This is a genomic window from Levilactobacillus zymae (assembly GCF_032190635.1).
GTDB classification, from domain to species: domain Bacteria; phylum Bacillota; class Bacilli; order Lactobacillales; family Lactobacillaceae; genus Levilactobacillus; species Levilactobacillus zymae_A.
This window is the reverse complement of record NZ_JAVLAS010000001.1, coordinates 1-57,671: the sequence shown is the minus strand read 5'-3', so window position 1 is coordinate 57,671 and position 57,671 is coordinate 1. Positions and strand designations below refer to the sequence as shown.

Annotated in this window: 34 protein-coding genes (1 of these 34 running past the window's edge); 21 read left to right on the top strand and 13 right to left on the bottom strand. The window is 51.0% G+C overall.

The window, feature by feature from the left end; all coding sequences use genetic code 11:
• A protein-coding gene (locus RI501_RS00170; RefSeq protein ID WP_313819795.1) for an MDR family MFS transporter crosses the window boundary here: on the top strand, positions 1 to 838 show its 3' portion. 335 nt of this gene lie to the left of the window's left edge; only the last 838 of its 1,173 coding nucleotides appear in the window; the start codon falls outside the window, past its left edge; it ends in the stop codon at positions 836 to 838.
• Positions 839 to 947: 109 nt separating this feature from the next.
• Here RI501_RS00170 and RI501_RS00165 read toward each other — a convergent pair whose 3' ends face one another.
• Positions 948 to 1,883, bottom strand: coding sequence for a helix-turn-helix domain-containing protein (locus RI501_RS00165; RefSeq protein ID WP_313819794.1), 936 nt, complete (start codon positions 1,881 to 1,883; stop codon positions 948 to 950).
• A 124-nt stretch (positions 1,884 to 2,007) separates the two neighbouring features.
• Between RI501_RS00165 and RI501_RS00160 the strand changes: the two genes are divergently transcribed.
• The 6 genes from RI501_RS00160 to RI501_RS00135 all read left to right on the top strand — a co-directional run bounded on the left by RI501_RS00160 (position 2,008) and on the right by RI501_RS00135 (position 9,788).
• Complete coding sequence (locus RI501_RS00160; RefSeq protein ID WP_313819793.1) at positions 2,008 to 3,516, top strand: FAD-dependent oxidoreductase; 1,509 nt, start codon at positions 2,008 to 2,010, stop codon at positions 3,514 to 3,516.
• A gap of 248 nt (positions 3,517 to 3,764) precedes the next feature.
• Complete coding sequence (locus RI501_RS00155; RefSeq protein WP_313819792.1) at positions 3,765 to 4,967, top strand: MFS transporter; 1,203 nt, start codon at positions 3,765 to 3,767, stop codon at positions 4,965 to 4,967.
• Between the two features lie 152 nt (positions 4,968 to 5,119).
• Positions 5,120 to 5,986 carry a LysR family transcriptional regulator gene (locus RI501_RS00150; RefSeq protein WP_313819791.1) on the top strand — a complete coding sequence of 289 codons (867 nt, stop codon included), beginning with the start codon at positions 5,120 to 5,122 and terminating at the stop codon, positions 5,984 to 5,986.
• Between the two features lie 99 nt (positions 5,987 to 6,085).
• Positions 6,086 to 7,579, top strand: a complete 1,494-nt coding sequence (locus RI501_RS00145; protein ID WP_313819790.1) for an FAD-dependent oxidoreductase — start codon at positions 6,086 to 6,088, stop codon at positions 7,577 to 7,579.
• 4 nt (positions 7,580 to 7,583) lie between these two features.
• Positions 7,584 to 8,318 carry an SDR family NAD(P)-dependent oxidoreductase gene (locus RI501_RS00140; protein WP_313819789.1) on the top strand — a complete coding sequence of 245 codons (735 nt, stop codon included), beginning with the start codon at positions 7,584 to 7,586 and terminating at the stop codon, positions 8,316 to 8,318.
• Between the two features lie 9 nt (positions 8,319 to 8,327).
• Positions 8,328 to 9,788 carry an FAD-dependent oxidoreductase gene (locus RI501_RS00135; protein ID WP_313819788.1) on the top strand — a complete coding sequence of 487 codons (1,461 nt, stop codon included), beginning with the start codon at positions 8,328 to 8,330 and terminating at the stop codon, positions 9,786 to 9,788.
• 112 nt (positions 9,789 to 9,900) lie between these two features.
• Here RI501_RS00135 and RI501_RS00130 read toward each other — a convergent pair whose 3' ends face one another.
• Positions 9,901 to 10,812 (bottom strand): helix-turn-helix transcriptional regulator, encoded by a 912-nt coding sequence (locus RI501_RS00130; protein ID WP_313819787.1) that lies wholly within the window; start codon positions 10,810 to 10,812, stop codon positions 9,901 to 9,903.
• Positions 10,813 to 10,983: 171 nt separating this feature from the next.
• Between RI501_RS00130 and RI501_RS00125 the strand changes: the two genes are divergently transcribed.
• From RI501_RS00125 to RI501_RS00105, 5 genes are all read left to right on the top strand, one after another.
• Positions 10,984 to 12,540, top strand: a complete 1,557-nt coding sequence (locus RI501_RS00125) for an MFS transporter (RefSeq protein WP_313819786.1) — start codon at positions 10,984 to 10,986, stop codon at positions 12,538 to 12,540.
• A 41-nt stretch (positions 12,541 to 12,581) separates the two neighbouring features.
• Positions 12,582 to 15,713, top strand: a complete 3,132-nt coding sequence (locus tag RI501_RS00120) for an alpha-mannosidase (protein ID WP_313819785.1) — start codon at positions 12,582 to 12,584, stop codon at positions 15,711 to 15,713.
• A 17-nt stretch (positions 15,714 to 15,730) separates the two neighbouring features.
• Positions 15,731 to 16,612, top strand: coding sequence for an ROK family protein (locus RI501_RS00115; protein ID WP_313819784.1), 882 nt, complete (start codon positions 15,731 to 15,733; stop codon positions 16,610 to 16,612).
• A gap of 30 nt (positions 16,613 to 16,642) precedes the next feature.
• A complete protein-coding gene (gene manA / locus RI501_RS00110) occupies positions 16,643 to 17,617 on the top strand; it encodes a mannose-6-phosphate isomerase, class I (protein ID WP_313819783.1) in 975 nt (324 codons plus the stop codon).
• Positions 17,618 to 17,687: 70 nt separating this feature from the next.
• Positions 17,688 to 19,559, top strand: coding sequence for a glycoside hydrolase family 2 TIM barrel-domain containing protein (locus tag RI501_RS00105; RefSeq protein ID WP_313819782.1), 1,872 nt, complete (start codon positions 17,688 to 17,690; stop codon positions 19,557 to 19,559).
• A gap of 96 nt (positions 19,560 to 19,655) precedes the next feature.
• On the opposite strand, the gene RI501_RS00100 is transcribed toward RI501_RS00105, so the two are convergent.
• A complete protein-coding gene (locus RI501_RS00100) occupies positions 19,656 to 20,753 on the bottom strand; it encodes a zinc-binding dehydrogenase (RefSeq protein ID WP_313819781.1) in 1,098 nt (365 codons plus the stop codon).
• A gap of 50 nt (positions 20,754 to 20,803) precedes the next feature.
• A complete protein-coding gene (locus tag RI501_RS00095; RefSeq protein ID WP_313819780.1) occupies positions 20,804 to 22,189 on the bottom strand; it encodes an MFS transporter in 1,386 nt (461 codons plus the stop codon).
• Positions 22,190 to 22,654: 465 nt separating this feature from the next.
• Between RI501_RS00095 and RI501_RS00090 the strand changes: the two genes are divergently transcribed.
• Positions 22,655 to 24,091: an MFS transporter gene (locus RI501_RS00090; RefSeq protein WP_313819779.1), complete on the top strand. Its 1,437-nt coding sequence runs from the start codon at positions 22,655 to 22,657 to the stop codon at positions 24,089 to 24,091.
• 47 nt (positions 24,092 to 24,138) lie between these two features.
• Here RI501_RS00090 and RI501_RS00085 read toward each other — a convergent pair whose 3' ends face one another.
• Both RI501_RS00085 and nrdI read right to left on the bottom strand, forming a co-directional pair.
• Positions 24,139 to 24,888, bottom strand: coding sequence for an NADPH-dependent oxidoreductase (locus RI501_RS00085; RefSeq protein WP_313819778.1), 750 nt, complete (start codon positions 24,886 to 24,888; stop codon positions 24,139 to 24,141).
• Positions 24,881 to 25,354, bottom strand: coding sequence for a class Ib ribonucleoside-diphosphate reductase assembly flavoprotein NrdI (gene nrdI / locus RI501_RS00080; protein ID WP_313819777.1), 474 nt, complete (start codon positions 25,352 to 25,354; stop codon positions 24,881 to 24,883). The genes RI501_RS00085 and nrdI overlap by 8 nt, the downstream gene beginning before the upstream one ends.
• A gap of 348 nt (positions 25,355 to 25,702) precedes the next feature.
• Between nrdI and RI501_RS00075 the strand changes: the two genes are divergently transcribed.
• From RI501_RS00075 to RI501_RS00060, 4 genes are all read left to right on the top strand, one after another.
• On the top strand, positions 25,703 to 26,650 hold the full coding sequence (locus RI501_RS00075) for an ATP-binding cassette domain-containing protein (RefSeq protein ID WP_313819776.1): 948 nt from the start codon (positions 25,703 to 25,705) through the stop codon (positions 26,648 to 26,650).
• Between the two features lie 6 nt (positions 26,651 to 26,656).
• Positions 26,657 to 27,211 (top strand): ATP-binding cassette domain-containing protein, encoded by a 555-nt coding sequence (locus RI501_RS00070; protein WP_313823088.1) that lies wholly within the window; start codon positions 26,657 to 26,659, stop codon positions 27,209 to 27,211.
• 92 nt (positions 27,212 to 27,303) lie between these two features.
• Positions 27,304 to 28,731 carry a DHA2 family efflux MFS transporter permease subunit gene (locus tag RI501_RS00065; RefSeq protein ID WP_313819775.1) on the top strand — a complete coding sequence of 476 codons (1,428 nt, stop codon included), beginning with the start codon at positions 27,304 to 27,306 and terminating at the stop codon, positions 28,729 to 28,731.
• A 271-nt stretch (positions 28,732 to 29,002) separates the two neighbouring features.
• Positions 29,003 to 29,287 (top strand): helix-turn-helix domain-containing protein, encoded by a 285-nt coding sequence (locus tag RI501_RS00060; RefSeq protein WP_313819774.1) that lies wholly within the window; start codon positions 29,003 to 29,005, stop codon positions 29,285 to 29,287.
• Positions 29,288 to 29,333: 46 nt separating this feature from the next.
• Here the strand turns inward: RI501_RS00060 and RI501_RS00055 are convergent, their stop codons facing one another.
• Positions 29,334 to 30,695: a hemolysin family protein gene (locus RI501_RS00055; RefSeq protein WP_313819773.1), complete on the bottom strand. Its 1,362-nt coding sequence runs from the start codon at positions 30,693 to 30,695 to the stop codon at positions 29,334 to 29,336.
• Between the two features lie 367 nt (positions 30,696 to 31,062).
• Here RI501_RS00055 and RI501_RS00050 point away from each other — a divergent pair, with 367 nt between their 5' ends.
• The gene (locus RI501_RS00050; protein ID WP_313819772.1) at positions 31,063 to 31,434 is read left to right on the top strand and encodes a hypothetical protein; all 372 of its coding nucleotides are present in this window, start codon (positions 31,063 to 31,065) and stop codon (positions 31,432 to 31,434) included.
• 119 nt (positions 31,435 to 31,553) lie between these two features.
• Here the strand turns inward: RI501_RS00050 and RI501_RS00045 are convergent, their stop codons facing one another.
• Genes RI501_RS00045 through secA2 form a run of 6 tightly spaced genes read right to left on the bottom strand, consistent with a single transcriptional unit; the run spans position 31,554 to position 40,175 of the window.
• Positions 31,554 to 32,423, bottom strand: coding sequence for a hypothetical protein (locus RI501_RS00045; RefSeq protein WP_313819771.1), 870 nt, complete (start codon positions 32,421 to 32,423; stop codon positions 31,554 to 31,556).
• The gene (locus RI501_RS00040) at positions 32,413 to 33,861 is read right to left on the bottom strand and encodes a glycosyltransferase (RefSeq protein WP_313819770.1); all 1,449 of its coding nucleotides are present in this window, start codon (positions 33,859 to 33,861) and stop codon (positions 32,413 to 32,415) included. The genes RI501_RS00045 and RI501_RS00040 overlap by 11 nt, the downstream gene beginning before the upstream one ends.
• Positions 33,858 to 34,610, bottom strand: coding sequence for an accessory Sec system protein Asp3 (gene asp3 / locus RI501_RS00035; RefSeq protein ID WP_313819769.1), 753 nt, complete (start codon positions 34,608 to 34,610; stop codon positions 33,858 to 33,860). The genes RI501_RS00040 and asp3 overlap by 4 nt, the downstream gene beginning before the upstream one ends.
• The gene (gene asp2, locus RI501_RS00030) at positions 34,607 to 36,196 is read right to left on the bottom strand and encodes an accessory Sec system protein Asp2 (protein WP_313819768.1); all 1,590 of its coding nucleotides are present in this window, start codon (positions 36,194 to 36,196) and stop codon (positions 34,607 to 34,609) included. The genes asp3 and asp2 overlap by 4 nt, the downstream gene beginning before the upstream one ends.
• Positions 36,180 to 37,718 carry an accessory Sec system protein Asp1 gene (asp1, locus tag RI501_RS00025; RefSeq protein WP_313819767.1) on the bottom strand — a complete coding sequence of 513 codons (1,539 nt, stop codon included), beginning with the start codon at positions 37,716 to 37,718 and terminating at the stop codon, positions 36,180 to 36,182. The genes asp2 and asp1 overlap by 17 nt, the downstream gene beginning before the upstream one ends.
• A gap of 57 nt (positions 37,719 to 37,775) precedes the next feature.
• Positions 37,776 to 40,175 (bottom strand): accessory Sec system translocase SecA2, encoded by a 2,400-nt coding sequence (gene secA2, locus RI501_RS00020; RefSeq protein WP_313819766.1) that lies wholly within the window; start codon positions 40,173 to 40,175, stop codon positions 37,776 to 37,778.
• A 517-nt stretch (positions 40,176 to 40,692) separates the two neighbouring features.
• Here secA2 and RI501_RS00015 point away from each other — a divergent pair.
• From RI501_RS00015 to RI501_RS00005, 3 genes are all read left to right on the top strand, one after another.
• Entirely contained in the window at positions 40,693 to 41,121 is a 429-nt protein-coding gene (locus RI501_RS00015) for an Hsp20/alpha crystallin family protein (RefSeq protein WP_313819765.1), read from the top strand.
• A gap of 610 nt (positions 41,122 to 41,731) precedes the next feature.
• Entirely contained in the window at positions 41,732 to 57,412 is a 15,681-nt protein-coding gene (locus RI501_RS00010) for a KxYKxGKxW signal peptide domain-containing protein (protein ID WP_313819764.1), read from the top strand.
• 32 nt (positions 57,413 to 57,444) lie between these two features.
• Positions 57,445 to 57,671, top strand: a 227-nt coding sequence (locus RI501_RS00005) for a hypothetical protein (protein WP_313819763.1), incomplete at its 3' end; no start/stop codon positions are given.

Sequence of the window (57,671 nt, the reverse complement as noted above, 5' to 3'; positions counted from 1 at the left end):
GATTGTGATGACGGTGGTGAACTCGTTTGCCGCCAACGTCCGCAGTATCAGTAGCCGGCGGGTATTCAACTACCTGTATATCGGAATGAACCTCGGGGTCGTAATTGGGACCTTGATGGTGGGGTACTTAATGGATCACGGGGTCGTCTTGGTCTTCATGGTGGCCAGCGTCTTTTACGTGATTCTGCTCGGGATTTTGTTGGTGGACTTCAACGTCAACTTAACCACGGCCAAGCGCAAGCGGCAACAGGGACCGGCCCAGCCGGCCCATCTCAAGTTAATCTGGTTAATCGCTGCGATGGTCTTTTGCCTGTACATGGGCTATTCGTTGTGGGAAAGTGTGATTTCGGTCCACATGGTTAACTTGGGGATTTCTTTTGAGAAGTACAGTCTGTTGTGGACGTTAAACGGGTTAATGATTGTATTTGGGCAACCGTTGGCGAACCGCATCGGGGCTTACTTCAAGATGAGTACCCAGATTTTCTGGGGCACGTTGATTTTTATCCTATCATTTCTGTTGTTAGTGTTTGATAAAACCTACATTATGTTCGCCGCGACGATGGTGATCTTGACGTTGGGAGAAATGACCGGGTTCCCCGGGATTCCCGCGTGGATTGACAGCCTCGCCGGCAACAACGATAAGGGGAAGTTCCAAGGAATCTATAACATGGCCATTTCCTTTGGTCGGGCCGTGGGACCCCTGTATGGTGGGGTATTGATTGAATACGGAAGTTACCAGCTGTTGTTCTGGTCGGTCACGCTCTTGATGCTCCTGTCGTTAGGGGCGGTGATCCTCCACAACTGGCGGATTCGGAATCGTAGAATTAAACAAAGTTAGGGTCATGATGGCTGGCAGAATCGGTCTGGCGGCCGTCATGGACGACTATAAATGATTAAAGCGGACTTCACGAGTTTTTCGTGAAGTCCGCTTTTTTACTGGCGAAAAATTAGGCCTGGTCGGGCGAGTGGCGCGGGGACGTCGTCTGAGCTTGGTGGTAGCCGTGAGTCTGGCGGTAGTCGCCGGGCGTCATCCGTACGGCCCGCTTGAACAGGGCGAAGAAGCTACTCATGTTCTTATAGCCCAGCTCATCGGCGATCTCTTCGATGCCCTTGCTGGAGAGGGCCAACATGCGCTTGGCGAGCTCGATGCGGATAAAGGCGAGTTGTTCCGTAAAACTTTTGTTGAAGAGCCGGCGGCATAACCGTGAAAAGTAGTTCTTGTCGTAGCCGAAGTAAGCCGCGGTCCCTTTAAGGGTGGCGGTTTGGCTGTGGCTCACCAGGTAATTGAAGATGATCCCGGACTTGGTATCCGCGCTGGCGTGACGAATATCTTGGCCGGGGAAGTCGGAATCGGCCACCGAGATGGTGCGCTCGTGATCTCTGAGTAACTCGGTCAGGAGCAGTCCCACCGTCATTTCCCGTTGATAGTCGAGAAAAACGTCGGTGAGATCCTGTTGTTCCAGTTCGGCGAGTAGTGCGAAATAGCGGTGCTTAAGTTGGTTGTCCTGGTGGCGATAAACGATAAAGTGGGGTTCGGTCTCCCCGGCGTTCATTAGGTCGTGCACCATGGGGTTATCGCCAACGACCACCAGGTTTAGGGGTGAGGGCGCATGCACCCGTTCGGTAAAGACGGTCAACGCGGCGGGAGCACCCAGGTTTTGCAGCGTCAGGGGTTGGGCCGAGGAGAGTAGGATCACGTCGAAGGGGGCGAGGGCCACGTAATGGTGGTTGAGGTATAGCTCGCAGAGAGAGTGACTTTCAATCAACCTAATGTGAAAGTTTACACCTGTATCACTGTCTAATAGAGGATTCGGTTCAGATTTATCGTTGCAATCGTTTCCTTTTAGCACCAGAACGGACTTTACCAGGTATTTTTGAGCCATTTTGGAAACCTCCTAACGGAAAAAAGATATCTTTCCGGAGTAATAAAGATATTATACACTATCACTTTGTGCATGTTTTAGCTATATACTGACGGTATCAAGTAGACAAGGGAGTGGCGTTAAGATGACAACAAAAACGATGAACACGGATGTCTTGGTTGCCGGAACTGGTGGTACGGGGTTGGCCGCGGCTTATGCTGCCGCGGAAAAGGGCTTGCGGGTCCTCGTGATCGAGAAGCAACCCCAAATCGGGGGCAACACGAAAATTTCCAGTGGGTTCTTTGCGGTTAACTCGCAAGAGCAACAAGCCGCGGGGATGCATCTTTCCCCGAAGGAAGCCATTGCCCAGCTGGCGGACTACAACCATTATTTGTCGAACGGCGCGCTGTTAGCCCGCATTGTCAATCGCTCAGCCGATACCTTGGCCTGGCTGGAACGCCTGGGGATGGAGATTAAGCTGAACCCGACGGCTCAAACCACGCAATTTGCTCACCGGCACAATGACTACCGCGGCGGCTCGTATCACATGTATCAGCATAAGGACGCGAGTTACCAGCGGATTCAACAAACGCTGGTCGCGGCGGGGGTCCACTTCGAGTTTAACACCACGTTGACGGCACTGACGATGGACCAGGGACGCGTCACGGGAGCTAAGGCACAACAAAATGGTGAAGAGATCCTGATTCAGGCAGCCGCGGTCGTTGTCGCCACCGGGGGCTATGGTGGTGATAAGGCCAAGGTGGCCCGGACCATGCACACCACCCACTTACGAACCCTCGGCGTGCCCAATAACGGGGAAGGCTTAGCCGCCATGGAGGCGGTGGGGGCGACGGATATTGACAGTCATGCGCTCATTCACGCTGCCCAGTTGGCCAAGTCGAAGGTCACACAAAAGACGTCGCAGCGGCATTTAGCGGGATTCTCCAGCAACGCGCTAACGCAGTTACTATTGACCCCACAACTTTGGGTCAACCCGAAAGGCCAGCGGTTCGTTAACGAGGACGTGGTTTACGATACGGTCGAATGGGCCAACGCCGCGTGGTCTCAGGGCGGTCAATATTTATTTATCGTCGACCAGGCCACCCTGGATACCTTTACGGCTAATCAGAATCGCGAAGAGGTTTCTCAGGCCGGTCCGGGGGCCGCAACGGGGACCGGTGACTTTACCCAGCTAGCCGAAGCGGCGGTGGCTGGTCAGACGGCCTATCGGGGCGCGACGCTAGCCGAACTGGCAGCTAACGCCGGGATGGATCCGCAAGTCTTGACGCAGACGGTGGCACGGTATAATCAAGCGGTTCAGGCGAAGGACGATCAGGAATTTAGCAAGTCGCCTAAGTCGTTAGCCTACTCGGTGGCCAGTGGTCCCTACTATGCGTTCATCAGTCAGGCGGCCTACCTGGGCACGGTTGGTGGCGTGCGGGTGGATGAGAACTTAGCGGTTCTGGACGATCAATTCAAGCCGATCCCCGGCCTCTTTACGGGTGGTGCCAACGCCGGTGGGTACTATGAAGGGCACAGTTATCCCGCGTTTGAAGGCTTGGCTTCCGGGTTTACCTGGACGTCCGGGCGGATTGCCGGAACCAGTGCCGCCACCTACGTTCAAACGGCGGTGACGTCTGAGAGTGCCATGTGAATGATGTACAAGTGAATGGACGGAACTAGATCCAGGCGATTCCCTCGATCATTTTTGGGATAAATGGTTGATAAATCGGCTTGGGTTTAGTTTTTGGGCCAGTTGATAAGTTTAAGTTATGACTGACAATTTTTATGTATTGGCCATCGATTGTGAAAAGAATTACAATTAATTTGTAGAATGAAAGCGGATTCATAAAGGCGATGAATCACGCGGCAGGTCGTCACGATAATGAAGGGGGATTTCATATGGATACGGCAGAGCATGTGCTGAGTAAAAGTTATGTCTCCAAAACACGAGTTGGGGTGTTGGCCGTCAGCACCATGGGGATGGCGTCGTTAGCGATTACGCCTTCCTATGCGGCGATTGCGAAGTTCTTCACGCTGGGCAATACCAGTGTGCAGATGCTGACGTCGTTACCGAATTTATTCATGATGTTAGCGGGATTATTGATCGGGCGGTTAACGGCTACCAAGATCAAGCTTAAAACGCTAACGATTAGTGCCATTATTCTGGTGGTCATTGGGGGCTTCTTGCCACTGGCCTTCCATACCAGTTTTGCCTTTCTGCTCTTCTGTTCTTGCCTGGTCGGTCTCGGTCAGGGGGCTTGTACGAACCTGTCGCAAGTGTTGATCTCCCAGATGTTACCGGAAGACTTGCGGCAATCCACGATGGGACTGTCCACGACGTTTACGAACATCGGGGGCATCGTCTTTATCATGGGGGGTGGCCAATTAGCCGCCACGAATACCTGGATTAACAATTATTGGATTTATATTTTTTCGTTGGTCGTGTTAGTGGTTGTCTTGGCGCTGGTCCCCTTACACCCACAAGCTGTGACGGGGGATGCGGAAAACGCGAGTGGCAAGATTAAGCTGAACAAGTATGTCTTCTACTGTGCCATCTGGGCGTTCTTCACCATGTTATTGAATAACGTCTTGAATAACAACATTTCGTTGTTCGTGGTACAAGAAAAGTTGGGCGCCACCTCGCAGGCCGCGCTGACCTCCACCATCTCGTTAGTTGGGGGGATGCTGTGCGGGTTCATCGTCGGCGGGATCGGGAAACGTTTCAAGTATTCGTCGATTGCCCTGTCCTTCATTCTCTACGGATTATCGTACTTATTAGTGGGCTTCGGTCATTCGCTGATCATGGCGTTCATCGGGAGTTTCTTAGTCGGGGCGGCCATGAGTATTGCTATGGGGCAATTCCCGTACTTAATCTCGATTGCCGTAGGTCAGAATAGTGTGTCGATGGCCTTAGGGGTCTACGTGGCGATCTACTCCGTGGGTGGGGTGGTGAGTCCGTTTGTGATTAACCCGTTGACCACGGCGGTGGAGAAGATCGGGTTGAACGCCTTCTCCGTCAGTGGGGTGCTGGCGTTACTTCTGGGGGTCATCTGTATCGCCGGAAAGTTCCAGAAGAATTTAGTGGAACATGCACTGGAATAAAAACATGCGGAACCAATTGGTGCCGGTAAAGGTGATTCGTTTGTGGCGGTTTAAACGCGCCGGAAACGGATCATTTTTGGCGTGAAAGGTCGCAATTAACGGCGGGGTGTGCGACGCTAGAGTGAAGCAATCATGAGCGAGGAGTGATCAAGATGAATTACAACTTAATGCCGGTGAAGTACTTTGTGGACGTGGTGCAAACCAGGGGCTTCATCTCGGCGGCCAAGAAGAATTACGTCTCCGAAACGGCGGTCAGCGCGGCGATTAGTAAGCTGGAACGGGAACTGGGGCACCGCCTGTTGAACCGAACCGCGGGGCAGTTTGCTCTAACGCCGGTGGGCGAAGAATTCTATCGCCGGGCCGTGGATATTCTAAACGCCTATAACGAAATTTGGCGCCATCCGGACGAGCATCCGGATCAGTTACTCCGCATCCACTTCTTACAGGGGTTAGGTGACGACGCTGCCCAGTTTGCCAATGCCTTGCCGGCCCAGACCCGGACGGTCTTTGATGAAGAGTTGTTCGATCATAGCATTCGCCGGTTGATCACGGGCAATTACGACATTCTCGTGGGGTTTCGCCTAGCCTTTATCAATAATCCGAAGGTCAAGATCTTTCCGTTACACCCGGTTAGCTTCGACCTGCTGTTCAACCAGGATGCCGTGACGAGTCATCAGGGTGACCTGCAACAATTAGCCGCGGACTCGGCCTTCTATCTCCAATACTGGCAATCCACGGGAATTTCGGACATTCAAAGAGCAATGCTGGACGCCTATCAACGCGAGGGATGGGATTATCGCCAGATTGTGGGCGTGAATAGTTTTGCGGCGGCCTGTCTCAACGTGAACTTCAAGGGTGGGGTCACCATGGTACCCGCAACCTTCCAGATTCCCGATAATTGTGATTCGATACACAGATATTCGCCGCAACATTTAGACCAGGCCTTTGAGGTGGTAGTTGCCGTTAGTTCCGCTGCATCTAAGGATTTACAGAAGATGATTACCCGCGCGATAAGCTGAAGTTATGGGCGATAAGTTTTATGTGTTAGCCATTACTTGTGAAACGATTTACAATTTAATTGTAGATAAATCATCACTGTTGAAAGGGTGAATGCCAAAATGAAAACGTTATCAACAGAAGTCGTGATTGTGGGTTCGGGTTCGGCAGGTATCTCGGCGGGGTTTGAACTTTATCAACAAAAAACGCCCTTCGTTCTCTTGGAACGCGGTGACAAAGTTGGGGGCGCCGGGAAGTTCGGGGCCCACGGGGTCTTTGCCATTGATTCCAAACAGCAGCGAGCCCAGGGCGTCACGTACGGGTATCAAGAGGCGTTTCAGGGGTTCACGGACTATAACCACTATTTTGTGAACGGGGAGCTGCTTTCCCGCTTCTTGAAGGCCTCCGGGAAAAACATCGACCGGTTGGCCGAGATGGGATTACCCGTCACGGTGGAACAAAGTGAACAACGCGCGCACCTCAATGATCCCTTGGTCTATCACAAGTTCAATAACTTTAAAGAAAAGATGACGAACTGGGACCAGCTGCCGGCGAAGTTCGAAGCGGCGGGAAACCGGGTATTGCTGGAGACGGCCGCGGTCGATCTCGACTATGACCAGGGACTCAAGGCCGTCATCGTTGAAGACGCGCAGGGTAACCGCACCCGGATTAACGCCCAGAAGGTGATCTTCGCGGACGGTGGGTACTGTGGGGATGCCCAGATGATGGCGGAAAAGTATGCCGACGCCGCGGAGTTCCTGAACCTGGGTGAACGCAAGGCCGACGGGACGGGAATTAAGCTGGCCCAGAAGCTGGGTGCCGATACCACGCATAACCCGGTACTTTTTGCTCACGGGTGCGCGCCGAGTCGCCAGATTAACCCAATGCGCCGGGACAGTAGCGTGGAAACGTTGACGAACTTACCGTTGTTGTGGCTGGATCAGACGGCTAACCGTTTTGTGAACGAAGACGTCGTGTATGATTTCGCCATGTGGGCCAATGCCGCCCACAACGTCCAGGGGAAGTATTACGTACTCCTGGATCAGGCTACGCTGGATCACTTTAAGACCCGCGAAGTCCCGATGGAAGATACGTTCGAACGGCAATTCTGTGAAGTCGGCGAGACCCCCCGGACCACGGTCGGGCCGTTACCAGGGATTCAAGAAGATTTTGACCAAGCCATTGCGTCCGGTGAAGTGGTGAAGGCGGATACGATTGCCGAACTGGCCACGGCCTTAAAGTTGCCGTTAGCGGCATTGCAACGGAGCCTTAAAGTGTACAACCAGGCCGTCACCACTCAGCAGGATGAAGTGTTCTTGAAGCCCAGTGATGAGTTACAGTTTACGGTGCAGACGGGACCGTACTACGCGATTGTGGAACACTGTGCGATCTTGGGCACGCTTGACGGGGTGAACGTGAACCGGAATTGCGAACCCCTCAGGGCGGATGGGTCGCCGATCAAGGACTTGTACGTCGTCGGGAACAACGTCAACGGGCTTTATTCAGATGGTTACCCGAGTTATGAAGGAATCGCTAACGGGTTTGCCTTTGTTTCCGGCTGGATTGCGGCCCAGGAAGCGGTCAAGGCACTCGCACAACAGAAAGTGGAGGCGTAACACAATGTTAAAAGGAAAAGTTGCCATGGTGACGGGCGCGGCCCAGGGGATTGGGTTCGCGATTAGTGAAGAATTTGCCAAGCAGAATGCGGACGTGGTGTTAACCGACTATAACCCGAAGGTCGTTGAGGTGGCGCAGGACTTAGCCCAAAAATACGATGGTCGAATCAGTGGGTTAGTCATGAACGTGATGGATAACGACAGTATTCAAGCGGGCTTAGACCAGATTATGAGCTCGTTGGGACGGCTCGATTACGTGGTCAACAACGCGGGGGGCGGGGTCCTCAAACCCTTTGCGGAACTCACGGATGATGACTTTGATCAGACGATTAACCTGGATTTACGGGGGACGTTCCAGTGCATGCGAGCCGAACTCAAGCTGTTCTTGAAGCAGGGTCAGGGTTCCATCGTGAACACCGGGGCCCTGGGCAGTGTCTACAATCCTGGGGGCATGGGCGCGTATAACGCCGCCAAGAACGGCATTATGGGGATGACCCAGGCGGCCGCGGTCGACTATGCGGATCAAAACATCCGGGTCAACTGTGTGGCGCCGGGCTTAACCAAGACGCCGTTAAACGATGGGGGCTTCCTGGATAAGATTCTGCCGACGGTGCCGATGAAGCGCTACGAAACGGCGGCCGAAGTGGCCAAACTCTTTGTCTTTGTGGCTAGCCAGGCCACGTTCATGACGGGCCAAACCATCTTGAGTGATGGTGGGGTCTCCGTCGGTTTAAAGTAGGTGAATGCGATGTTTCCTCAACAAAAACAATATGACGTGGTTATCGTGGGTGGCGGCCTCGCCGGCTTAGTCGCGGCCGTCACGGCACGGGAACAAAAACTGACCACACTGGTCTTAGAAAAGGGACGCACCATGGGCGGCGACGGCAACTACGTCGAAGGCGCTATGGGCGTGGACAGTTACCTGCAGAAGCAGGCCAACATTCAGATTGATCCCACCGAACTCTTGCGAGACGAATTGGCCTATTCGCACTACGAGGCCAGTGCGCCGCATTTACGGCAGTTCATCAAGGCTAGTGGTCAAATTATCGATTGGCTGCACAGCTTAGGCGTGGCCTTCAGTCAGGTTGGCCCTCAAGGCAAGAGTTGGCCCACCATTCATACGTTTGCGGGCGGCGGCCATGCGGCGGTCACCAAGCTATACCAGGTGGCCCGCGCGGCCGGAGCGGAGTTTGTCACCAGTATGAGCGCCCAGAAGTTGCTGCTCACCGACGGGCACATTGCCGGGGTAGTCATCAAGAACGAGGCGACGGGACAGACGCGGGACCTGCACACCGCGCACGTGATTCTTGCCACGGGGGGTTACGTCGATAACCCCGAATTGATTAAGCAGCGAACCCCATTCTCGCGGCGACTGCTGTCGGTAAGTGACGGCAAGTCCACCGGTGACGGGATGCAACTAGCCTGGGGCGTGGGGGCCCAACATTATCAGATGGGGGCCATTCAGTATGGTGGGGGTGCGATCTATGACCGGGTCCAACCACCGTACGTTCACATGGCATCACAAGTGGCCGCGGCTGCAACGCAGGAAGCCATTCTCTGGGTCAACGAACGGGGTGAACGCTTTACCAACGAAGACGTGAACGACAATATGTGTCACGCGGGGAGCGCCATTCTGACCCAGTCACGGGTCTTCTCAATCTTAGACCAGGCGGCCGTGGATCACCTGACCAACGTCGGACTGTATAAAGAAGTGGGGAATTCCCCGGTTTCACCGGAGAAATTTGACCACCTGCAGACCGAGTTGGACCAGACCTTGGCCAGCCACGCGAAGTATCTGGTGCAAGCGGATAGTTTGGATGAGTTAGCCCAGAAGTTAACCCTCGACCAGTTACCACAAACGGTGGCTCGGTACAACGAGCTAACTGCGGCGGGAACCGATCGCGATTTCGGGAAACAAGCGGCCTACCTCACGCCGGTAACGACGGGACCCTTCTACGCGGTAGAATTGGGTGTCGGTATGGCTTGTGCGCTAGGCGGCCTGCGGGTGGATGAAACGAATGCGGTCCTCAACGACTACGGTTACCCCGTACCGGGACTTTACGCGGCCGGCAACGATGCGGCCGGGATGTTAGTCGGTGATACTTACGCGGTCACGTTACCGGGAAGTACGGCGGGCTACGCGGCCTTTTCGGGACGTAATGCGGTGCTAAGCTTGAGTCGCGAGAATTTAGCAACGGCGGTTGATTAAGACTGTGAAATTAAAATCGGTCTGTAAAAATCTTTGGATTTTTACAGACCGATTATTTTTGCGCTAAATTAGTGTTTATTACGATTCATTGACGGGGATGGTTGTCTAAAAATTACTTAACTGGGGGGTTAGATATCCGGCTGATTGGAATGGTTAGTTTGTGCAAGCTAGGGTTGGATGATTGGATATTATCTTGAAAGAGCTGGCGATACTCACTGGGGGTAATACCAGTTTCTTTTTTAAACAGGCGATAGAAATATTTGATGTTGGTAAAACCGAAGTATAACGCAACTTGTTTGACGGACATAGTTGTGCGAATTAAAAGATCTTTAGCACCGGAGATTTTTAAAAAATGAATGTATTTTATCGCCGTAATGTGCTCGTTTTTTCTGAATAAACTTGTGAGATACTCGGGCGTGATCTCAAATTTTTGGGCAATTTTAGAAATAACGAGTCGTTCATGGATGTGATCTGTAATGTAACGTTCGATCTTCTCAAAATGAGAATCGGATTGTGAAGTCGGAGAGTTTGAGATTTGTTGGATTTTACGAATAAATTGTTTACTTAAGGTGATGAGCAGCAGGTTAAAACTATAATTTAGTTCTTGGCGATAGAGCTCAGTATTAGTATCATCATTGTTTTGAAACCAACGGGTTAGTAGCTGAATATCTGTTTGGGTGTTGATGTGTCCCTCAAAAGAGAGGGTGAATCCTTGGAAATTTGGACCATAATTTTGAGGAAATATGTTTTGGTCAATAGAAATTCCATCCTGATTTTTGGCAAAAACAAAGATACTTAGATGGCCATTTATCTTAAATACGGTGTCGTTTTCGTTCATAAAGATTCTCCAAGAAGTGGCAGGAATGATTAATTCTTGAGCATTAAATGTTAGAGCGACGCTGTCTTCGGCGGTAATAAACAGCCCACAATAATTTTTAGGAAGAAAAAAGCTTGATTTTTGGAACGTTTGTTGAGAGTAATTCTTTAAGTGTATCAAGTGGTGGTTCTGAATATGAATAAACAAGTTCCTCATCTCCCTAAAATCAAAAATCTTAGATTAGTGCACCTTATATCAGAAACAGTAGTTGGCACATTTTTTGTAATCGCTTACAATGAATTTGCGCATTGAGTTAGTTAGCTAACATTTTTTATTCTACTACATCTAGAAGCTATTTCAGGAAAGAGGAACATCATTTTGAAAAAATTTGGTGATTATATTAGCCATCGTGTCTACCAAAAGCGAAAGATTAACTTTTGGACATCTGTAGGTTATGGTGTCAGCGACATGGTCGGTGGTGGCGGTCAGACGATTATCGGGGCTTGGCTACTCTTCTTCTACACGTCGTATTGTAATCTGAGCGCTACTCAGGGTGCGCTAATCGTGGCGATTGGGAAGATTGTGTCCGGGACTTGTGGCATGTTAATGGGTGGTTGGACCGACAACTTTTATCGGACGAAGATTGGACGTCGCTTTGGACGCCGGCATTCGTTTATGTACTTTGGCGCACCACTCCTATTAACCTTTACCCCCATGTGGGTCGGCGGGATGAACTTTTGGTATTATTTGATCATTTATTGTGTATTTGATGCCGTTTCGACTATCTCTATCCCGTATGAAACGTTACCGACCGAAATGACCAAAGATTATGACGAACGGACTAAAATTTCAACGGCACGGATGTTTTTCTCAGCTAGTGCGACTTTCTTTGGAACCTTCTTGCCAGGGCAATTGTTCCGGATTATGGGGACTAAATCGCCAATGCCGTTCTTCATTAACGGTTTAATTTTTGGGATCTTATTCGTTGTTGCATACTATATCTCAGCCTTTAGTACCTGGGAACACCCAGTTTCTGAAATTGCGGTCGGCGATATTCATGAAAAGAGAAGTGCTGGCCAAGCTTTGGCTCAGGATTTCCGAGCATATATTTCAACCCTTAAGATTAAGAGCTTCCGTCAACATTTATACATTTATCTGTTGTCCTTTACGGGTAAGGATGTTTACAACACTGTGTTTACATACTTCTGTGTTTACGTTTTGGGAATTGGCGCCACAGTAGCCGCTAACCTGCTCTCCTTATCAATCGTTGGGGTTGTTACGACGTTGATTGGTGGCTGGTTGATGGTTAAATTTGGACCACGTTTTCTGTATATTTTGGCGTATGGTTTGATGCTATTAATGTACGGCGGGTACTTTACCGTTGTTCACAGTCAACCGTCTAATTTGGTAATGTGGCTGTTCATTATCTCATTTGTTTACCAAATTGGTCGTTCATTGCTCGAATTTACGCCATGGAACGTTTATCCGTTTATTTCAGACGTTGATGAGTTAGTTTCAGGGCATAATCGTGCGGGTGTGTTCGCTTCTGTTATTAGTTTGACGCGGAACTCAACAGCCGCTATTGCAACCGTATTAGTAGGGATGTTCTTGGATGCTAACGGGTTTGTAAAGAATGCATCAAGTGAACCGATCCATGTTCAAAATGCCATTATGCAGGCAATTTTCATTGGTGCTGGTGGGTTGATTTTGCTGGCCTTATTAGTGGCCTTGACGTTCAAGCTTAACAGACATACGCATAAAGTTATCGTGGATGAAGTTGCACGGTTACGTGCTGGCGGGTCTAAGCGTGATGCAACGGAGGAAACTAAGCAGATTACTAAACAAGTAACTGGTTACGATTACTCTCGAGTTTGGCCAGAAAGTCCAGAAACTGTAAATCCACCAATTACTTTAAAGATTGATCAGAATAAATAATGTAAGCATCAGATTCTAAAAGATGGGAGCGACTGATTAAAATGGCAATGTTCTTTACTGCAGAGAAAATCCATGCGCGGGTTCGCGAACTAGAACCGTACCGTTATCAGAATCGGCATGCCATGACCGGATGGGAAATGTCGATGGATGATCAGCATGGGCAATTGAAATATCCGCCCAAAGAAGCACAATATGCACCGGTGAGTCCAGGGTATAAATGGGACAAGTTTAACGAATATGCTTGGTTAAAAACTAGGGTTCAAATTCCAAATACTCAGAAGATGGTACTCCTGTTTAACTTTGGTCTCCCTGGTAATTTAAACCAAACGGGATTTGAAGGGTTACTCTTTGTGGACGGTCATCCCTTACAAGGATTGGATTCGAACCATGAAGAAGTTTTAGTTCCTGACAAATTTTTAGGAAAAACCGTTCAATTAGATATTAAACTCTGGACCGGTATGTACGGCCGACACGGTAATCGCGAAAAGCCAATTATCCATGAGTTTAAGTACGCAGATATTGCACAGCTTGATCCGGCAACGGATGATTTATATTTCTCAATGAGAAATATGATCGATACGGTTGACATTCTTTCTGAGGATTCAGCAAATCGCTATAAAATGTTAAATGTTTTGGATCAGGCAGCCCAATTATTGGACTGGCAGGAACCGGGGTCCGAGGAATTCTATGCATCGATTAAAAATGCTGACAAGTTAGTTAAAGACTACCTTGATCATACGGTTAAAAATACGGCCGTTACGGTAACGGCCCTGGGACACACGCATATCGACTTAGCTTGGCTATGGCAGTTAAAGCATACGCGAGAAAAAGCGGCTCGTTCGTTTGCGACCGTTTTGCAGATGATGGATAACTATCCGGATTATGTTTTCCTGCACACAACGCCACAATTGTATGCTTACATCAAACAAGATTACCCAGAAATTTTTGCCAAAATTAAGCAACGGGTGGCAGAAGGCCGCTGGGAAATTGATGGCGGTATGTGGGTCGAAGCGGATTGTAATATTCCATCCGGTGAATCGCTGGTTCGCCAGATTATGTTTGGAACCCGCTTCATTCAAAAGGAATTTAATAAGCGACCGCATTATCTTTGGTTACCAGATGTCTTTGGTTACTCGTGGGCTTTGCCACAAATCTTGCGAAAATCAGGATTAGATACATTCATGACCACTAAGATTAGCTGGAATGAATACAATCGGATGCCTAACGATACGTTTGAATGGAAAGGAATCGATGGTAGTGAGATCTTAACCCATTTCATTACAACTCCAGACGCTGGCAAGATGAAAGATAACCCAGATTCTTGGTTCTATACTTACAATGGTGAAATGACACCTTCCTCTGTTAAGGGTGTTTATAATGCGTATAGTAATAAAGAACTTAATAGCCAACTGTTATTAGCTTATGGGTATGGTGACGGCGGTGGTGGTGTTAACCGTGACATGCTGGAAAGCCGTCGACGTTTAGACAAGATTCCTGGATTACCTCAGGTTAAGACAGATACCGGGAAGAACTTCTTTGATCAATTACACCGTACGGTCAATGAGGCACAAAAGACCCAATATATTCCAACCTGGGATGGCGAGCTTTATCTTGAATTCCATCGAGGAACTTATACTAGCCACGCTTATATGAAGAAGATGAATCGCCGACTGGAAATGAAGTTTCGGCAACTGGAATATGACGCCGTCCTAAATCAGTTAGCTAATCAGCAGCAATACCCACAAGAGTCGTTGAATGCTGGGTGGACCATTCTGCTGCGTAATCAATTCCACGATATTATTCCGGGTTCAGCAATTCATGAGGTTTATGAAGATTGCCATAAGGATTATGCGCAAGCCTTAAGCATCGCTAAGAAGGTTAAGGCAGTGGTATGCCAGCCGGACAGTGCTAAGAATAAGTTTACGATTCTTAATAACCAGGGTTGGACCCGTCAAGAAGATGTGTTGGTTCCGGTTACGGCATCGGGAACGTTCACGGATAGTGACGGTAAAGAATTAACCGCTCAAAAAGTTGACAATGGGTACGTCTTGACAACACCCGTAATCCCCGCTACTGGAAGCACAGTGGTGACCTTTCATGAAGGTAAGTCGGTTGAACGACAAGAGCCAAATGTGGCAACCATTGATGGTCGGCAATTGCAGACGCCATTCTATATTTTGGCGTGGAATGCGTCAGGGCAGTTAACTAGAGTTTATGATCGTCAGGCTAAGCGAGAGATTCTAACGAGTGAAGGATTAGGAAATACTCTCGAAGTTTATGAAGATAAACCACGAGATTATGATGCATGGAATATTGATTTGTATTATTACCAAAAGAAGCAAATTTTGAAAGCGGATACAGCAGGAATTGTCGAAAATACGCCTTCACGGGTAGTTATCAAATTTAGTTATCACTATCTACATTCGTCGATCGACCAAGACATGATTTTGTACAAAAACTCACGGCGAATTGACTTTAAGACCAAGCTGAATTGGCAAGATCATCAAAAGTTATTGAAGGCTGGATTTACGACTGATGTACGCTCGACGGAAGCCCGTTATCAAATTCAATTTGGTAACTTAAAGAGAACGACCACTTGGAATAACAGTTGGGATTGGGCGAAGTTTGAAACGGTCGGTCACCAATGGGCTGATCTATCTGAACAAAACTATGGCGTGGCCTTGTTGAACGATTCTAAGTATGGTTATGCCATTAAAGGGAATCGACTATCAATTACGTTACTTAAGAGTGCGATTAGTCCAGACCCGGAAGCTGACATTGGTCAACATGAGTTCACGTACAGCCTCTTGCCGCATGAAGGCAACTTTGTAGAGGGTAGCGTTGAAGAAAATGCTTGGGCGCTAAACAGTCCCTTACAAGTGGTGCCTGGAGAAGAATTTGTTCGTCAGCCAAGCTTGTTTGAAACCCCAGCTGGACAAGTTTTGAATATCGACGCGGTTAAAAAAGCCGAAGATAGTGATCATGTTATCGTGAGATTCCATGATCATACAGGAGGCCACCGGGTAATTAAGCTAGCACCAACGTTTGAATGTTCAGGTTGGCGAGAAGTGAACCTGCTAGAGGAATCATCAAATGATGAGGATTGGCATGATGGACCAGTTGAACTGACGGTAAAGCCTTATGAAATTAAGACTCTGGAATTTAGAAAGTAATACTAGGAAGTGACGGTATGTTAGTTGGGAGCATTGAAGCGGGTGGTACAAAGTTTGTTTGTGCAGTAGGCGATACTGAATATAACATTATTGATAGCCATCATTTCGCAACAACTAGCCCAGATAGTACGCTATCAAAAGTGATTGATTATTTTCGCCAGTTTAAAATTAGTGCCCTGGGTGTGGCGTCTTTCGGACCACTAGATCTTGATCGGCAGAGCCCTAATTTTGGCTCCATTATGGCATCGCCAAAGTTAGATTGGCGTAACATCCCAATCTATGAAATTTTAAAAAAGCAGTTACAAGTTCCAATATTCCTAACCACGGATGTTAACGGATCCGCATATGGCGAATATATTGTTGGTCGGCTACGTGGGCAGCAATTAAATTCATTAGTTTACTACACCGTAGGGACAGGGGTTGGCGCTGGCGTTATTTATAATGGAAAGTTCATTGGCGATCTAGGACATCCTGAAATGGGACACGTTTTTGTTAAACGTCACCCAAAGGATCGAGATTTTACCGGTGTTTGCCATTACCATCATGATTGCTTAGAAGGCCTCGTGTCAGGACCGACTTTTGAGGTCCGTTTGGGTAAACGGGGTGAGAATGTATCATTAAACGATCCGGTTTGGGATGTTATGGCCTATTATATGGCGCAAGCCTTGATTCAAACGACGATGACGTTAAGGCCTAGTAAGTTTGTTTTGGGTGGAAGCGTTCTCAATGATACCTTTATCCAAAAAATCCGTGATCAATATAAAAAACTTATTAATGATTATATTTCATTACCACCGTTGGAAAGCTATATTGTGCGGCCACTGGTAGAAAACAATGGGTCAGCGACAATTGGAAATTTTGCATTAGCGCTAAACCAGATTCAGAAAGATAAAAATTAAGTATGTTGTCATGTAAAGAAGGTAGTATAGATGCAGGAGCCACTTTTCTTAAGGCCAGTTTTCCATCAAAAGTTATGGGGAGGCCGGCAATTAGAGCGTGATTTTGATTACGATCTACCTGCAGGAGATATTGGAGAGTGTTGGGTCATCTCTGGCCATCCGCATGGGCCTAATCAGATTGCTAACGGGGTGTATAAAGGACAGCTTTTGTCCGATATATATATTACTCAACCGGAACTATTTGGACACCCCCAAATGAAACGGTTTCCGTTGTTAACCAAGATCTTAGATGCCGAAGCACCCCTATCTGTTCAGGTACATCCAGGGGATGAATATGCGGCAGCTAATGCGCATGATTTAGGCAAAACAGAGTGCTGGTATGTTATTCATGCGGAACCAGGAGCGTATTTGATTTACGGGCATCATGCGCAAACCAAGGCGCAATTGACAGAAATGGTACAAAAGGGCGATTGGGAACATTTACTGAGAAAACAACCGGTCAAGTCTGGAGATTTCGTTTATGTTCCCAGTGGGACGATTCATGCGCTTACAGCAGGAATAGAAGTTTTGGAAACACAACAAAGCTCGGACACGACCTATCGCTTATACGATTGGGATCGAGTTGATCAAGTAACGGGTAAGAAGAGAGCACTGCATATTCAGCAATCGTTGGATGTCATTACAGTTCCTTTTCAGCAGCCTAACTTACATCAAGATTCAGTTCAATGTGGGAAATCAACCATTACAGAGCTAGTGGGGCCACCACAATCGCGTTACTTCTCAGTCTTTAAAAATGACATTAATGATACGGTAAAGTATGATGATCGCCGAGGTCCGTATATGCTGTTTTCTGTCATTCGTGGTCAAGGAACGTTAACGGTAGCTGGTAAACACTATTCTTTGGTCAAGGGCCAACACTTTATCATTCCACACGATGTGTCAACGTGGGAGATTAGTGGTCAGATGCTGTTAATTTCTTCGACGCCGAGTGCTAAAAATTATTAGTGAGATGAGGAGTGGATGGTTAAAGCCGATGGGTTTTAATCACCCACTTTTTTTATAAGGAGGGGCTAGATTGGATGCAAAGATTTCGTGGTTAGATGACCCAACGGTTTTCCAAGTGAACGAGGTGCCGGCGCATAGTGACCATTTGTTTTATGCTAGTAATTCTGAGACTCAGAGTAGTTTGGTGGCTAGTTTAAATGGATCATGGTTATTTCATTATGCGGATAATCCAATGGAACGACTGAAGACTTTTTATCAGCCCAATTATGAAATGACACATTTTAATCAAATTAAGGTACCCGAGCATATTGAGATGGCCGGGTATGATCAGAATCAATATACTAACATTGCTTACCCATGGTCAGGAAAGATTCGTCGTTTTTATGGTTCTAAAGATGACCTGAAGCAATCCTTTTCTAAGGGGAAAGATAACGCGGTTGGTCAGTATATAAAGAAATTTAATCTCACACCCAATTTTATCGGCAAGAAGGTCCACATTATCTTCTGGGGAGCTGAACGTGCAATGTATGTTTGGTTAAACGGCCATTTTGTGGGGTACGCCGAAGATAGCTTTGCACCGCATGAGTTTGATTTAACGCCGTATCTAAAGCCACACGATAATCGGCTGGCGGTAGAAGTATTTAAATTTAGTACGGCGGCCTACTTAGAAGACCAAGATATGTTCCGCTTCTTTGGCCTTTTCCGGAACGTCGAATTAGTCGCATGGCCAGAAACTCATGTGAACGATCTATACTTACATCCGGAAGTTAGCAAAAATCAGGCGCAGTTAACTTGCGACTTGAAAATTAAGGGAAAGCTAACGGGGGCCACCTTAGCAGCCGCTCTTTATGATCCTACTCACCAGTTGATTGCCACGCAGCGGATACCAATCAATCAAGAGGAGTTGAGGATTGACTTTGGCCAATTGGCTGCCGTAAGTTTGTGGTGTAACCATCACCCTGAACTCTATAGGGTTGTTTTCCAAATAATTAATTCAAATCAACAGATTGAAGAAGTTGTCCCGTATGACTTCGGGTTTTGTCAGATTGAAATTGACTCACAGAATATTTTACGGTTAAACCAGCATAGGCTAGTAATTAACGGCGTAAATCGGCATGAATGGGATGCAGATAGTGGGCGAGTCGTTACATTAAAGGATATGGAGAGTGACATGCAAACGTTGCTCGAAAATCATATTAATGCAGTCCGAACCTGTCATTATATTGATCAGACGGCGTGGTATTCGTTATGTGATCGTTCTGGGATTTACGTCATGGCAGAAAACAATTTGGAGACTCACGGAACCTGGGTAGGCGGACATCCAGAGAAAAATTTACCTGGATCACAGCCCCTTTGGCGGGACATGGCATTAAACCGTGCCCGAGCGAATTTTGAACTTCTTAAAAACCATGTGTCTATTTTGATGTGGTCGTTAGGAAACGAATCGTACGCTGGGGATAATTTGATGTTATTGGACCGTTATTATCATGAGCATGATTCACGGCGGTTAGTGCACTATGAAGGTGTCAGTCGTAATCCAGCTTATCGTACACAAATCTCGGATTTTGAAAGTGGGATGTATATGTCTCCAGACAAGGCCGAGAAATACTTGCAGTCACGTCCAGATAAACCTTTGATTTTTTGCGAATATATGCACTCAATGGGCAATTCAGTGGGGGGACTGGCGCAGTATGCTAATCTGGTTCAAAAGTACCCCCAAGATTGTGGTGGCTTTATTTGGGATTTTATTGATCAAGCGTTGTATGTAAAGGATGAAGTGACTGGTAATAGGGTGTTACGGTACGGTGGAGATTTTGACGATCACCATAATGATGGTGCTTTCTCGGGGGATGGGTTGATGTTTGCTAACCGGATTCCCAAACCTGCTATGCAAGAAGTTAGTCATTATTACCAACAGCTAGATCAGTTGAATGGTATTTGAGACCTTAAGTCGGCTAAGGATTTCGTTAAGAGTATTGGTAACTGAGTGCATATTAAAAGAGGTACCGTTTGGGCGGTACCTCTTTAATACTAGCTATTAAAAATCATTTTCATCGTCGGCATCCGGATAATCGTAGTGGAGAACAACCTTGATGGCTTCCTTGTCGGCCATAGCTTGGAACCCTTCTTGCCAGTGAGACAAGCCCAGACGGTGGGTAATCATTGGTTCAACTTTAATCTTTCCGGCTTGTAATAAGCGAATAGCGTTACGCCAAGTGGTTGAATCATAAGCCATGTGACCAATGATACTGATATTCCATTCCGTGATTCGGTTGATAGGGTAGTTAAATGGTTTGAATCCCATCCCGACCCGGACAATTTCTGCGTTTGGCCGAACCATTTCAATGGCCTGCTTCAAAGCAATGCTTGCCCCGGAGCATTCAATAACCAACCCTAATTCATCTTTACCACAAATTTCCTGGCAACGAGCCACCACGTCTTCTTTGGAGGCGTTGATGGTGTGCGTTGCACCTAAAGTTTTGGCAATACCGAAGCGGGTCTTAGCATCCGCATCCATCCCGACTAGGACAATGTTGTTAGCTCCCATGTTGTGCGCAATCTGCACTGAGAATAAGCCCAGTGGACCGGCACCAAAGACGACCACATCTTCCCCAGGAAGTAAGTGGGATTGCTGAGCAACGGCACGGTAAGCGTTACAAATTGGATCTAGGCAGGAAGCTTCTTCGTATTTAACGTTATCGGGAATTTCCCATAGTGCATGTTTGTGGATGCGGAGAATTTCACCGGGGACGAGGACGTACTTAGAAAAGCCACCGCCCCAAGGGTTATTATCAAGCCCTAAGTTAACTTTGTGAACACAATCAAAGAAGTCTCCCTTTTCGCAGGCGCGGCAGTAGCCACAAACGTGGCCACTATTATCAGAAACGACTCTTTGACCGACGTGCCAATCGGTTACTTGATCACCGACCTTAACGATCTGACCAGAAAATTCGTGGCCACGAACTGAGTTGAACTCGTCCGAACCGTTCTCCACTTTGTAGTGCTTCATATCCGCACCACAGATCGTAGCAGCCTTGACCCGGAGTAAAACATCTTCAGGTCCCACTTCAGGAACTGGGGTATCGATCATCTTGTAGCCACCAAATTCTTTACCATAACGTGCTAAGGCTTTCATGTGTAAGGACTCCTTTTAATTAAGTAATTTTTTATAAAAATGTTTATGTGTTAATTAGCTGATTGTTCTTGAACCTCGCCAATCTCTTCAACGGATTGGTTACGTGATTCAATTCCTAGAAACATAATGACAACGGCAACGATTAAGGATGTTGCACCTAACATAATAAATACACCGGTAACACCTACGTTATCTAAGCAATAGGCAACACCATAAGGTGCCACAATCCCACTAATTCTCCCGACAGCGTTAGCTAATCCCGATCCGCGAACCTTGGCTGCAGTTGGCCAAATTTCCGGAACGTAAACGGCCGATGCGAAACAAACGTACATGTAAACCAGGATGATTAAAAAGAACCCAACAACGGAAATCATCATCAATGACGTTTGCAGCGAGTAGAAATAACCGAGAATGGCAATCACGATTAGTAGGCTCGACCCGAGAACTTTACGAGGGATTTTATCGATAATAAAAGTTGTGATGAAGATACCGATTGGCGCACCAAACATATTCATCGTGTTTAAAAAGACAGAGTCCTTTAAATTGATTCCTTTTGCTAAGAAGATAGTGGGTAACCAATTAATCAGGGTATATTGGACGACGTTCATGGCAATGAGAACAGCAGAACCTAGAATTACCCGTTTTAACAAGGCGCCATGGAAAAGTGCGGAGTAAGGGAGTGTTGAAGGTTGTTCCTCATCGTGTGAAACTTCCTGAATGGCAGGAAGTGATTGTTTAGTTGATTGCTCAGTATCGGCTTCAATTTTATCCAAGATTTTATTGGCTTCGTCATACTTACCCTGAGTTTCTAGCCATCTTGGTGATTCTGGAAACGCTTTCAAAACAAGGAAGAAAACTAGAGCTGCTAAGATGGCAGGGATAAGTAATTGAACTCGCCAATTCATATTTGGCGAAAGTAGAGGGGCGATGGCCATGGCAATTAACGAACATACTGGATAAGACCAATTTCCAATAAAGGATACCCTGGAGGACCAGGTGCCACGATTTCTTGAAGGAACGTATTCCGTGTAGGCGGCGAAAAGAGTGGTGATTAACGCCCCTAAAGCGAAGCCCATAAAGAAACGCAGGATGATTAAAAAGGTCATATTAGGTGACATCGCGCCAATAATCATGGAAATGACATGTAAGGCAACGAAAAGCATGTAACTCTTTCGGCGGCCTATGCGATCCGCGATTATCCCACCAAGGAGTGCACCTAAGAACATTCCGGCAGTGTTAATCGCGGTAAAAGTAGCGCTAATACTGTTGGTTGTCCAGCCAATTCTTGATAGTTGAGCCAAAATCAGGCCACCGATTGCGTTACTCCAGTTCACCAGTAAGCCAATTGCGACAATTCCGAAAATCTTCCAGTGAAATTTACTCGTTGGTAGTCGGTCTAGTCGAGGACCGGCATTAGGGAATTGTTTATTGTTCATCGAACCTCCTCCTAACCACAAATAGGATTTTTATTAATTTGTATGCAGGTAGCTATCCGCAATTTCAATATAGCACCAAAACAAAAATTTGTGAAATGTTTTTTAATTTGATTTGATGTTAATGAGCGAAAATCTACTTATACAGGCGTTTTCAGAATCACAATCAAAAAAATATTGTAAAATTAGCCCTAGAAAGTTTGTGAATTTTTAAGTTATCGGTCGATAGATTAAAATTATAAATATACTTAAAATGAATTATTATACTTAATTATCCGATTTTTTTGAATACTAAATGTATTTAAATTAAATTAGAGGTAAATAGGCGTTATTTTACTTATCTATCGTTCGATAGGTCAAACCAGAACGTTGCGGTAAATTGGCTTGTGAACGGTTGATTTATGTTTATTTGACGTGTAAATTTAAAGTATAGAAAACGTTTACAAAACTGGAATGGCGGTGTTTTAATTGCGTAATAATTTGAACAAGCTAGATCAATTGCCAATTTCAAAATGGCACTGGGAAGTATTTTTTATGTTGGGGATGGGTCTGCAGTGTAATGGTTTTTTAAATTCCGTTGGCAGTTCTGTTTTAGCTGACTTGGTAAAAATAGGCTGGTCTAATAATTATTTAAATGCCTTTTTCTCCTCAGCAATGATGTTAGGATTTTTTATTGGCTCGTTAGTTGGCGGGATTTTAGGCGATAAGATTGGCCGTAAAAAGGCCTATGAAATTTGTATTTTAACGTTTGGAAGTTTTGCGTTTTTAGCAGCACTGGTTCCGAATATGTGGACTCTGATTATTTGTCGGTGCCTAATGGGTATTGGTATGGGCGCAGGAATTGTCATCGGGTATGGGACCTTTACGGAGTTAATGCCGGCTAAAGTTCGGGGGAAATGGTCAGCAAGAATTTCGTTCTTAGGAAATCTATCGCCAGTTATCGCGACAATTGCGGCCTATTTAATGATTCCGTATCTTGGTTGGAGAACCGTGTTTATTGTGGGTGGCTGTGCCGCGTTTATTATTTTATATTTTGTACATAAGTATCTCTGTGAGTCGCCACGCTGGTGTATGACGAATAATCAAGTCGCTAAAGGGAACGCGATTATTGATGATGTTGTTGCTGGTATTGAAAAGTCTCAAAATAGAAAATTACATTTCAAACCAGCGACGACCGATGAAGGTCTGGTTCAACCAACAAAGTCGAAGCTAAAGGTCGGTAGCTTTTTTCATGGGGATTTAGGAAGACGGTTGTTGGTCTCTTCCGTTACGCTAATTGCGATGGATTTATCGTTATACACCATCACGGTTTGGATTCCCACTATCTTTGTAAATAACGGGTTTGATATTAGTAAGTCATTGTTGATGACTATGCTGGTTATGCTGGGGGCACCTTGTGGTGCTTATTTTTCAACGCTCATTATTGATAAGTTCCCTCGGAAGTGGTTTGGCGTCACTTTAATACTGGGCATTGCCGTTTTGGGTTATGTTTATTCAATTCAAAGAACGGATCTTGGGATAGTTCTGATTGGTGTGGGTCTAACGTTTATCTTGTATATTTATAATGCCTTTTCCTCTGCGGTTTACGCACCTGAAGTTTGGCCCACTGAAACCAAGATGCGAGGTCTCGGAATTGCGGATGCGATTGGGCGGATTGTTGCAATTCTGACACCGTATTTAATCGCATGGTTGTTAACTGATTTTGGACAGGTAGTGGTCTTTGTGGTAATCGGATCTTTATTAGTCGTTTGTGCGGTAATTTTAAGTATTTACGGTTTTGAAACTCGGGATGTATCGGTTGAAGAAATTGGCAATATGTTTAAATCGAAGTCTCAAAATAGTGTTGAAAAAAGCTGTAAGTTATCAACTAAAGCGTCTGAAAAGGAATTGAACTTTAAAGTATAATGATCTAAAAATACGTCGTAATCGTGAACTCGATTACGACGTATTTGTTAGTTCGTTAAAAATCCCTGTTGCTGCAATGCCGCCAGAATCCCGGCCCGTTGCTGCGGATCGCGACTCAGTTCGGTGGCGAGGTGGTGAGTAAAGGTCTCTTCCCGTTGGTTGGTGGTTCGCTGTTGGTAATAATGCGCCAATAAGGCATCGTAGGCCACTACCTGCGGATCGGTAGCCGTGATGGGCCGGTAGGTGTTCTCGAAATGCATGAGTTCCTGGGGGAGGCGTGGTTTGTGTTCCGGGTGTTCAGCCGGATGCCCGATGGCCAGCCCCAGGATCGGGAAGGTCAGTTCTGGCAGGTCAAAGAGCTGAATCAAGCGGGGGACATCGTTCAGAATACTGCCCATAATGGTGCTGCCCAGCCCCAGGCTTTCGCCCGCCGTGACCACGGCTTCCGTAGCGATCGTGGCGTCGAAAATACCGGCGAGTAGCTTGTCCGTGCTGTGAAGATTGGCCGTCGTCGTGGCGGTTTGCGGGACCAAATTCTGGTTGCGGGATTGATCCACCAGAAAAATGAAGTAGTGCCCGGCACTTTCCAACCAGTGGTGGCCGGTAATTTCACCTAGCACGGCTAATTTCGCGGGATCGGTGACGCTTAAAATACTGTATTGTTGAGAAAACGTGCTGGTGGGCGCGTGTTGGGCGGCCGTGACCAACGTGGTGATTTCTTCGGGGGTCAGCTTTTCGGCGGTGAACCGGCGAATACTGCGGTGTGCCAATAACGTGGCTAAAGTAGGGTTAGTCATTGCTGAGCACTTCTTTCATCCGGGTAACCATGGCTTGGTAGACCCGTTTTTCGTCGGCCGGGACGCCGCGTAATTCGTAGTTGGCGATAAATGGGGCGTCGAATTGCTTAGCGTAGCGCCTGGCGGTCAGACAGTACTGCTCGTTAAAGTTCCGGTTGCCACTCCCCACGACGCCGATCAAGTGCTGAGCGTTATCCTGGAAGGCGATGTACTCGCCGAGAACGTTGGTCATCAGTTCCTTGACGCCGTTGTCGATGCCGTTGCCACCGTTTAAGTAGGTCGGCACGAAACAAAAGTACGGGGTCGTTTCGGCCGAAAAATCGCTGGCGTCACTGATCTCGGTGGCCTCGATGGTCGGTAGCGTTGTGTCCGCAGCGTGCTGGGCCTGCGCGTAGTCCGTCAGGTGTTCCACGAAGTTGCGGGTGTTGCCCTCGATTGAAATGAATAAAATCCGTAGTGGTTGCATGTGCATTCCTCCGCTCGTTAGGTTAGTTCCAGTGTACTCGGATTCGGGAGAAAATGCGCGCCGGATTTTGCCCCGACTTGTCAGCAAGCACGGACTATGCTATCCTGTAAGCATTCTAAGAAAGAACGAGGTATTTCCGCCGATGCGCAACTAAGTAGACTCGATTGTTAGACTCCTGTGTCACCCGTCAAGGGGCGCAGTGGGTTCTCAATGGAGACTGCTGGTTCCGTCGGCTGGGGTACGTTAAACCACCAGTGGACGCCGTTTTCGTCAGGAAAACGCGGTCACTTTTTTTGTGTCCGCATAAGTTAACCCGCAGTCGCCACGCACTTAAAGGGGGACGACTTTTTGACACAACTTTATTTAAATGACATCACCAAAACCGTGGCGGGCCAATCGCTCTTCACCACCACCCAACTGACCGCGCAGACCGGCGACCGGGTGGGCATCGTCGGCGCTAACGGGGCGGGCAAGACCACTCTGGCTAAGATTATCGCCGGGACCGACCGGGACTTTACCGGCCAACGACAGGTCACCGCACCCGTGATCCGGGTCGCTCAGATTGCGCCGACGCAGGGCCAGTCTGGCGGCCAAAGCATGTTGACGCGGGTCCGCCGGGCACTCGCGCAACGGCCCGAGATCCTGATTCTCGACGAACCGTCCGCGAATCTAGACGATAATCACCAGGCCTGGTTAAGTCAGGCCCTCGGCCATTTCGACGGCCTACTCCTCTTGATTTCCCACGACCGCGACCTGTTGCAGCGGGTCGCCACCAAGCTCTGGGTGGTTGATCAAGGGACCTTTACCCAGTATAACGGGACGTTTGCGGCCAAGCAGCAACGGGACGCCAACGATCTGACCCAGTACCAGAACCAGCAAAATGAACGCCGTAAGCTCCAATTAGCGGCCCAAAAGAAGCGCGAAAAGGCTCACCGGGTGCGCAAGGGCAACCGGCGGATGAGCGCCGCGGAACGCTCGAATTCCCGGACCCTGCGTGAGCAAAATGCCGGCCGCCTGGAACGCAACGCCCACGACCTAGCCGCCCGGGCGGATCAGCAGGTGACCACCGCCAAGCCGCACACCAGCGCGGGCATCAAGTTGGTGGCCACCGACCTGCCACCGGTGACGGGCAAGTACCTGGTCAACATCAACGACTTGACCTTGAAGCGGGGCAAACACCAACTGCTGACTAAGGCCTCGTTGCGGATTCGGCCCGGCGAACGGGTGGCCCTGACCGGTCCAAACGGGAGCGGCAAGTCGACGTTATTGGACGCTTTATTGGCCCACCACGCGTAGACCCACCTGGCGGCCAGTGCACGGATCGGCTATTTCTACCAGGACATGACCGCCTTACCCGCCAATCAGACCGTGTGGCAGGTGATGCAAAAAGCAACCACGCTGGATGCCGATCGGACCCGCCAGATCATGGGGGCCTTTGGTTTAGACGCCAAGTTTTACGACCGGTTGGTGGGCGATCTGAGTGGTGGCGAGCAGGTGAAGCTCCAACTGCTGAGCATCTTAGTCAGCGCTAGCAATTTATTGCTGCTCGACGAACCCACCAACTACCTGGACCTCCCGGCACTACAGGCCTTGGCCGACTATCTGGTGGGGTACCCGGGCACCGTGCTGTTCGTGGCCCATGACCAGACCTTCCGGCAGCAGGTGGCGACCCGTACGGTCCAATTGACCGACCAGCAGTTAATCGATCCGCGACAAACGGCGCAGGGCGTTCCGGCCAGCGACCTCCCGCGGTTGCGCTTTGAATACGACCGCTTGATGCTGGATCCGACCGCCGATACCACCCAACTCCGTGAATTGCGGGAAAAAATCGTCGCTGCCCAGCGTGAAAACGGTTAATCTTAATTTTTTACCAAAAAACACTTACGAGGAAAAATTTTTTCTGGTAGAGTAATCCATTGTGTTGAAATGAAAGTGAGTGTGAAAAACCAATGGATACCGTACAAAATAACCAAGCAGCCAAAACTGCCCGGGTCCCAGTGGCCCATCCCATGCTAGCCATGATGGGCATGCTGATTGGGGGCTTCGTCGGGATGTTCAGTGAAACGTCACTGAACATTGCTTTACCACAATTGATGGTGCAACTAAACGTCTCGACGGCAACGGTGCAATGGTTGGTCACCGGCTACATGCTGATGATTGGAATTGTATTACCGTTATCGAGTTTAATTAGCAAGTGGTTCACCACCCGGCAGATTATTTTATTTGCCCTGGTGGACTTCGCCGTGGGAGCCGCCATTTCGGCGTCGGCACCTGGCTTTGGTGTCTTACTCTTAGGCCGAATGATTCAAGGGATTGCCACCGGGCTGATCCTGCCGCTGATGTTTACCGTCGCGATGCAGATTTTCCCGCCCTATAAGTTAGGGGCCGCCATGGGAATGGTGGGGTTAGTTATCATGTTTGCCCCCGCCGTCGGACCGACGCTGGCCGGTCTAGTCTTAGGATTAGCGTCCTGGCGTTGGATCTTCTGGCTGTTTATTCCGTTCTTAGTGATTGCCTTTCTGTTTGCCGTCACTTCGTTGAAAAATATTGCACCGGTCACCCGACCGAAAATCGACTTCCTGTCCATTCTCTTATCGATGGTGGGCTTTGGGAGTTTAGTGGTTGGGGTTAGCCTGGCCAGTGATTACGGTTGGGGCTCGGCCGTCGTTCTGGGCAGCCTGATCGTCGGGATTCTGGTATTGGCCTGGTACACCCACCGGCAACTGACCATGGACCATCCCATCTTGAACCTGCGGGCCTTCGCCATTCCCGGTTTCCGGGTCGGCGCGAGCCTGGTAATGATCAACTTTGGGATTATCCTGTCCGCAATGTACCTGTTACCCATGTACATTCAAAAGGGCTTGCTGGTCCCAGTGGCCTTGACCGGGATCATCATGTTCCCCGGTGGCCTGATGAACGCCATCGTCTCCGCCATTTCCGGCCGGTTGTATGACCAGATTGGTCCCCGCAAGCCAGCGATGCTGGGCTTTGTCATCTCGATTGTTGGGGCTTTGATGTTGGCGTTGACCACCACCCACAGTGCCGTGTGGTACGTCATCTTGGCCCACGTGATCTTGATGATCGGGGCACCGTTAGCGATGTCGCCATCACAAACGCACGGGTTAAACGCGTTGACCGGCCCAATCGCCGCCGACGGGAGTGCCATTATGAACACCTTACAACAGGTGGTCGGGGCCATCTCAACGGCGATTGCTACCAGCCTGTTAGGGATTGGTCAAGCCGCGTACTTTGCGAACGGCGCGCACCAAGCTGCCGGGGCCTTCACCAATGGGGCCCATTACGGTTTCTACTTTACGTTAGTCTTAGCCGTGGCTGGTTTCTTACTGGCCTTGCGGTTACCTAAACACGCGAAGTAAGGTTATTCAGTCATGAACTAGGGGCGTCACCACTAAGCTGAGCTTTAGTGATGATGCCCCTTTTGTGTAGGGATTAGCTAGTCTTGAAGACGAGCTAAGTTGATGGTTTTATACGGTTAGTCTATTAGACCGACTAACCTAGCCGGAACGTCGCCTTCGATTAGGTCGTTAAACTGATGAATGAGTAAGTCGTCTAATCAACCTCCCAATACGTCTGTTCAACAAATAATAGTTCATGGTATACTCTTCAAAGAGCTAGGGGGAGAATAGCATGGACTTAGGACAACAGATTCGCGTCGCCCGTAAGCGACGAAACATGACACAGGCTTATTTGGCACAACGACTGGGTGTCCAGCCGATGGTCATCGACAGATGGGAAGGCGCAATTTGTAACCCGGCGCCCGCTCAACTGAAAGAGTTAGGGGAAATTTTAGCCACACCGTTAAGTCTGAGCAATCGAGTTGACGCTAATCGGGGGATGGCGTCGACGCCACAACGATTCTGGCTTAAACGGGTCATGGCTTGGTACCGGCAACGCCATGCGGTATCCAAATAAAAATCGTCCCACCCAACTTGACGGTTGAGCGGGACGATTTTTGAGTTTAATGCGTGTCGTCGGCATCTAAGACGGGTTGTTGTGGTTGCACGGGGTTAACCGTGACCTCGAACCAATTAATGAAGGAGTTTTCGTAATCCAACACCTTGAGATCGAAGTTCTCCAAATGAATCACGTCGTTGATCTTGACGTCGGGGTAATTATCGATAATATAACCGGCTAACGTAACGGTATCGGTGGATTCGAAGTCCTTGATGTCCACGGCAAAGTACCGTTCGAAGTCGTAGGTGGTCATCTTCCCATTAACCTGGAAAGTGCCGTTGGGTTGCTTAAAGATGTACTGGTCGTTGGCGTCGTCGATCTCATCGCGGACCGTCCCGAAGAGTTCTTCGTAAATGTCCTTGTCGGTGATGATCCCAGACGTACCCCCGTATTCGTCGACTACGACCACGATTGGCGTCTGGTGCTTGATCATTTGTTGCAACACCTGCGTGATCGGCGTGGTTTCGGGCGTGGTGGTGATGTCGCGCAGTAACTTATCAATCTTAATGGACGAATCCACTTGTTGTTGGCGAATCAAATCATAATTGTAAACGTAACCGAGGATCTTATCCTTGTCGTTATCGGCCACGACCGGCAGGCGGCTGAACCGTTCCTGCAGGTACATGGTCAGGGCTTCCTTCACCGTAGCGGTGATGTCGATGACCGTCAACTGCGTTCGGTCGATCATGATGTCCTTAGCGACCTTATCGTTTAATTCGAAGGCCCGTTGCATGTACACTAAATCGTTCTTTTCCAGTTCTCCGCCTTCCACGGCACTGCGGGAAAGGCTCAGAATTTCGGCTTGGGAGAAGACCTCGTCGCTTTCATTGGCAACCTTTAGGCCCATCAGCTTGACCACACCGGTTGCACTGGAGTTCAACAACCAGACGAACGGGTAGAAGATCACGTGGCAGTAGTGTAGCGGCGTGACCACCAGCATCAAGACTTTCATCGGCATATCGATGGAAATGTTCTTCGGCACAATTTCGGTGAAGACCACTTCTAAGTACGTCAATAACAGGACCCCGATGATGGCACTCACCGTGTGCGCAGTGGCGCCCGTGATGTGCATGGGGGCAATCCCCGCCAACAGAATATCGACGAAGAAGGTTTCCCCAATCCACCCCAGGATGATTCCGGCTAGGGAAACCCCCACCTGAGTCGTTGACAAATATTCATTTAAGTTCGTGACCATTTTCATGGCCCGGTTTAACTTAGTCGAAGGCTTGTCGCGTTCGTCAATTTTTTCCTGTAACGCACTAGGGCGCGTCTGGACTAAAGCGAACTCACAAGCCACAAAGAAAGCTGCAAAGAAGAAAGTTACTAAAATAATCCCTAAATTCACAACTATCTGACCACTATCCACACATCATTCCTCATTTCAATTATTCTATCTTTCCATTATAACGCGTCTACGCGTCATTTTGTAGATATCAGATTGTCCCAAATTCTACGCCCTTGGGGGCCTGAACGCAACCGAACACGGTGATTATTCGGGGGAATTCCGAAATTGGCTATCAACGAGTCAGTGAAATCGCTTAACTGATTGAAAAATCGCGGTTGCGGCTGTAACCCAGGTTAGGTCGGCGAGGGGTTTAACCGAGACGGGAGACTAGCCATTAAATGCATAAGTTATTGACCGGTTAATCCAACAAATAATGGGTGTGACGGCTTAACGTTTACGCCAAAAAGGACTAGACTGAATTTAGAAACGTTAAAGGAGATTTTGGATTATGGCAGATACACCAAAGAAAGACAAAGCAGAAGAACCGAAAATTGACATTCCCGCAGAGGATGTTAAGAAAGCGGCTGCACTGATCTTAAAACCGGGGTATGTGACGAAACACGATCTACCAAAGATGGTAGAGTTGCCTTGGGCAACCGCATTAGCGGATGCAGTGACGCAGCACTTCTTAAACGATGACGACGATCACGATCCGTACGTCTACTTCGAACAATTCGACTACGCCGGCGGGGACATTGACTCCATCATCTTTAATATGGATGTCATCCCAACCCGAGAAAAGGCGTTGGAAATCTTAGGTCATGAAGTTGGCGAAAAGTTAGTCACGCCACCCGATCACGTGGAATCATTCAAGGGTTAAACTTAAAGTAATTCGAGGCGTCCTTGCGGGGATGCCTTTTTTGTTGCCGCACCGAATCAAAAGAGCTTACCTCCGCCCGGAATACTGGGCTAAGGTAAGCTCTTTTAAAATTAAGCGGTTTAGTCGTCTAAGTCAGCGACCACCGTGGCCTTGTCGAGCGGAATGTTGCGTAAGGCCAGTGCGTTGTACGCTGCTTGCGTCATCTGCACTTCCTGCATGTACGGAATATCGTTGGTCAAGATCCCCAGTAGGTTACCGCGGACCTCGCCTTGTTCGTCGATCGGGTCTTCGGACAGCCGCAAAATGTTGTGCGACTTGGCGTAGCGCAGTGCCATCATTTCCATCCCCATGTAGCAGACCGTGACCTGGTCTTGGACCGTCAGCAACTTGGCCACCTGTTGGCAGATGAATTCGTTCAAGTTGTCGTAGTGTTCCAGGACGTCTTGGGTGTTGGGGTCTTCAATGGTGATGTAGTTGAGGACGTCTTCGTAGTAGTAATACCGGATGACGGGTTGGCCCTTGAGGTTCAAAAAGTCGAATTCCTGGGGCTTGCCTTGGTCGTATAACAGCTGGGTGTACTGCCGGCCGTCGGTAGCGTACTCCTCGATCATATCGTTAGAGCCGTCCGGGTTGAAGTAGTCGATTTCCTTGACCGCCCGGTTGGTGTTCGGGTAGAGCTTCATCTGACCGATGGGCGCGCCGTCGTATTCAAGCGCCAGGTACCCGTCGGCGTTCATCAAGATGTTGGTGCCGTCCGGAACCGGGGCCCGGTTGAAGAAGAGGTAGTCATCGGGGTTGTAAGCGGTCCGCTTGGTGATGTAGTCGTACAGGTTAACGCTGTGCTTGATGCCTTCCTGCTTCATCGTACCCGCAAAGTTAGGGGCCGATCCGATGGAGAGTAGGTGCAACTTCTCCGCCTGTAAGAGTTTCTTTTCCTGTTGCCAAACGTCCATGTTGGTGTGGACACCATTAACTAATTCATAGCGCATCGACTAACTTCCTCCAATCTTCCGCGATCACGTGATCTTGGTAACGTTCAATCTTCTTAGCCGTGTTGGCCCGTAAGGTACCGTAATCGGCGGCCATCAGCTTCTGTAAGGCCTGGTGGAGCTGTTCGACGCTGTAGTCAGCATCCTCACGGTTAAAGTCAGCCAGGAAGCCGGTCTGACCGTCATCGACCAGGTCTTGGGCCCCAAAGCGCGCGTTAAACGTGACAATGGGGAGCCCGGCGTTCATGGCTTCGATGTAGGTCAAGCCGAAGCCTTCGGAGTAGGACCCGGAGACGTAGGCATCAAGCTTGGGGTATTCCTGGTCCAGTGTGGCCGATTGTCCCCGCATGGTGATGTAGTCGCCGGCCTTGCCGTCTTCGATCGCCTGCTTGATGCGTTTTTCTTCCTCGCCGGCCCCGAAGATGTCCAGTGTCAGGTTTACACCGTCTTCATCATGGAGCTTGACCAGCGCCTTGACGATGAAGTCCACGTGCTTTTCGATGGCCAGACGGGAGGCCGTGACGAACTTGATGGGATCACCTGGGCGGTGTTGCAGGTCGATTTGCGGGTTATCGCGAACCCCACCCACGGGGATGGTCACAATCTGATCAGCCCGCTGGGGGAAGTCGAGGAGCATGTCTTGACGCTGCTGTTCCGTGGAGACCACGACCTTGTCGACCTGGTCGAGGTGGGTCAGCATGTACTCGTTGTAGTTGTTGAACAACGGATAACGAGGGTCCTTACGGTTGTTGAGTTGGTCGGCGTGAATCACGTCGACGATCTTCAACTTATCGGAGTGCCGGCTGAACAGGGCCACTTCGGGATCGGTCCCCCGGTCGATCATGTAAATGTTCTTCTGGTTATAGGCCAGGTTCAACCGATCGAAGAAGTACCGAATCAGTTGCATCCCGTTAGAGAAGAAGAGGTGCTCGCCACCGGCTTGATGGTACAGGTGGATATTACGCAGGATGACCTTCCGGTGAGGGTCGTCGTAGAACAGGAATTTGGCCATCTTCTGGCCGGTGTTCATGTTGAAGATTTCGACGTGGTTGGAGCCCACTAATAAGAGGTTGGTCTTCTTGTGGATGTCGGGGTGCTTGATCATGTGGTCGACCACGTGGAGCCCACTTTCCGTGTAAGTATCCCGTTTCCGGTGTGTGTTGGTCGAGTCAATCACCAACTTGGTGCTATGTTTGTAAGCCTTTTGGACGCCGTGGAAGAGGTAGTCTTCGCCTAACGTGAAGTACTCCCACATGTTGATGACCTGGTCGTTGGCAAGGCCCCACCGGCGCATCGGGGCCTGTAGGTCTCGGTTGAGTCGGTAGAACAGGTATTTATAGGGGAGGCCGGCCTGTTGTAAGACCTGCGCTCTGTAGAATTCGGCGTGTTCGACGCCGGAGTTCCCCATGCCGATAGTTCCGTTCACAAAAAATATCATTGCTGATCCTCCTGAAATGATCGTGATTGCCAGTAACGCTGCTTAACTCGCCAGGCCGAGACCCCGGCGGTAACGGGATCGGTGGGGGGCTGGTGCGCTAAGAAGGTGTGACGTTCTTGAACGATTTTTTTGAGCCAATTTTCATCCCGGAGTTGCCGGGGAGTAACGAACACGGTGAGATTGTTGCAGCCGGGCGAGATGACCACCGGTTTGGTGGCTCCCTCGCGGACTTCTAGGGCCACGTGGGCGGCTTGAGCGTCAGGCATGAGGGCCTGAACGGTGCCGGCGAATTGGTCGACGGTCAGGGTGTACTGCTCGTGGGTGGCGCTGTCCATCAAGAGGAGCGAGCGAAAGATGACGCGTTCATGATGGGTGTTGACCAGTTCGAGCGTGTAGTCGATGGCATTTTCCGGCATCTCGAAGCTCCCCGAGGTGCCGTCGATGATGGTCGACGTGATCTCGGCGCCTTCGGGATCGAAGAACTTTAACCGCAAGTAGACGCCCCCACCGGTGACCGTGATGTTTCCTTGTAAATAATAGGTCATCTCCGGTTGCAGGATGGGGAGCTCGGCGGTCAGGTGCTCTAGGCCGTAATTGCGGTGCGAGCGCCAATCGTGAATGACTTCGCCGGGCGGCATTAGTGGCGCCCGGTACGTCACCACGTGTTCGGGGGTCACGCTGACCTGACAGCCGTATTCGTAGGTGCTATGCAGGTGCCGGGGCCAGAGTAAGAGGTAAGCCAGACTCATGAGGGCACCACCTCCTCGTCGGCGAAGTGCCGGTCGTATTCCGAAGCCAAAATCATCCGGAATTGTTTAACGAACCAGGCGTTGATGGCCGGGGTGTTGTCGTTGTGTCGCCCTAAGACGCCCTTATGCAAGAAGCGCACGTGGGGAAACTGATCGGTGACCCAGTCGAAGAGCTCCGGGAAGGTTGTGTTATCGAAGTCGTCTTGATACATGTGGGCCACGGCGAAGGTGGTGTGGTGAAAGTCGCCCTGTTTGAAACGGTGCCAGACCCGTTGATTGAGCTGTTGAGCCGTTTCGGCGGTCACATCGCCGGTGTGGGATAAGAGGAGGTCAAATGACGGCTGGAAGTCCTGAGTCCGCTTGATCCGGCCGTTGGTGGCCATGGTCCCTAAGTTGATTAGGGGCTTACCGGCGATGATGGCCCGTGGTTTTAAGAGGGCCCCGTAGTAAAAGGTGGCGACGGTCCCTTCTGAGATGCCGGAGAGGACCAAGTCGTCGGGCGCAAAGCCCAGGCGCTTAAGGGTGGTTTGAATCACGGTGACAAATTGCTGTTCGAAGGCGTCACTGCCCACGTAGAAGCCCCCCCCGTTCAACCGGGGATCGCTGACGAGCAAGAAGGGGGCCCCGAAGCGCTCCATCATGAAGTTTCCTTCGAAGTGATCGGACATATTGAACCCGCTGAAGTACACGTTGAGGGGCGGCCGCATGTCGCCGGCATCGAAGTAAGAATAGAAGTTTTCGTTGAGGCTGCCGGGCACGTGATGGAATTGACCGCCGGGGAAAAGACTGCCGAAGCGTTCGCGCCCCCGGGAGATGTGGACTAAGCCAATATCGAGTTGTCCCTGGCCCATGGCTAAGACGCTCAGGGTGTAGTAATAGTCGATATCCCCCAAATGTAACGTCTTACCGGTCGGGTAATCGGCGGGGTTAAACGTCAGGGTGTGGATCGGTTGGTCGGTCGTCTGATTGATTAGCGTCAGCTGGTAGCGGACCAAGACGTCGTCGCTGGCCTGACATTCGGGTTGGAAGGTCAGGTCCCGGTTGCGGCCCGCGTAACCCTGAGTTTCCCACACCACGACGGGTTGGAAGGCCTGACCGAAGTTACCGGTGAGCTGTAGGTGGTAGCGACCAAACCGGTGGACGGTCCCTTCGAAGGTCCCCAGGACCCGTAGACTGCCATGATCGAGCTTAAACGAATCCTGACCGGGGAACCAGTCCCGGTTAATGGTGTTGGTCAAGGTAGCGGGATCGTTCATGTTAACGGCAAAAGCTCCCTTGAGCTCAAAGAGGGCTTGGACCTCGGGGCTCAGCTCGGCGGCATCATCGTAGAGAATGTGATTGGCGGGGAGTAGCTTTAAAAGATCTAAATTACGCCAAGTGGTGCCATCGTCGAGTGGCAGTAAGAATAACGCGTTGCGCCAGAACGGTAGGAGATAACCGGCTGGCGTCCGCAGGGTGTTCGGCATCCGGCGATCCTGTTCACGGTCGGGGAAGTAGCACCATTGGTAGTCCGCGGCGAGGGCCGCCGGTTGGACGACCGGTTGGCCCCCGAGTTGCACGACGGGCATCTTACGACTGTTTGCCATGAGCGATAACCTCCTTCCAATAAGCGAGTAGCTTGGGTTCGGCCAAACTTTCCAACGAAGCAATGCTGGCCACCAAGCTTTCGTTCCAGTGCGTTAAGGTTTTTAAGTAATAATCCAAGGCCGGTCCCAGCTTCCGCAACTGGGCGATGATCAGCCCGTTTTGGTGGTCGTGAACGTACCCGGTAGTCGTGGCGTTGATTTGCGGGATCCCGGCACTGATGGCCGCAATCTGAAGCTGCAAATCCGGCATGGCCCCCAGGTCGACTAAGACGCGTGCACCGCCCAAGACCCGTTGACGCTGTTGGTCGTTGAGCCGGTAAAGGACTTGGATGCGTAAGAGTTGATCGAGTACCGTTAGAACCTCATCGGGCAATTGTTCTCGGTCCACGGCTTGCTTTTGTTGTAACTGATTCAGCAATCCCTGTAACAGTTGGGCGGTCGGCGAATCCAGCGGAATCCCGGCCTGTGAGAGCACTTGCTGCTGTAAACGGGTCGTCATTTTTTGAATGGCGGCCTGCGAGGTCACCACGGCGGTGAGGTAATGGTGTTCGTCTTGGACCAGCCAGGCAATGATCTGCTGGGCGACCACGGTCTGAGCGGTGGTCGTCAGGTGGTTAACGGCCCACACCACCGTGGTCTCGGGCAACTCCGTACTGTTCCCCAGCGCAAACGTGGTTGCGTAGGGTGAAACGGCTTCGATCGGCGTGCCCAGGTCGGCGTTGACGTCCTTGAACTTGGTAATCATCTGCGTGGTGGGAACGATCACCCGTTCCACGGCGCCCAAGAGGTCTTCGGGCAAGGTCGGGGCCAGCTGCGTGGAGAGCAGGTAGGCCAACCGGTGCCGTTGTGCTAATTGGGTCAGAATCGTGGCGGTCCCGGGGTTAGCGTCACTGATAAGGAGATCGGAGCGCTGGGCCAGGTGGGCCTGGGTGCGTTCGGTAATCAGCTCGTCGAGGGACTCGTAGCGCTGCTGGATACTGCCGTCTGCAGCGAGTAGTTGAATGTGATTATCGGCTAGTCGGCGCATGACGGGGTGGGTGTCCGGGGCGAACCAGAGGGTGGCCAACCGGCGGCCCCGGTCATTATACACGGTTTGTGTCGAGCAGAAGCCGCGGTCGTCGTACACCCTGACGGTTCGTTGGCCGTTGGTATCGGTGGTTTCGACCCAGCTGACAAAGCCGGCGGGGTGAAAGTGAACTTCACCGTAGAGGCGACCGGCTCGCTGGAGGAGTACCGTGTCGCTGAGGTAGACGAACTGAGTATCGAGTGGCAGCGCCAGGTCTTCTAAGCCTAACGGGAGGCCGCCTTCCTGGTGGACCTGTTGCAGGTCGTCAAAGACGTTCCACCAGGACAACGAGGTGAGCTGGTTGGTTTTTAACTGGTAACGTAACCACGGTAACGGTTGCAAAAGTAGGAGCTCGACGGGGACTTGGTTGTCGATGAAGAGTCGGGCTAATTTAACGACTGGTGTATCGGCCAGCCTGAGCGCGTCGCGAGACCACGCCGGAATAATCACAGTCATCGTGACACCTCCTGAATGATGACTTAAATAGGGAGTCTAACTTAGTGGCGATCGAAGTTACGGGTACGTCACGTCGATGGAACCGTCTGGCTTGAACTCGAACTCGGATAATAAGAGGTTGCGCACGGCATCGCGGGCGAAGTCTTGCTTCATCTCACCGAAGGCCTTGCGTCCGTCCTTGAGATATTCCAGCAACGGATCGTGTTGGGCCGTGCTCCGGTTCGTGGCAATCTGCCGTAATTGTTGGAGCATATCGACCTGGTCGATCCAGGCGTTATCGAGTGATTTCAACAGACACATCCGTTCAAAGTAGATTTGTTGGTCGTCGTTGATGTCCGCAAACTTCTGCGTCAAGTGGTCGACCATTAATTTCTGAAGAAACGGACCGGTCTCCTTGGGCCGATCGGCGTGCCAATCTTGATCGATCACGTCGGCCACCACCAGATGATTATCAATGGTGTTTAAGACGTAGTCGGCGAGCTCACTGCGCGTGGCACGGGGATGCTTCTGGGTAAAGGCCTTCGCCGCCATACGAAAGACGCTCGCAAGTAACGGCGTGAGGTCCTTTTTGGTCATAATTTCCTGACGCGTGGCGTAGATGGTATCCCGTTGAACCCGCATGATTTCGGAATACTGCAGGGTTTGGTTCCGGGCCTGCCGGTCATCTTTTTCGGCGTTGTGTTGCGCCTGGGTAATCAGGTGCTTGAAGCGGTGCCGGGTGAGGAAGGGCTTACGAACGGGCTTAGCGGGGCGGCCCGCAGATTGCTTACGCTTCGCGTCGTCCAGTCGGCGCCGGTACCGCCGCAGCCACTTGGGCCCGTGCTCCAGGAGAATGGTATCTTCGATGGAGACCAGGAAGACACTTTCGCCGGGGGCCCCCTGTCGACCGGTCCGGCCCCGTAATTGATTGTCGACTCGTGCGGAATTCATCCGTTCGGTCCCGATGACCAGGAGACCACCGAGCGCCTTGACGCCCTTGCCCAGCTTAATGTCGGTCCCCCGACCGGCCATGGAAGTGGCGACGGTCACGGCACCGGGTTGTCCGGCCTCCTTGACGATCATGGCTTCCTTGGCCACACTCCGCGCGTTCAGCAGGTTATGTGGGATTTCTTCTCGCAGGAGGATCCGTGAGAAGAGGTTGGACAACGACACGGACCCGGTCTCGATTAACACGGGCCGGCCCACCGCATAGGCTTGCTTGACCATCTGCACGGCACTTTCCAGCTTCTGGTCGGTGGTCATGAAGAGTTGGTCGGGCAAGTCGATTCGTTGCGACGGTTTATTGGTCGGAATAGGCACGACCGACAGCCGGTAGGTTTCTTGCAACTCGGCCGCGTCGGTCATCGCCGTCCCGGTCATCCCGCTCAGGTGACTGAACATCCGAAAGAGGTTCTGGAAGGTGATGGACGCCATGGTCCGTGTCTGGTTGGACACGGGCATCTGTTCCTTGGCTTCCAACGCCTGGTGGAGACCGGCTTCGAGCTTCATCCCGGCTAATTTACGGCCGTTCGAAAGGTCCAACAAAGAAACCCCGTCCTCGTCGACCACGTAATCCCGGTCGCGGGTGAGGGTTTGGTGGGCCTTTAACGCCAAGACTAAGTGCCGGTACAGTGTCCGGTGTGGAGCGGTCAGTAGATCGCTTAAGCCCAGGTATTCCTCCATATGAGTGATACCTTTGGGCGTGAACCAGACCTTCTTGTGATCGTTACTGCGTTCGAAGTCGATGTTTTGCCGTAACAGGCAGATCACCTGGTCGGCGATGCCGAAGAGGTTGGACCGGACCCGGGGAGCCCCGGAAATGATCAGCGGCATTTGTGCCGAATCCAGTAACACTGCGTCGATTTCGTCGAGTAAGGCAAAGTGGAAGCCCTGGAGGAAGCGTTCACTGGCGGTACCGGCTAAATTATCCATTAAATAGTCGAAGCCTAGCGTTGAGTTGGTGGTGTAAACGATGTCGGCCTGATAAATCTCCTTGAGATTGCGGTCGTGAGGATCGCCACCGGCCGGCGCAACGCCGGGAACGGCGGTGAGACCCAGCCAACGGTAGACCCGGCCCATCTTCTCCGCGTCCCGGTAAGCCAGGTATTCATTGGCGGTGACTAGAAAATTCCCGCTCCCCGTCAAGCCGTTAAGGTACATGGGCATGGTCGCGGTCAGGGTCTTTCCTTCACCGGTTTTCATTTCGGCAACGTTGCCGTCTTGCATGACTAGGGCCCCTAAGACCTGCACATCGAACGGAAACATGCCCAATACGCGTTGATCGGCTTCGCGCACCACGGCGTAGGCAGCAATCTTCAGGGAGTCGAGGGACTTCCCCTGAGCTAATTGTTGCCGGAAGAGCGTGGTTTGGGCTTTCAAGTTGTCGTCGGACATGGCCCGATACTTGGGGGCCAACGCAGTGACGGCCCGCATCTGTCTGACGTATCTCTCAGGTGTTCGGTTATGTGAGAATGGCATCCTAATCATTTCTTTCCATCCGAATCAATAAGATTCTTCTGATTTAGCGGTAATCGGTAATTCCAATTATAGCATGTTGTGGAATGGATATAGGGGAAAATGTTATTGAAATGGGCCTTTTTCCGTGAAGCCCCGTGGGAGTGGGGCTCAGCCGGTTCGACCACCCCGGTCACGGGGCGGAAATTCTGTTATTTTCGGTGCTAATTTTCGGTAGTGCTTAGTGGCACCATTTTAGAACTCCCCTATGAACGGGTTGCGGGGGCATCCACTAAATTAGCGAACGGTTCGGATCACTGGTCATTACCATTTAGTTTTTGTTTGACCTTTGTTTGATAAAATATTGGCCATTGGCGAGTCGATTGCGTTATCTTTAACCACATAGCCGTGTATCTAGTGGGATTAGGCTTGATAATTAGCACTATAAAAGTCGAGCGCTAATTATTTACTTTTCTGACCAATGCTGACTATTATAGAAAATGTAAAGCGTAACAAAGTAATTTGAAAGGGGTTATTGATTATGACTAATGATATGATGAACCGGAACGATGACTTGTTTAATCCAATGAATTTCTTCAATGAAGTTGGCAACTTGGGGCGTGACTTGTTTAACGGTAACGATAACCCAATGAAGACGGACGTGGTGGAACACGATCAGGACTACGTTGTCACCGCCGAAATGCCAGGCTTTAATAAGGAAGACATTCACGTTGACTACCGGGACGACACACTCCGGATCTCTGGGACCACTAAGACCAGTCAAGACACCAAGGACAACGACGGCCGGATCTTACGGCAGGAACGTTCAAGTCAAAACGTTGCCCGGGCCTTCTACCTGCCAAACATTGATTTGAAGCAGGTCAGTGCGAAGTATGATCAGGGCATCTTAACCCTGACCTTACCGAAGGAAACGGACAAAGATAATAACCACAAGATTAGCATCGACTAATGACCAAATTGATGCGGGGTGGCGATTTCCCATTGCGGGAAGTTGCCACCCTTTTTTGGTGTCACGGGTCCCGTTGGTAAAAAAATTTGACCAAATCAAAATAAAATTAAAAGTCATCTACCTTGTGAAAGACCGGGAGGCGGTTCGATCGTTGAGTTTTCACCCGAAAAGCGACTGAAACGCGATTACACCGGGGATCAACGACGATTTTGTCAGCGCAAAACTTACTTATTGAGAACAATCGAATTGATTATAGACGGTTTACCCTATAAGAAACGAAGTTAACCGGAAAACTTGGTTAAAAAAACGACTTAACTAATCGCGAAACGCTTGATATAAAGCGGTTTCAACGAATGCTTGCGAGACACGCCACCGAAAAAAATGACGTCCAAAATGGAAAAAACCGTTTAGTGTGTATTTTGGTTATTTTTAATTTGTTAGGAGAGCCGAAAATACACAATCTCCCGCGATAGCTGTTATAGAAGAATATTTACCGCAAAAACATTTAACGAAATTATCCACGCCCCCTAAAATGTGGTAATATAAAATTATCTATTGGAATAAATAAATTTTAGTATTTCTTAGGTCTTAAGGTTAATGGGGCGATTTCATGAAAGGTTTAGATCCAAAAAGGGCTTCCGAGCTGTTTCGGTCGAACAGCAAGAAGCACTTTAAGATGTACAAGGCAGGAACTAAATGGCTTGTGGCAGGGATCTCGACGCTGGGTGGCCTTCTCGGACTGGGAACCATTAATGGTTCTTCCGCTAAGGCGGATACCACGTCGGGGGCTGCACAACAAGTAGATTCTAAAGATGTCGCGGCGACGCAGGAATCTGGAACGATTCCGGCGACGTCCCAATCGACGTCGGCTTCCACCAGCACGACGACTAGTACCGAGACGACCAGTACCAGTACGGCTAGCGAGTCCACGACCAAGTCGACTGACGGGACCGGTGTGTCCACATCAACGACAGAAGCGTCGACGACTTCAACCAAGTCCACGACGACCGCCAGTGACGCGACTGAGCAAACCAGTACGACGAAGACTTCGACTCAGGGGACCAGTACGTCCAGCAAGGACACGACAGCAACGTCCACCGCGAGCGACACGACGACGGCCACCAGTACGACTAGTGAGGATGCGGCCTCCAATAGTACGACTGAAAATAGTAAGCTAACCAGCACTAGTTCTGACGGGACTAGTGCTTCTACGAGTACCACGGATACGGATACCGATACCAGTCTTGCGAGTGCCAGCCAGGTTGATCCCTCTACGGCGTCCGCGAATGCTTCGGCTAGTGCAGAGGCCAGTCTAGCTGAAGAACAACTGTACGTTGAGATGGACAACATCGAAGAAAATTACGGTGCGGCGACCCTTAGTTCGTTATTAGGAATCAGCCGGGCCGCGTCGATTATGCCGATGGCACTGTCTTTGGATACGGTGTCTAATCCGTTGTCGACACCAGAAACTTACACAGATGGAACAGCTTATAATTTAGGGGTAAGCAATGCTAAGACGGCACTGGAAACATATATTAATAACATCAAAATTGCCGGAGCAAATGTTGGAAATCTAGTATCGCCGGGGAGTATCACGACAGCGGTTAAACAAATTTCTGCACTCTTGAGTGCTTATACGGACGGTGATGGTTCGTTACAGAGTACTACCGGTTACGGTGCACCTACTTGGACAGATACACTGGGCGATTATCGAGGAAATAATACTAGCGCAAGTTTTTCCGGAGACCTTGCTCATTTAGATCTTTTTAAGAGCTATAACACTAAGGACTATAACCAAGGCTATTCAGATTATATTCGCGATTACGCCAAGGGTCTTCAGTCTTGGCTCGATGGAATTGATGGGAAATCCGGAGATCTCTCTACTGCAGAGGAAATGATTAATCAGAACTATTCGTCTACTGATCTGACAGGGAGTTCTGCCGGCGGGACAATCGCAACTTCAGTTAGTGCTTTGACAAATCTGGTTTTAACTGCTAAACCGACATACGCTCAGAGCGTTTTAGGCTATACCAGTGATTCTAGCAACTCGGCGAATGCTGATATTAGTGACACAATTGATGCTATCAATATTTATGCGCAGATATTGGCCCCATCGATCATTAACGGGATTACCCATGAAGCAATTGGGGATATTCGTTCCGTTGGTGGTAGTCTATACAAGGATTCGTATGCGCCTGACAATTTAAGCGATGCAGTTGCTTTAAATGGTAACTTACAATCAATGGTTAGTCTTTTGGGACTGACAGATGTCTTGAACACACCAATTTTGAAATCCATTTATACTGGGATTAAAGACAGCGCTTTGAATGCTATTGTAGCCAACTGGTCTATCGGAATGAACAACGCTATTACCGATATCATGTCGGGGTTTGTTTATGGGAATGTGCCTGATAGCCATGCTAAAGCAGGCAAGACCACTTACGCTAGTATTAGCGGTTTTTCCGTAACTAATCCAGGGGCTATCGCGGATACGTCAACCTCAACTGCCTTATCAACGGTAGTTCAGGCTGCTGCCTATGCTTGGGGACAAAAAGTTTTAGGTAATATTGCAACTATGGCGGATAATGATGCTCTATTGGGTAATCAGAAGACTACCACAGATGAAATTGTGAACCAATTAGTTGCGGATGGTAAGATTTCTCAAACCGAAGCGAACGAATTGGCTGGCGCAGGTCATTCATATTCGGGTAATACTTACACTCGAACTGGTACTGGGGCATTACAGGTTATCCAAGAAATGTATGATAACCAATACAAGACAGTTCAAGATGCAGTTAATGATTACATTGCTGATCCAACGGGTTATAAATTCAATACTAATAAAGATAAGACTAGTATTAACAACGATGGTCTAGAAAACTTTCCTGATGAAGATCTAGCACATACGTTTGTTTACAGTGGGTCTTATGAAAATACGATTACCGCGGCACCTAACATGACTTATGATAAAGTTCGGGAAACACTGAACGTTACGGATGCCCATTTCCGGGCAATGGTTGCGGCTGATAATGCAGTTCATGCAGCTATGAAGGGCGATTTGACAACCGATACTAATCCACTATCATTTAGTCAAATTACAAGTGTTAGTGCTGGGGGGTTGGGCGGATACTTACCGCAATTTATGGCGACAGTCAGTGGAACAGCCGGCACGGGAACCGAAACTATGGCAACCCAGGCTTTGACCGTTTCAAACACTAACGCACTCACTAACATTGCCCAACAAGTCTTTGTTTCAAGTTATGCAAAAGAATTGGCTTTAGCCGATAAGGCTTTCAATGCCGGGGCCGCACTGGCTGAGCAACAATATGAAAGCTCAACCGATGGGACAATTCCGACCGTAGATAACGCTGGTTCCTATGATGGATTAAATTATCAGAATGATGCAACCGGAACCGATACAGGGAGTCTCTTGAAGACGTCACTTTATGGGCAGGCTAACCCTGGCCGGGCCTTTACTGATGGCTATAATGCTAACCTGGTTCAAGTCACCATCACCACTAGTTCTAGCGATACCGGGTTCTCCAGTACTTCGATGGCCACGGCCGGTAAGACCGTTAACGTCTTATTGGGTGGGGATGCCCAGATTTACGCGCCAACCCCAGAAGCTGGGTGGAGTGTGTCTTCCACTAACCCAGTTTCCTTAAGTGACGTCACGACCGCGCAAACCATTAACTTTACTTATAAGAAGTCGGCCGCCTTTGAGTACACCGGCCTGACCGATCAAACAGCTAGCTACACGGGTACCAACGCCAGTGGCTTATTAAACAACGTCACGTTGACGCCAACTTGGAACGACGGGACGACGGGGACCAGTGTGACGCTGAATAGCGCCGGGTTCACGGTCGATAACGATGACAGTAAGGTAGGTAGCTACACGTACCACCTGACCGAAGCGGGTGCTGAGGCGTTGATTGCCGCTTTACAGGCCGGTCAAGGAACCAGTTACTTTACCAATCACGAACTGCCGAACGTCACGAGCCTGATGGCCATGACGGGAACCATCGAAATCAAGCAGACGGACAATGAGGATCTATTACCAAAGATCAACGCCCATGACCAGACAATCGTTGCGGGTCAAGGCTTTGTCTTGAACTTAGTTGACAGTGCCACCGATGCTCAGGGGCACTGGTTATCTACGACCTTAGTTAAGGCTGACCTTTCGAAAGTTAGCTTCAATACCGTCGGAACTTACGACGTACCGTTAAGCTTAACGGACCCAACTAGTAATCAAACGGTAACGACCACGGTCCACATTTACATCATTTCGCAAGAATCCTCCACTTCCGCTAGTCAATCGGCCAGTGAAGTTTCTCAGTCGCAATGGGAGAGTCAATCTACCAGCCAATCGGCTAGTGAACAATCCGTCAGCGACATTATTAACAGTTTATCTGAATCCGAGAAGAGTTTAAGCGACCGGTCGATCTCTGACGCCGACTCGCAAAACAGTCAGTCTGAAGAGGCGTCCGCTAGTGACGCTAGCTTGAGTGAACGGTCGATGTCGGATGCAAGTCTGAACTCAGTCTCCGTCACCTCTGAAGCCAGTGAAAGTGCTTCGAAGAGTACGGCGGCCGCCAGTCAATCAGCTTCCGAATCAGCCTCTGTCAGTGCTTCGGCGAGTGCGTCGACCAGCACCGTTCAGAGCCTCTCGGTTGCCAGTGAAACTTCCACTTCCATTAAAAATTCGCAGGATATTTCGGAGTCTGAGGCTAGTTTAAGTGAACAATCCGTCTCGAACTCCCTCTCAAACGCATCGTTAAGTGCTGAAGCTTCGGCGAGTGCGTCGACTTCGGCTTCGATTGCCATTGACAACTCCGAGGTTTCTCAAGCTCGGCAGAGTATGAGTGACGAATCGGTCAGCGTTATCTCCATGATCAGTGCCAGTCAACTTGGTAGTTTGTCACAAATTTCTGAATCCTTATCGGTTGCCTTATCGCAAGTCGTTTCTGCGGAACAGAGTGCTAGCTTAGCTTCGCAATCCCAGCTCATTGTGAACTCCCAGACGTCGGCCTCCATTGCCAGTCTGAGTGAACAGTCAATGTCTGACGAGAGTGCCAAGGATTCGTTGTCCGATCTGATTGTGTCGCAATCTATCGCCAACTCGAACTCCGTGGTTTCCGCTTCATTAGCAAGTATCAGTAACCGGGTGGACTCCGACAACAGTATCATGTCCGAGGTCAGCGTCTCCGAAAGTAACGCGGTGTCGCAGTCCGTGGCTAATAGCAACATGATGTCCGATATTTCGGAATCCGAAGCCTCGATGAGCCGGGTCTTGGCCAGTGAATCGACCAGCATTCTGGATGCCCACAATAGTGCGTTAGCCTCCATGAGTGCCGCTTCGGAACTCAATTCCGATTCCTTACTCAGCCTAAGTCAACAAATGAGCCAGGCCGCGAGTCAAGACGCCTCGTTGTCGGCTTCCTTAAATAGTCTGAGTGACCGGTCCGTTTCCGATGACAGCACCATTAAGATTGTCAGTGGCTCCTTGACCGACAGTCAAGTGACGGCCTCCGAGTCGGCTAGTGCTTCGGCAATTAAGTCGGCTTCTATCTCTACTAAGGTCAGCCAGTCGGCATCTCAGTCCATCGCGACCCAAGCGTCCGTTGCTTCCGAGTCCGCCAGTGTCAGCGCGTCGCAGTCACAAGATGTTTCGGCCGCCGTTTCCCAAGTTCTGAGCAACTTGAGTAACGCGTCCGCTTCGGATTCTAAGGTGGTTGCGTCCCTGACGTCGATGCAACAGTCGGCTAGTGAAAATGGCATTTCGGAAGACTCAACGCTGAGCTCCGTGGCTGATAGCCTGAGCTTGAAGTCGTTGAATAATACCAGCATTCAGGCTTCGGCTTCCACGGCGCAGACCAGTGAAGTCGATCAGAGCCTGAGCGTCTTGTCCGGTGAGATCAGCAACACCATGGCGTCCATCTCCGCTTCGGCGACGAGCACCAGTGCCTTCTCCGCCTCGATGACCAGTCTGTTGTCCGAAGTTTCCGTTTCCGAAAACAGCCTGAGCGATGCGTCGTTGAGTATCCTGTCGGCCAGCAACTCGGCTTCGGCCAACAGCTTGAATAGTCTTAACTCCGCGACGGTTAGTCAGAGTGAAGACACCGCGGCTTCCGAAGCCAGCTTGATGTCGCGTTCCGCCGATGATAGTCAGTCCTTGGCATCGATGGGGGACTCCCGGACGTCGTTACAAACGTCACAGAGTCAATCCGCGGATGCTTCGGCGGCCGTCTCGGCTTCCGAATCGCAAGTCGCCGCAGAGTCCTTGTCGGCGGCTAGTCAGGTTGCTTCCGCTGTGGCCAGTGAAAATGCTGCGTCCGTTTCGCAGGTGGTTTCCGCGATGGCTTCAGCTGAAACTAGTCTAAGCCAAGCTGCTGCCAGTGAATCACGAGTGATTTCCTTTGTGACGAGCATTAGTAATGACGGCAAGACCGGTGATTCCTTCTCGGAAAGCCAACAGAGTTTGAGTAATCAATCGGCTTCCGACGCGGCATTGGCCTCCGCCGTTGCCTCGGCTCAATTGAGCTTATCGAACGCCAGCCTGAGTGACCTGTCGCAAAGCGATGCCAGCTTAGTCTCGGCTGCCAGCGCTGCTTCGCTTAGTGCGAGTGAAGCTGTTAACTCGCTGGCTAGTCAAAACTCAGAATTGTCCCAATCTGAAGCCTCAATTAGTGCGCAATATGCGAGCCACGAGTCGATGAGTGCCGATTCTGAGAGTCAAAAGTCCGCCGAAGAATCCGCGGCCGCTTCGACCAGCCGTCTGGCGAGTCAAGAAGCTAGTCGTTCGGCTCAGGTTTCCTTCAGTGAAACCTCATTAAGTCAAATTTCACAAAGCAATTCGAATTCCACAATTAGCTTGAGCGACCAACAGTCCGCTATCGCTAGCCAGAGTGCTGACGTGAGCGTCTCGGTGGCCAGCTTGAGTGCACAGTCGTTGTCCGATATCAGTGTCTTGTCAGCGACATCGACGTCCCGGAATTCATTACAAACCTCGCAGAGTCAATCGGCCAGCAAGTCGGCCATCACGTCCGCGTCCGTATCGACGTCCGTGGCAACCAGCGAATCACTGGCTAGCCAAACGGCCTCCGTCAGTGCGTCGCAGAGTGCGTCCGACTCCGCTGATCAGTCCGAATCCGCAGTCTACTCGCTGAACAGTATCAGCCAGCGTTCTGAACAAGAAAGCAGCACGAGCAAGGCAGTGGTTTCCACGGAACAAAGTCTCAGCGTGGCCAGTGACTCATCTTACAATTCACAAATTAGTCGTTCTAACGCCAGTCTGAGTAACCTGGCTTCAGCTAATGCCAGTGAAGCTTCGGCCGTTAATTCGGCCGCAACCAGCGTCAGTGACGCCCAAGGGTCGGCTATGAGTCAACACTCCGAGTTGTCCGCTTCCGAAGCGTCCATGAGCGACGCCTCGTTCAGCCGGATGTCGCTGAGTCTGGATTCCCTGAGCAACCTGTCGCAGAGCGTTTCCGCCTCCGCTGACAGTACCAGTGACCGGTTAGTCAGCGATGCTAGTCAAAGTGAAAGCACCGCTTCCGCCCAGACGAGTTTGAGCGACCGGTCCGCTTCCGATAGCCAGGAACTTTCGGCTCACTCCACGTCGCGGAACGCGTCTCAGGACTCCGCGAGTGAATCCGCCGGCAACTCGGCCAGTGCGTCTGCCTCGACCTCGGCCGATGACAGCACTAGCCAGTCGATCATTGATCGGTCGGTCGCTGAATCACAGGCCCAGAGTGTCAGTGATGACGCTAGCGAATCTGCCGAGATTTCGGCTTCCACGGCTAGCCTGAGTCAGGCTGAACAGTCCGAGTCCCAAGTCTTATCCCAGGTCGCTTCGGCATCGATTAGCCTGAGTGCGGCCGGTGAAGACTCAACTTCGGCCATGGCGGCTAGCGACACCAGCTTGAGCGCCCAATCGGCGTCCGACGCGAGTGTCCAGTCCGAAATTTCCGTTTCGGCCATGAGCTTATCGAACCGGAGTTTGAGTAACCAATCGCAACAAATTCTGAGTGAACAATCCGTCCTTTCCGCTTCCGAGTCGGCAGCCGACAGTCAGGTTACGTCCTTATCGAACGCGGCCTCCGAAATTTTCGCTTCCGAAAACTCGATGAGCCTGACGTCCGCGACGACTTCGGCCAGTCAATCGGCTAGTCAAGCCAGTGCGGTTTCTGAGAGTCTGGAATCCTTGAGTAACGCTTCGCAAAGCCGTGCCGATTCGATGAACAGTGTCAGTGAGCACTCCACCGCCGTCGCCAGCGAAAGCCAAGTCAACTCCACTTCCGACCTGAGTCTGAGTGATCGGTCCGAATCCGATGCCAGTGTCGTCGCATCCACGTCCCGGACGTCCGAACAAACGTCGGCGAGTGAATCCGCGACGACTTCGGCCAGCGCTTCGGCCAGTGTTTCCGCTTCGCAGAGCACGAGCCAAGCCCACGAGAGTCAAGTCGCCAGTCAATCGGCCAGTGAAAGCGCGGACGAATCCACGTCCATTGCGACCTCGATCGCTGAATCGATGGCCAGCCTCAGTCAGAAGACTTCCTTGGAAACCAGCGTGCTTTCCGCCGTTAGTGCCAGTGAAGCCAGTCTGAGTTCCGCTAACGATTCGACCCACAACTCCGAAATCAGCGCCTCGGCAGCCAGCCTGAGTGAACAATCCCAGTCTGACGCCACCGAGTTATCCACGATTTCGGCTTCCGAACAAAGCCTGAGTGACGCAAGTGTCAGTGAACACATCGCTTCCGAAAACAGCGAGTTGTCCGCTATCACCAGTGCCGAAACCAGTGCGAGTGAATCGACGGCCAGCCTGCAGAGTCAATTATCCGAATTGTCGCAATCCGAGGCCTCGTTAAGTCAGGTCTCCGCCGCCAATTCCGCTTCGACCTCGGCCGTCACGTCCGCGGCAGCTTCCGCGGAACAGTCAGCCGAAGCGTCCGCTAAGGAATCGGCTGACGCCTCGTTAAGCTTGGACTCTCTGAGTCAGGTCTCCGCTAGCAACTCGGTTTCCACCACTAGTTTGAGTAACTTATCGACTTCGGCCGCGCACCAGAGTCAATCGGCTTCCGCTTCGGCGGCTAGCCTGAGTGACCGGTCTGTTTCCGATGCCAGCATCTTGTCGGCCAACTCGACGTCCCGGACGCCATCGGCCGCTAGTCAAAGTACCTCGGCGAGTGAATCTGCCGTTGCTTCGGCCAGTGATTCCGCTGATCAAAGTACGACGGCCGCCAGTGCAAGTGAGTCCGCGGCTACTTCAGCGAGTGACTCCGCAAGCGTTTCGGCGAGTGAGTCAGCAACGGTTTCGCAAGCCATCGATAGCCTGAGCCAAGTCACGTCGGCCATCAGCAGTGAGTTATCCGCCGCTAGTGGTGCCGTGGACAGCGAAAGTGCTGCCAGCCTGGCTTCGTTATCTCAGAGTAACGCCAGCGACTTATCGGCCGTTTCACAATCGCAACTCAGCGCTTCGAATGATAGCCTGAGTCAGCTGCTGAACTCCGTGAACAGCCAAGTCTCTGAGAACTCGGCTTCCGCGGCGAGTGTGAGTGACGCGATTGTGTCGACCAGTGCCGCTATTTCTGAAATTGAACAATCCGAAGCCTCGATGAGTCAGGTTTCTCTGAGCCAGATTTCGGCCAGTGAAGCCTCGACCAGTGAGGTGTCGTTGAGTAATGCTTCCTTGACCGCCAGTGAGAGCACCGTGATTGCCAGTGGCGCCAGCCAAAGTGCCGACGTTTCTGCGTCGGTCGCCAGCTTGAACTCCCGGTCGGTCGCCGATGACAGCTTGTTGTCCGACAACTCCATGTCCCGGACAATCTCGCAAGCCAGTCAAAGCGCCTCGGGCAGTGCGTCCGCTGAGCTTTCCGCTTCCACGGCAAGTGAAGCTAGTGATGCATCGGCCAAGGCCAGTGAATCGGCCTCTGCTTCAGCACAAACTAGTGCTGAGATTTCGGCTTCCCAAGTCGCTTCGATCTCCGAATCTGACGCCAGTGTTAGTGCCAAGTCCGCCGCAGAAGCTAGTCTGAGTGACGCCATCGCGTCCGCAGAACAGAGCTTAAGCGATGCGCACGACTCGTCTTACGATTCGCAAATCAGTGAGTCGAACGCCAGCTTAAGTGCCCAATCCGTCTCCGATGCCAACGAGCAATCGATGATGTCCACTTCGGCGCAAAGCTTGAGTGACGCGAGTCTGAGTCAAATCGTCGCTTCGACCGCTAGTCAGGTGGCTAGTGTCAGTGATGCTTCGGCCAGTGTCAGCGACGCCGTTCAATCGGCCCAGAGCCTGGCCTCCGAAGTTTCACAATCCGAAGCCTCGATGAGTCACGCGTCGTTGAGTCAGCTTTCCGCCAGTGAAAACTCGCTTAGCGTTCTGTCGGCATCTAACTCGGCTTCGGCCAACAGTTTGAGTCAACAAATCGCCAGTGGTAACAGCCAGAGTGCCGATCAATCCGCTTCAGCGGCTAGTCTGAACTCGCGGTCCACTGCCGATGACAGTTTATTATCCGACAATTCCATGTCCAGAACGGCTTCGCAAGCCAGTCAAAGTGCTTCGGGTAGTGCATCCGCTGAGCTTTCTGCTTCTACGGCGAGTGAAGCCAGTGACGCCTCGGCTGAGGCCAGTGCCTCGGCTGTTACGTCAGCACAAACCAGTGCTGAGATTTCGGCCTCTCAAGCCGCTTCGATCTCCGAATCTGACGCCAGTGTCAGTGCCAAGTCCGCTTCTGAAGCCAGTCTGAGTGACGCCATCGCGTCCGCGGAACAGAGCTTAAGCGATGCGCACGACTCGTCTTACGATTCGCAAATTAGTGAGTCGAACGCTAGCCTGAGTGCCCAATCCGTCTCCGACGCCAACGAACAATCGATGATGTCGGCTTCTGATCAAAGCGCAAGTAACGCTAGTCTCAGCCAAGTTTCTAACTCGATTGCTAGTCAGCTGTCCGCAGTCAGTGCTTCCGATGCCAGTGTCAGTGAGACCTCGCAAGCCTTGAACAGTCAGGCTTCCGAACTGAGTCAGTCCGAAGCCTCGATGAGCGATGCTTCGCTGAGCCTGATCTCCGCCAGTGAGGCTTCCCTGAGTGACGTCGCCAGTGCTGCGGCGTCCACGTCGGCTAGCCTGAGCGAACAAGCTCAATCGATCGCCAGTCAAAGTGCTGCGGCTTCGGCCTCAGTTGCCAGTCTGAGTGACCGGTCGGCTAGTGATGCCAGTGTTTGGAATGACAACTCCACCTCCCGGACGGTTTCGCAGGCGAGTCAAAGCACCTCGGCCAGCGTCTCGGCGAGTGCTTCTGCTTCCGATTCCGTCGCTACCAGCGTTGCGAATGCTAGTGCGAGCGAGTCCGCCACGGTTTCGGCCGCAGCGAGTGCTGAGGTTTCGGCTTCGCAAGCTGCTTCGTTATCCGATGCCGATATGAGTCTGAGCCAGAAGTCTACGGACCTGGCCAGTCAAAGTGAGTCCTTGGCTTCGCTGGAACAGAGTATCAGTGATGCCTCGACTTCTGAATACGATTCGCAAATCAGTCAAAGTAACGCCAGTCTCAGTGACCTTTCGGCTTCCAATGTCAGTGAGGTTTCGGCGATTTCCGAATCAGCCCTGAGCCTGAGTAATGCCAGTGTCAGTGCTCACCAGAGTCAACTTGACAGTCAGGCTTCGGCCAACAGTCAAGCCTCGGCGAGTGTGAGTCAGACGGTTGCTTCCGCGGCGAGTCAAGCGTCCGAGTTCTCCACGAGCGAAGCCTCGATGAGTGGGGCGTCTCTGAGTCGCATCTCCGCTAGTGAAGCCTCCTTAAGTGATCAATCAGCTTCCAACTCGGTTTCCGCAAACAGCGTCAGTCAGGTCTCCGAATCGTTAGCAAGCCAGAATTCATTAGCGTCCGCATCTGCCGCTAGTCTGAGCGAACGGTCAGCTAGTGATGCCAGCGTGGCGGCTTCCACGTCCCGGACTGAATCCGCGGCCAGTGCTTCGGCTTCGGCCAGCGAATCCGCGACGGTTTCGGCTTCTGATTCTGCCGACGCCAGTGCTAGTCGCTCCGATGCCGAACAATCGGCTTCCGAGTCGGCCAGTCAAAGTGCTGTTGATTCGGCTGAGGTTTCCGCATCGACATCCGCTTCGGATGCCAGTGTCAGTGCCAAGTCCGTCTCTGAAGCTAGTCTGAGCGAATCCATCGCTTCGTTGGAACACAGCTTAAGTGCGGCGTCCAACTCCGATTACAATTCTCAACTCAGCGAAAGTGCCGCGAGCCTGAGTAATCAATCCGTTTCCGACGCCAACGAGCAATCGATGATGTCCGAATCCGAATTGAGTGCCTCGAACGCCAGCCTGAGCAACGCTTCTGTTTCGACGGCCAGCCAGTTATCTGAAATGAGTCAATCGGATGCCAGTGCTAGTGTCGCTTCCGAGTCTGTCGCCAGTCAGTTGTCGGCGGCCTCGACTTCCGAAGCCTCATTGAGTCAGGTTTCCTTAAGTGAAATTTCGGCCAGTGAAGCCTCGTTGAGTGCCCAGTCGATCAGTAACGTCGATTCCGCTAATAGTTTGAGTGAGTACTCCGAAAGCGTCGCGAGTCAGAACTCCGCAACTTCCGAGTCGGCCGCGAGCCTGAGCGCACATTCATTGTCGAATGATAGTATCCTGTCGGCGAACTCGACGTCGCGGACCTCAACGCAGACCAGCCAAAGCGAATCGGCCGACAACTCGGCTAGCGTTTCGGCTTCTGAATCGGCTAGTGCCAGTGCCAGTCGCTCCGATGCTGAACAATCGGCTTCCGAGTCGGCCAGTCAAAGTGCTGCTGATTCGGCTGAGGTCTCTGCATCGACGTCCGCTTCGGATGCCAGTGTCAGTGCCAAGTCCGTCTCTGAAGCTAGTCTGAGTGAATCCATCGCTTCGTTGGAACACAGCTTAAGTGCGGCGTCCAACTCCGATTACAATTCTCAACTCAGCGAAAGTGCCGCGAGCCTGAGCAACCAATCCGTTTCCGACGCCAACGAGCAATCGATGATGTCCGAATCCGAATTGAGTGCTTCGAATGCTAGCCTGAACAGCTTATCCGCTTCGGCGGCCAGCCAGGTTTCTGCGATGAGTGCTTCTGAAGCCAGTCAAAGTGCGGCTTCCGAATCTCTGAACAGTCAGTTATCCGAATTATCGCAATCCGAAGCCTCGATGAGTGACACGTCCAATAGCTTTGCTTCCGAGAGTCAAGCTTCGGCAGTTGCCTCAGCGAATGCCTCAACCAGCCTCATTGCCAGTCAATTATCCAACGTCTCCGAGAGCGAAGCCTCCCTGAGTCAACAATCGCAAAGCATTGCTAAGTCCGAAGCCAGCTTGACCAGTCAGCTGGAGAGTCAGGCGAGTCAGAGTGCGAGTGCGGCGGCTTCGACGGCCAGTGTCAGTGACCGGTCGGTTTCCGACGCCAGCGTCTTGTCGGCCAACTCGACATCGCGGACTTCAACCGCCGCGAGCCAGAGTGCCTCGGCGAGTGAGTCGGCGATCGCTTCCGCCGATGATTCGGCCAAGGCCAGTGCTAGTCGGTCGGAGGTCGTTCAATCGGCTTCTGAATCGGCCGATACCAGCGCGGCAATTTCCGCGAGTGACTCGGCTTCCATCTCCGTTTCTGACGCCAGTGTCAGCGACAAGTCGGCTTCCATCGCCAGTCAAAGTGAGTCCTTGGCTTCGCTGGAACAGAGTATCAGCGATGCCTCGACTTCCGAGTACGATTCACAGATCAGTCAAAGTAACGCTAGCCTGAGCGACCTATCAGTTTCTAACGCGTCTGAACAATCGATGATCTCTGAATCCGAACAGAGCATGAGTAACGCTAGTGTCAGCGAGCACCTGAACTCCGTCACCAGCCAACTGAACTCGGTCAGTGAGGCCGAGACCAGCCTGAGTGCGGCCAGTCAGTCCGCCGATAGTCAACTCTCTGAAGTTAGCCAATCCGAAGCCTCCATGAGTGATTACTCCGTCAGTGAAGCTTCGAAGAGCACGGCATCCGCCGTTCAATCCGCGGCTGATTCGGCTTCCGTTTCGGCTTCTGATTCCGCTACCGTTTCGACGTCGGATCGTTCCTTGAGTGAGTTGTCTGCAAGCAACTCGGCTTCGGCCAACAGTGTCAGCGCGGATCAGTCCCTGCAGGCTAGTCAAAGTGAAAGCTTAGCGGCTTCCACGGCCAGTCTGAGTGAACGGTCGGTCTCCGACGCCAGCGTCTTGTCGGCGAACTCGACGTCGCGAACTTCCACGGCGGCCAGTCAAAGTGCCTCAGCCAGTGAATCGGCGACGGTCTCCGCGGCTGATTCGGCTAAGGCCAGTGCCAGTGAATCGACGGCTAGTCAATCGGCTTCTACATCGGCCGACACCAGTGCGACGATTTCTGCCAGTGACTCGGCTTCCATCTCCGTTTCCGATGCCAGTGTCAGCGACAAGTCCACGATCGAAGCCAGTCAAAGCGAGTCGTTGGCTTCGCTGGAACAGAGTATCAGCGATGCCTCGACTTCTGAATACGATTCACAGATCAGTCAGAGCAACGCTAGCCTGAGTCAACTCTCGGCTTCTAACGCGTCCGAACAGTCTGTGATTTCCGCATCTGAACAAAGTCTTTCCAATGAAAGCTTGAGTCAACTGTCCGCTTCGACGGCCAGTCAGCTTTCTGATAACAATGCCTCGACGGCCAGCCTGAGCGAAGCCGTGAACTCGCAAGGGAGTCGCTACTCCGAAATGTCGGCTTCCGAAGCCTCGATGAGCGACTTGTCGGTCAGCCTGGTTTCCGTCAGTGATGCCTCCTTGAGTAACGCATCAATCAGCAATAACACGTCCGCTGCCAGCCTGAGTGAACAGGTGGCCAGCGGCGCTAGTCAAAGTGCGGAAGCATCGGCCTCCGCCGCTAGCCTGAGTGAGCGTTCCGCTACCGATGAGAGCCGTTTGTCGGCCAACTCCACGGACCGGACCTCTACGGCGGCTAGCCAAAGTGCGTCGGCGTCGACTTCGGCGAGTGTTTCGGCTTCCGTAGCCACGTCGCAAAGTGACGCTTCGCAGGTCGCCAGTCAATCGGCTGCCGACTCCGCAAGCGATAGCGCGATCGTTTCGGCCAGTCAGTCGGCGTCAATCTCCGAATCTGATGCCAGTGTCAGTGACAAGTCCACGATCGAAGCTAGTCAAAGCGAGTCCTTGGCTTCGCTGGAGAACAGTATCAGCGATGCCTCGACCTCTGAATACGATTCACAGATCAGTGCTTCTAACGATAGCCTGAGCGTTGTTTCGGCTTCGGACGCCAGTGAACAATCGATGATGTCTGTTTCCGAGATCAGTGCCTCTAACGCTAGCCTGAGTGACCACTTGGCTTCCGCAGCCAGCGAAGCCTCGGCAGCTTCCAAATCGCTGGTCAGCGCTAGTGACGCATCGACGTCCATCGCCAGTCAGCTTTCCGAAGTGAGTCAGTCTGAAGCTTCGATGAGTGTCACATCCCAGAGCTTCGCGTCAATGAGCCTGGAATCGTTGAGTCAACTGTCAGCAAGTAATTCCGCTTCCACGAACAGCTTGAATTCACAGATTGTGAGTGGCGCTAGTCAGAGCGCGGTAGCTTCTGCCTCCGCCGCCAGTCTGAGTGACCGGTCGGTTTCCGATGCCAGTGCCGCAGCTTCTACGTCACGGACCACGGCGCAAACGTCGGCTAGTCAATCGGCCAGCGAATCCGCCATGACGTCCAGCTCCGTGGCAAACTCGAACAGTGTCACGTCCGCGACGGCCAGTCAATCGGCTAGCCAGTCGGCCAGTGTCAGTGCTAGCGTTTCGACTAGTCAATGGGATTCCGTCACAGCTTCTCTGAACAGCCTCAGCGAGGTTTCTGAGAGTGAAGCTAGCCAAAGCGATGCCTTGACATCGCTAGAAAATAGCTTGAGTGCCGCTTCCAACTCTGAATACAATTCAGAGTTAAGTGAGAGTGCCGCTAGTCTGAGTGCGTCACAAGTCGAAGCCAGTCAGCAATCGCTGATCTCTGCTTCGCAGCTGAGTCTCTCTAACGCCAGCCTGAGCGCCCAATCGAATTCATTAGCTAGTCAGCAGTCCGCGGTCAGTGCTTCCAATGATAGCCTGAGTGCCGCTTCCGAAGCGGTTGCCAGTCAATTGTCTGAAGCCTCGGTCTCCGAAGCTTCCTTGAGTGACATCTCGACCAGCTTGGCTTCGATGAGTACGGCTTCGGCCAGTGCCTCCGCGAGTGTGTCGGCTTCGACTTCGGCCAAGGTTTCCGCCGCCGTTTCTCAAGCGCTGGATTCCCTTGAGCGTCTTGTCGGCATCTAACTCGGCTTCGGCCAACAGCGTCCAGCGCCGACTTGTCGGCACAGGCTAGTCAAAGTGCCAGTGTTTCGTTGTCAACTGCCAGTCTGAGTGAACGGTCCTTATCCGACGTCAGTCTCTTGTCGGCCAACTCCGCTTCTCGAACCTCTACGGCGGCTAGCCAAAGTGCTTCCGCGTCGACCTCCGCACAAGCTTCGGCCAGTGAATCGACCGTCGCTAGTGTCAGTCGCTCCACGGCGATCGTTTCGGCGAGTGCCTCGGC

Coding starts and splice junctions, on each gene's coding strand:
- RI501_RS00160 (WP_313819793.1), top strand. CDS start 2,008: ATGACAACAAAAACGATGAACACGGATGTCTTGGTTGCCGGAACTGGT.
- asp3 (WP_313819769.1), bottom strand. CDS start 34,610: ATGAGTCTGGCTTACCTCTTACTCTGGCCCCGGCACCTGCATAGCACC.
- RI501_RS00045 (WP_313819771.1), bottom strand. CDS start 32,423: ATGCGCTATGAATTAGTTAATGGTGTCCACACCAACATGGACGTTTGG.
- RI501_RS00010 (WP_313819764.1), top strand. CDS start 41,732: ATGAAAGGTTTAGATCCAAAAAGGGCTTCCGAGCTGTTTCGGTCGAAC.
- RI501_RS00060 (WP_313819774.1), top strand. CDS start 29,003: ATGGACTTAGGACAACAGATTCGCGTCGCCCGTAAGCGACGAAACATG.
- RI501_RS00040 (WP_313819770.1), bottom strand. CDS start 33,861: ATGATATTTTTTGTGAACGGAACTATCGGCATGGGGAACTCCGGCGTC.
- RI501_RS00155 (WP_313819792.1), top strand. CDS start 3,765: ATGGATACGGCAGAGCATGTGCTGAGTAAAAGTTATGTCTCCAAAACA.
- RI501_RS00120 (WP_313819785.1), top strand. CDS start 12,582: ATGGCAATGTTCTTTACTGCAGAGAAAATCCATGCGCGGGTTCGCGAA.
- RI501_RS00095 (WP_313819780.1), bottom strand. CDS start 22,189: ATGAACAATAAACAATTCCCTAATGCCGGTCCTCGACTAGACCGACTA.
- RI501_RS00015 (WP_313819765.1), top strand. CDS start 40,693: ATGACTAATGATATGATGAACCGGAACGATGACTTGTTTAATCCAATG.
- RI501_RS00150 (WP_313819791.1), top strand. CDS start 5,120: ATGAATTACAACTTAATGCCGGTGAAGTACTTTGTGGACGTGGTGCAA.
- secA2 (WP_313819766.1), bottom strand. CDS start 40,175: ATGCCATTCTCACATAACCGAACACCTGAGAGATACGTCAGACAGATG.
- asp2 (WP_313819768.1), bottom strand. CDS start 36,196: ATGGCAAACAGTCGTAAGATGCCCGTCGTGCAACTCGGGGGCCAACCG.
- RI501_RS00085 (WP_313819778.1), bottom strand. CDS start 24,888: ATGACTAACCCTACTTTAGCCACGTTATTGGCACACCGCAGTATTCGC.
- RI501_RS00140 (WP_313819789.1), top strand. CDS start 7,584: ATGTTAAAAGGAAAAGTTGCCATGGTGACGGGCGCGGCCCAGGGGATT.
- RI501_RS00135 (WP_313819788.1), top strand. CDS start 8,328: ATGTTTCCTCAACAAAAACAATATGACGTGGTTATCGTGGGTGGCGGC.
- asp1 (WP_313819767.1), bottom strand. CDS start 37,718: ATGACTGTGATTATTCCGGCGTGGTCTCGCGACGCGCTCAGGCTGGCC.
- RI501_RS00145 (WP_313819790.1), top strand. CDS start 6,086: ATGAAAACGTTATCAACAGAAGTCGTGATTGTGGGTTCGGGTTCGGCA.
- RI501_RS00050 (WP_313819772.1), top strand. CDS start 31,063: ATGGCAGATACACCAAAGAAAGACAAAGCAGAAGAACCGAAAATTGAC.
- manA (WP_313819783.1), top strand. CDS start 16,643: ATGCAGGAGCCACTTTTCTTAAGGCCAGTTTTCCATCAAAAGTTATGG.
- RI501_RS00100 (WP_313819781.1), bottom strand. CDS start 20,753: ATGAAAGCCTTAGCACGTTATGGTAAAGAATTTGGTGGCTACAAGATG.
- RI501_RS00065 (WP_313819775.1), top strand. CDS start 27,304: ATGGATACCGTACAAAATAACCAAGCAGCCAAAACTGCCCGGGTCCCA.
- RI501_RS00115 (WP_313819784.1), top strand. CDS start 15,731: ATGTTAGTTGGGAGCATTGAAGCGGGTGGTACAAAGTTTGTTTGTGCA.
- nrdI (WP_313819777.1), bottom strand. CDS start 25,354: ATGCAACCACTACGGATTTTATTCATTTCAATCGAGGGCAACACCCGC.
- RI501_RS00165 (WP_313819794.1), bottom strand. CDS start 1,883: ATGGCTCAAAAATACCTGGTAAAGTCCGTTCTGGTGCTAAAAGGAAAC.